At 59.7% G+C, this 43,387-nt stretch carries 41 protein-coding genes and 1 pseudogene (1 of these 42 only partly in view); 26 read left to right on the top strand and 16 right to left on the bottom strand.

Going from position 1 to position 43,387, the window contains the following annotated elements; translation table 11 throughout:
• Window positions 1–64 precede the first annotated feature (64 nt).
• The 3 genes from lepB (at window position 65) to AC07OP_RS24290 (ending at window position 1,530) form a co-directional block, all read left to right on the top strand.
• Window positions 65–592, top strand: coding sequence for a signal peptidase I (gene lepB, locus AC07OP_RS24300; RefSeq protein WP_495103277.1), 528 nt, complete (start codon window positions 65–67; stop codon window positions 590–592).
• Window positions 589–1,005, top strand: coding sequence for a hypothetical protein (locus tag AC07OP_RS24295; protein WP_092490029.1), 417 nt, complete (start codon window positions 589–591; stop codon window positions 1,003–1,005). The genes lepB and AC07OP_RS24295 overlap by 4 nt, the downstream gene beginning before the upstream one ends.
• A 90-nt stretch (window positions 1,006–1,095) precedes the next feature.
• On the top strand, window positions 1,096–1,530 hold the full coding sequence (locus tag AC07OP_RS24290; protein WP_092490030.1) for an RDD family protein: 435 nt from the start codon (window positions 1,096–1,098) through the stop codon (window positions 1,528–1,530).
• A 33-nt stretch (window positions 1,531–1,563) separates the two neighbouring features.
• Here the strand turns inward: AC07OP_RS24290 and AC07OP_RS24285 are convergent, their stop codons facing one another.
• Complete coding sequence (locus AC07OP_RS24285) at window positions 1,564–1,821, bottom strand: hypothetical protein (protein WP_145336111.1); 258 nt, start codon at window positions 1,819–1,821, stop codon at window positions 1,564–1,566.
• 508 nt (window positions 1,822–2,329) lie between these two features.
• Between AC07OP_RS24285 and AC07OP_RS24280 the strand changes: the two genes are divergently transcribed.
• Together AC07OP_RS24280 and AC07OP_RS24275 are read left to right on the top strand one after the other, a co-directional pair.
• Window positions 2,330–2,722, top strand: coding sequence for a DUF2846 domain-containing protein (locus tag AC07OP_RS24280; RefSeq protein WP_495103278.1), 393 nt, complete (start codon window positions 2,330–2,332; stop codon window positions 2,720–2,722).
• 212 nt (window positions 2,723–2,934) lie between these two features.
• On the top strand, window positions 2,935–3,555 hold the full coding sequence (locus AC07OP_RS24275) for a hypothetical protein (protein WP_495103276.1): 621 nt from the start codon (window positions 2,935–2,937) through the stop codon (window positions 3,553–3,555).
• Between the two features lie 90 nt (window positions 3,556–3,645).
• Here AC07OP_RS24275 and AC07OP_RS24270 read toward each other — a convergent pair whose 3' ends face one another.
• Window positions 3,646–4,233 (bottom strand): hypothetical protein, encoded by a 588-nt coding sequence (locus AC07OP_RS24270; protein WP_408012424.1) that lies wholly within the window; start codon window positions 4,231–4,233, stop codon window positions 3,646–3,648.
• 16 nt (window positions 4,234–4,249) lie between these two features.
• Window positions 4,250–4,861: a hypothetical protein gene (locus tag AC07OP_RS24265; RefSeq protein ID WP_408012425.1), complete on the bottom strand. Its 612-nt coding sequence runs from the start codon at window positions 4,859–4,861 to the stop codon at window positions 4,250–4,252.
• 173 nt (window positions 4,862–5,034) lie between these two features.
• Here AC07OP_RS24265 and AC07OP_RS24260 point away from each other — a divergent pair, with 173 nt between their 5' ends.
• The 7 genes from AC07OP_RS24260 (at window position 5,035) to AC07OP_RS24230 (ending at window position 10,447) form a co-directional block, all read left to right on the top strand.
• A complete protein-coding gene (locus AC07OP_RS24260) occupies window positions 5,035–5,616 on the top strand; it encodes a hypothetical protein (RefSeq protein WP_065926307.1) in 582 nt (193 codons plus the stop codon).
• Window positions 5,617–5,655: 39 nt separating this feature from the next.
• The gene (locus AC07OP_RS24255) at window positions 5,656–6,336 is read left to right on the top strand and encodes a CsgG/HfaB family protein (RefSeq protein WP_027608087.1); all 681 of its coding nucleotides are present in this window, start codon (window positions 5,656–5,658) and stop codon (window positions 6,334–6,336) included.
• A 29-nt stretch (window positions 6,337–6,365) separates the two neighbouring features.
• Window positions 6,366–6,728, top strand: a complete 363-nt coding sequence (locus AC07OP_RS24250; protein WP_495103275.1) for a DUF4810 domain-containing protein — start codon at window positions 6,366–6,368, stop codon at window positions 6,726–6,728.
• The gene (locus AC07OP_RS24245) at window positions 6,725–7,375 is read left to right on the top strand and encodes a DUF799 domain-containing protein (RefSeq protein ID WP_027608085.1); all 651 of its coding nucleotides are present in this window, start codon (window positions 6,725–6,727) and stop codon (window positions 7,373–7,375) included. Before AC07OP_RS24250 ends, AC07OP_RS24245 begins: the two co-directional genes overlap by 4 nt.
• Before the next feature lie 121 nt (window positions 7,376–7,496).
• Window positions 7,497–9,119, top strand: a complete 1,623-nt coding sequence (locus AC07OP_RS24240) for a vWA domain-containing protein (RefSeq protein ID WP_495103274.1) — start codon at window positions 7,497–7,499, stop codon at window positions 9,117–9,119.
• Window positions 9,120–9,272: 153 nt separating this feature from the next.
• Window positions 9,273–9,845: an RNA polymerase sigma factor gene (locus tag AC07OP_RS24235; RefSeq protein ID WP_495103273.1), complete on the top strand. Its 573-nt coding sequence runs from the start codon at window positions 9,273–9,275 to the stop codon at window positions 9,843–9,845.
• Window positions 9,842–10,447, top strand: a complete 606-nt coding sequence (locus AC07OP_RS24230; RefSeq protein WP_495103272.1) for a hypothetical protein — start codon at window positions 9,842–9,844, stop codon at window positions 10,445–10,447. The genes AC07OP_RS24235 and AC07OP_RS24230 overlap by 4 nt, the downstream gene beginning before the upstream one ends.
• Window positions 10,448–10,671: 224 nt before the next feature.
• Here AC07OP_RS24230 and AC07OP_RS24225 read toward each other — a convergent pair whose 3' ends face one another.
• The 3 genes and pseudogenes from AC07OP_RS24225 to AC07OP_RS24215 all read right to left on the bottom strand — a co-directional run.
• Entirely contained in the window at window positions 10,672–11,589 is a 918-nt protein-coding gene (locus AC07OP_RS24225) for a DUF4880 domain-containing protein (RefSeq protein ID WP_115489178.1), read from the bottom strand.
• Window positions 11,586–12,104, bottom strand: coding sequence for a sigma-70 family RNA polymerase sigma factor (locus tag AC07OP_RS24220; RefSeq protein WP_108574478.1), 519 nt, complete (start codon window positions 12,102–12,104; stop codon window positions 11,586–11,588). The genes AC07OP_RS24225 and AC07OP_RS24220 overlap by 4 nt, the downstream gene beginning before the upstream one ends.
• 91 nt (window positions 12,105–12,195) lie before the next feature.
• A pseudogene (locus AC07OP_RS24215) lies at window positions 12,196–12,318 on the bottom strand (LpxA family transferase); the annotation flags it as partial.
• 139 nt (window positions 12,319–12,457) lie between these two features.
• Here AC07OP_RS24215 and AC07OP_RS24210 point away from each other — a divergent pair.
• Window positions 12,458–13,588: a hypothetical protein gene (locus AC07OP_RS24210; RefSeq protein ID WP_115489177.1), complete on the top strand. Its 1,131-nt coding sequence runs from the start codon at window positions 12,458–12,460 to the stop codon at window positions 13,586–13,588.
• 33 nt (window positions 13,589–13,621) lie between these two features.
• On the opposite strand, the gene AC07OP_RS24205 is transcribed toward AC07OP_RS24210, so the two are convergent.
• Window positions 13,622–15,067 (bottom strand): mechanosensitive ion channel domain-containing protein, encoded by a 1,446-nt coding sequence (locus AC07OP_RS24205; RefSeq protein ID WP_495101536.1) that lies wholly within the window; start codon window positions 15,065–15,067, stop codon window positions 13,622–13,624.
• Window positions 15,068–15,403: 336 nt separating this feature from the next.
• On the opposite strand from AC07OP_RS24205, the gene proC reads away from it, so the two are divergent.
• From proC to solA, 4 genes are all read left to right on the top strand, one after another.
• On the top strand, window positions 15,404–16,210 hold the full coding sequence (gene proC, locus AC07OP_RS24200; protein WP_495101537.1) for a pyrroline-5-carboxylate reductase: 807 nt from the start codon (window positions 15,404–15,406) through the stop codon (window positions 16,208–16,210).
• A 2-nt stretch (window positions 16,211–16,212) separates the two neighbouring features.
• Complete coding sequence (locus tag AC07OP_RS24195) at window positions 16,213–17,070, top strand: methyltransferase (RefSeq protein ID WP_495101538.1); 858 nt, start codon at window positions 16,213–16,215, stop codon at window positions 17,068–17,070.
• Between the two features lie 6 nt (window positions 17,071–17,076).
• On the top strand, window positions 17,077–17,874 hold the full coding sequence (locus AC07OP_RS24190; RefSeq protein WP_147296077.1) for an EamA family transporter: 798 nt from the start codon (window positions 17,077–17,079) through the stop codon (window positions 17,872–17,874).
• A 110-nt stretch (window positions 17,875–17,984) separates the two neighbouring features.
• Window positions 17,985–19,136: an N-methyl-L-tryptophan oxidase gene (solA, locus tag AC07OP_RS24185; RefSeq protein WP_495101539.1), complete on the top strand. Its 1,152-nt coding sequence runs from the start codon at window positions 17,985–17,987 to the stop codon at window positions 19,134–19,136.
• A gap of 201 nt (window positions 19,137–19,337) precedes the next feature.
• Here solA and AC07OP_RS24180 read toward each other — a convergent pair whose 3' ends face one another.
• Window positions 19,338–20,204 (bottom strand): pirin family protein, encoded by an 867-nt coding sequence (locus tag AC07OP_RS24180; protein WP_027607933.1) that lies wholly within the window; start codon window positions 20,202–20,204, stop codon window positions 19,338–19,340.
• A gap of 179 nt (window positions 20,205–20,383) precedes the next feature.
• Between AC07OP_RS24180 and AC07OP_RS24175 the strand changes: the two genes are divergently transcribed.
• Together AC07OP_RS24175 and AC07OP_RS24170 are read left to right on the top strand one after the other, a co-directional pair.
• Entirely contained in the window at window positions 20,384–21,127 is a 744-nt protein-coding gene (locus AC07OP_RS24175; RefSeq protein ID WP_495101540.1) for a response regulator, read from the top strand.
• Between the two features lie 20 nt (window positions 21,128–21,147).
• Window positions 21,148–22,467: a sensor histidine kinase gene (locus tag AC07OP_RS24170; RefSeq protein WP_193603612.1), complete on the top strand. Its 1,320-nt coding sequence runs from the start codon at window positions 21,148–21,150 to the stop codon at window positions 22,465–22,467.
• On the opposite strand, the gene AC07OP_RS24165 is transcribed toward AC07OP_RS24170, so the two are convergent.
• Together AC07OP_RS24165 and AC07OP_RS24160 are read right to left on the bottom strand one after the other, a co-directional pair.
• The gene (locus AC07OP_RS24165; protein WP_141155095.1) at window positions 22,464–24,404 is read right to left on the bottom strand and encodes a TonB-dependent receptor domain-containing protein; all 1,941 of its coding nucleotides are present in this window, start codon (window positions 24,402–24,404) and stop codon (window positions 22,464–22,466) included. The two genes, AC07OP_RS24170 and AC07OP_RS24165, sit on opposite strands and share 4 nt — an antisense overlap.
• 78 nt (window positions 24,405–24,482) lie before the next feature.
• Window positions 24,483–25,688: a Bcr/CflA family efflux MFS transporter gene (locus AC07OP_RS24160; RefSeq protein ID WP_495101541.1), complete on the bottom strand. Its 1,206-nt coding sequence runs from the start codon at window positions 25,686–25,688 to the stop codon at window positions 24,483–24,485.
• 100 nt (window positions 25,689–25,788) lie between these two features.
• Here AC07OP_RS24160 and AC07OP_RS24155 point away from each other — a divergent pair, with 100 nt between their 5' ends.
• From AC07OP_RS24155 to AC07OP_RS24140, 4 genes are all read left to right on the top strand, one after another.
• Window positions 25,789–26,895 (top strand): efflux RND transporter periplasmic adaptor subunit, encoded by a 1,107-nt coding sequence (locus AC07OP_RS24155; protein WP_495101542.1) that lies wholly within the window; start codon window positions 25,789–25,791, stop codon window positions 26,893–26,895.
• Window positions 26,896–26,897: 2 nt separating this feature from the next.
• Window positions 26,898–29,981, top strand: a complete 3,084-nt coding sequence (locus tag AC07OP_RS24150; protein WP_495101543.1) for an efflux RND transporter permease subunit — start codon at window positions 26,898–26,900, stop codon at window positions 29,979–29,981.
• Between the two features lie 110 nt (window positions 29,982–30,091).
• On the top strand, window positions 30,092–34,930 hold the full coding sequence (locus tag AC07OP_RS24145; protein ID WP_495101544.1) for an RHS repeat-associated core domain-containing protein: 4,839 nt from the start codon (window positions 30,092–30,094) through the stop codon (window positions 34,928–34,930).
• A gap of 23 nt (window positions 34,931–34,953) precedes the next feature.
• Window positions 34,954–35,295: a hypothetical protein gene (locus AC07OP_RS24140; protein ID WP_413771028.1), complete on the top strand. Its 342-nt coding sequence runs from the start codon at window positions 34,954–34,956 to the stop codon at window positions 35,293–35,295.
• 92 nt (window positions 35,296–35,387) lie between these two features.
• On the opposite strand, the gene AC07OP_RS24135 is transcribed toward AC07OP_RS24140, so the two are convergent.
• The 3 genes from AC07OP_RS24135 to AC07OP_RS24125 all read right to left on the bottom strand — a co-directional run bounded on the left by AC07OP_RS24135 (window position 35,388) and on the right by AC07OP_RS24125 (window position 38,440).
• Window positions 35,388–36,617, bottom strand: a complete 1,230-nt coding sequence (locus AC07OP_RS24135; RefSeq protein WP_115489165.1) for a M20/M25/M40 family metallo-hydrolase — start codon at window positions 36,615–36,617, stop codon at window positions 35,388–35,390.
• Between the two features lie 46 nt (window positions 36,618–36,663).
• Window positions 36,664–37,722 carry a diguanylate cyclase gene (locus AC07OP_RS24130; RefSeq protein WP_495101545.1) on the bottom strand — a complete coding sequence of 353 codons (1,059 nt, stop codon included), beginning with the start codon at window positions 37,720–37,722 and terminating at the stop codon, window positions 36,664–36,666.
• 85 nt (window positions 37,723–37,807) lie between these two features.
• Entirely contained in the window at window positions 37,808–38,440 is a 633-nt protein-coding gene (locus AC07OP_RS24125; protein ID WP_495101546.1) for a LysE family translocator, read from the bottom strand.
• A gap of 124 nt (window positions 38,441–38,564) precedes the next feature.
• On the opposite strand from AC07OP_RS24125, the gene AC07OP_RS24120 reads away from it, so the two are divergent.
• Window positions 38,565–39,989, top strand: coding sequence for an aminotransferase-like domain-containing protein (locus AC07OP_RS24120; protein ID WP_495101547.1), 1,425 nt, complete (start codon window positions 38,565–38,567; stop codon window positions 39,987–39,989).
• A gap of 90 nt (window positions 39,990–40,079) precedes the next feature.
• Here the strand turns inward: AC07OP_RS24120 and AC07OP_RS24115 are convergent, their stop codons facing one another.
• The gene (locus tag AC07OP_RS24115; RefSeq protein ID WP_495101548.1) at window positions 40,080–40,550 is read right to left on the bottom strand and encodes a GNAT family N-acetyltransferase; all 471 of its coding nucleotides are present in this window, start codon (window positions 40,548–40,550) and stop codon (window positions 40,080–40,082) included.
• Window positions 40,551–40,821: 271 nt separating this feature from the next.
• Here AC07OP_RS24115 and AC07OP_RS24110 point away from each other — a divergent pair, with 271 nt between their 5' ends.
• Window positions 40,822–42,072 (top strand): ribonucleotide-diphosphate reductase subunit beta, encoded by a 1,251-nt coding sequence (locus AC07OP_RS24110; RefSeq protein ID WP_495109919.1) that lies wholly within the window; start codon window positions 40,822–40,824, stop codon window positions 42,070–42,072.
• A gap of 45 nt (window positions 42,073–42,117) precedes the next feature.
• Here the strand turns inward: AC07OP_RS24110 and AC07OP_RS24105 are convergent, their stop codons facing one another.
• Window positions 42,118–42,417 carry a putative quinol monooxygenase gene (locus AC07OP_RS24105; RefSeq protein WP_098479661.1) on the bottom strand — a complete coding sequence of 100 codons (300 nt, stop codon included), beginning with the start codon at window positions 42,415–42,417 and terminating at the stop codon, window positions 42,118–42,120.
• A 194-nt stretch (window positions 42,418–42,611) separates the two neighbouring features.
• Between AC07OP_RS24105 and AC07OP_RS24100 the strand changes: the two genes are divergently transcribed.
• Window positions 42,612–43,100: a DUF1289 domain-containing protein gene (locus tag AC07OP_RS24100; RefSeq protein WP_115488335.1), complete on the top strand. Its 489-nt coding sequence runs from the start codon at window positions 42,612–42,614 to the stop codon at window positions 43,098–43,100.
• A 33-nt stretch (window positions 43,101–43,133) separates the two neighbouring features.
• Here the strand turns inward: AC07OP_RS24100 and AC07OP_RS24095 are convergent, their stop codons facing one another.
• Window positions 43,134–43,387, bottom strand: partial view of a DUF2269 family protein gene (locus AC07OP_RS24095; RefSeq protein ID WP_495102747.1) — the 3' portion only. It continues 244 nt past the right edge of the window; the window shows 254 of its 498 coding nt (coding positions 245–498); its start codon lies off the right edge, out of view; it ends in the stop codon at window positions 43,134–43,136.

Here is a 43,387-nt window from a genome sequence, read left to right as displayed (position 1 = left end):
CGTGGAACTGTTCGCCCGCATCGCCTAGCTAAGCGCGCCGCCTATTTTTGAACAGGTGGGGTTTATGGAGCGCTTACAACGCTTCCATGCTCTGTACGTCGGCGTGGTGGTGGTCCTGGTGCTGACGCTGGACGTCTTTCGGGTGCCGTTGCTGGGCTTCAAAAACTATTACATTCCGTCGGGGTCGATGGTGCCGACGTTGTCGATTGGCGACTACATCATGTCGGACCTGCGGGCTGGCGTGCCCAAAGTGGGGGATATCGTGGTGTATCGCTGGAACGGCACCGAGGCGGTCAAACGGGTGGCGGGAATCGGTGGTGACACTCTGGCCATCGTCAATGGCGAGCTGATCCGCAACGGTGAGAACCTGGGTTTGTTTCACGCACCGGCTGAGCGCGTCAAAAAGGACTACTCCCTTGAGTTGGCGCCACTCCAGGTAGCGCCGGGGCATGTGTACCTGTTGGGCGACAACCGGGATGTCAGCAACGACAGCCGCTTTATGGGCCAGGTTGCGCTTGATGATGTGGTGGGCAAGGTCACCGGCATCTGGTTCTCGAATGAACGAGCGCGTATCGGGACGACGTTCCCATGAGCTTTTCGAGTATCGGCTGTCGGATTGCCCAGTGGCTGTGCCTGCTGCTGATGTGCGTCAGCGCCATCGCATTCATCCTGGCCTGGGCCTACCTCGATCGTGATTCGTCTTGGTTGGGCACGGCCGCGGCGGGTTTCGTCTGGGGTGGGATCGGGTTGTTGTTCGCGTGTGTGTTTGAACGGTCTCGAACCGCCGCCGCCACGCTGCGATTCATGCTGACTTGGACATCGGCGTTGCTGGTGTTTGCGGCCGGGGTGGCCTATCTGGTTGGCCTGCTGTGGGTCGGGCCGGAGCAGGACTTTATGGACGCTCAGCTAAAGGGCGCGTCGTGCGGTAAGTACACGGGCACGATTGAGAAAGGGTGGGAGCAAATCTGCGCCCGTTCACATTCAGAACCGCCACAAACGCCGTGAGGTTAGAGCCACCGCGTATGGACGCGAGCGGGCATGTACAACGTGTGCCGTCCTCGATGACATCTCTTCGACTTTTGGATAAATGACGGTATGAGCGAATCAGTATCGGCCGCAGGCACCTGGAACCTCGCCAGCCCAGGCAAGCGCCTGCTCGGCTATTTCATCGATATGGCCGTGGTGCTTTTCCTGCTGTTTTTGAACCGAAACCTGGACTATGCCTATTTCTATCTGGGCTCTGCAGGAGGCCCGGCATTGTTTGATGGCCTCCACTATGTGCTGCTGTTTTCAGCCTTCGGGTACTACCTGTTTTGCGATGCCTTGCCCAATGGCCAGAGCCTGGGCAAGCGGGTGTGCCGCACGGCCGTGGTGGGTTATCCGTACCCCATGAACTGCACGTTGTTCCAGTCGTTCCTGCGCAATGTTCCGAAGCTGCTGTTCAGTGTGCTGGACGGTCTTTTTGTACTGTTCGGCCTGCGTCGTCGCTTGGGCGATATGTTGGCCAAGACGATTGTTATCAATGCCTGAGCAGGGCGACCTGGACGGGCCGCCCGGTTTAACTCAGGACGGGTTGGCGTTCAGCCTGCGACTGATCACATCCAACAAATCACAGCCGTCGCGCAGCGGAATCGCCAGCAGATGGGCAAAGTCCTGCAGCACCACGGCATCGCTGCTGAGCTGATCGCGGAAGGCCAGGTTTTCCAGGAGTTGGGTGACGGCTTGGATGCGGTGCACGGCGGCGTCGTGGAGGACGTCGAGGGGGGCTTGGGTGTCGATGAGCAGGGCGGGGACGGTGCAGTCGTGGCCGGTCAGGGGCATGTATCGGTTCATAATTGGCACTCTGTTAAGTGGTTGAGACCACCACTCAATCGTCGCCAAACGAATGGGTGGCAGCTGTACGCAGGTTGGCGAACCGGCAACAGAGTAAACCGGCAGACCCGAAGGTCTCCCGCGCACAGCCGCCATAAAAGGCACGGCTTTGCGGGTGCAAAAACACCTGCATGAAAGCGGATTGCTTTTGCACTCTGTTGTCAGGTCGCCAAACCTGATCGCCATTTGGACGACGGCCGGACTATAAGCCCCTCACCCAAAACCGCGCAAGGCATCAGAGTAATGGCACAATGCCTCATGCAATGCCACCCACTGCCGACACACTGGCGATGCCCAGGCGCATCAAAAATCTGAATCGGCCTTCGCCAGCGTTTTCGAAACCGCCCCACCGCTACCCACAAGGAAGAAATACATGATCAAGTTGTTCTGCAAAGCCGCTGTCCTTCTGTCCCTGGCCACGCTGTTTGGCTGTTCTTCGACGCCGTCGGTAGAGAAGATGCAGGCTGACGTGGCGGGCTATGCGCTGCCCAAGGCTGCCGTGGCCGATAAAGGCCTGGTGTATGTCGTACGCCCTAGCAACGTCGGGATGCTGGTACGGTTCAACGTGTTCCTGGATGACAAGGAAGCCGACTCGGAGATGGGTTACAACCGCGGTAACCAATACATCTATTTTTTCGTGACGCCGGGCAAGCACGTGATCAGCTCCAAGGCTGAAAACTGGGCGGACATGCCAATCGACGTCAAGGCGGGTGAGGTGGTTTACCTCAAGCAGGAAGTCGAAATGGGCTTCGCCGTGGCGCGCAACAGTCTCAAAGTGCTGAGCGATCTGGAAGGCCGTTATCTGGTCAAGGATGCGTCCTTGGGCACCGTGGCAAAAGAAAGCAAGTAACTAAAAACGCTTAAGACGGCCGGGCCCGAGCTCGGCCGTTGTCGCTGTTCATCCGCCCTGCACACTTAGCTTGGTAAGGGGCTGACACGCGATTCTTCAACTCTCGTTGATTGACCACGACATAAGCCGGAGTGGCACCGTATGGACGCAAATCCCCCGCTATGCGCCTGAACTTTCCGGCCCGCAATTATTTAGACCCAAGGAAGCTGTCAATGAAACTGTATCGTCTGTTTATCTCACTCACTGCGCTGGCGACCTGCACCAGCAGCTTCGCCGCGGCGCCTGCCCTGCAAAGTTTTCTCGCCTGCGACCAGAACTCCCTGGCGGTGGTAAGCCAGGCAGGGCTCAAGGAGCGTGTTGCCCATAAGCTGGAGAACGGCAAGATCACGCTCAGCGGCGGCACAAAATCCGATATGGGCCAGCGCTGGATGTTCGACACGCCGCTGACGCTTGACGGTATGACCTTGACCGGCTTTTTCGCCGAAGACCAGGACCTGATGGGGTCGCGCATCATCAACTGGGGTTTCTACACCGAGCAGGCGCCCGACGCGCTTTACGCACAGCTGAGTAAAGTACCGGGTACGGCGTTGGAGAAAGCCAACGGTATCTACGCGCGTGCGCAGATCTGGTCGCACAAGCAATCAGCCTGGGTGCCGGAAGGCGGCGATGACAACGCGGGCAAGCTGGTCACCGATACGGCCGAACGCATCTTGATGGTCGAGCCCGCACCCGGTGACCTGGCCAAGACCAGCAATGGCATGATCACCTGCTCGGTTCAGGGCGCGGTGAGCGCAGCGATGCTCAAGACCTCTCGACCTGACCTGATCAAGTGAGCTGAGGCTGGCAACGATACCGCGGGCATGTTGAATGCCTGCGGTGTTCTCCGGTTTTTCGCGAGCAAGCTCGCTCCTACAGGGGCGGGGTTACAGCAACTTGCGCTGCACCGCTTCATCCAGCGTACTGCGCGTCAGCGCCTCGACCACTTCCCGCGTGTCCGCCTGGAACGGGATGCCCACGATCAGTACCAGGTGCATCCAGGTGCGCACTGATTCGCTCTTTTTGACGCGGCCCAGCTCCTTGCCATCCTTGTCCTTGAACACTGTCTCCAGGGTGAAGGTGTTTTTCGCTGTGCTCGGGATGATGAAGAACGTCGCGCCGGTGATGATCGCCGAGGCCATGCTGAACTGTTCGTTGTTGTGCAGCGTGGCATCGACGTAGATATCCGAGTCGACCTTGTCAGTGCTTACTCGCGAGAAACGGTTGGACTGGCGAAACGAATCGGCCACGGCCTTTTCCCACAGCGCCACCGGGGCGCCGACTGCCGCGTTGCCCGGGCCGTCGTTGACGTGGTTCTGCGCGGTGGTGTGCACGTACGCCGTGGGCTTTTGCGCCGGCGCGTTGGCGGTCGGTGGCCAGGTTTGTACGGCGGGCAATTCGTGCTGCGAATAGGACACGCAGCCAGTCAGCAGGACGGCGGCGAGTACCAGGCTGTGTTTGATCAATCCTTTCATGCATCACTCCTTGAAATTACGGTTTGGCCAGGTTGGCGGTGGCGGTGTCGAGCAGTTGCCCGACCAGTTTGGTCAGCTGTTGGCCGCCCATCGACGGTGCCCAGTATTGGCCGCTGTAAAGCCCGACGTTGTGTTCGAATTTGATCGAATCCTTGGCCTTGGCCAGTTCCTTGCCGTTGCGGTCGACGATCACCAGGTCGCCGGCCACCTCGAAGCTGTCCACGTAGATCGGGCCGTTGACCCAGATCCAGATGGTCAGCGTCAGCAGCGCGCCGGGTACGTACGCCGGGTGTGGCGCGCGATGGCCCTTGAGGGCGGTCATGTTGAATTTGAGCGTCACGTCCTGCTCGCCCAGGCGCACCGGGTACTCGGTGACCTGCTTGAAGTAACCCCCGGTACGCACATACTGAGTGATCTGGGCCGTCAGGGAGCTGCTGATGGCGGCCTTGTTGGCTTCGTTGACGTCGGCGGCGCTCACCGTCACATCGGCGATTTGTGCACTGCGCGGGCTGCTGACAGCGACCGGGTGGAGCGGGGCGGCGATGGGGCCGGTGACGGTGTAGGAAACGCAGCCGGTCATCGACAGCGCAGCGATCAGGGCCGTAGCCCGAAGCAGAGTATTAAGCACGCAATGTCCCTATAAGTGAGCAAGCCAAGTTACTGTCTCGACCCGTATCCCCATAACTTGAGGGAATGTGCGCCACCGCACGGCAACCGACGAAACACCTTGAGAACCGCTCTCAACTCCGTAAAATGCCGCGATTGTTTAAAGCACGATACTTTTCAGGGACGAATCCAGACATGCGCATGTTTGCCGTATTCCTCGTCGCCTGCCTGATGGCGGGCTGCGCCTCCAAGCCGGAGTACTACATCTCTCCGGCACCGGTCACGATTCCCAAGAACGCCACGTACTGGCTCGACACGTTTGATGTTGAGGTGGTGGGCAAGAATGAGCGCTTCCTGCCGGATGACAAGGTTCGCCAGCAACTCGGTGTCGATCTGGTCGACCGCCTGCTCAGCGCCAAGCGTTATGCATCCAGCAAGGAAAAGGCCGATTACCTGTTGGATATCAGCATCGTCTACACGCGCCATATCCCCGACTCCAAAGGCGGTCTCTCGACGTTGATCGTTGATGACAACACCATTCTGGCCGCTGTCGATTTCAGCTATCGGGTCAAGGTCAAGAAGGGCGCTGGCGAGGTCCTGCATTTTGCCAAGACGCGAAACAACCTTGTGCCTGCCGGCGTGATGGGTGAAGCGCAGAAATGGAAAACCATGGGCGGGATCATCACCAACTCCGGTAACTCGAGCGTCGAGCGTTTTTATACCGGCGTGTTGAGCCGCGACATCGTCGATGATCTGCGCGACATCCCGTCTCGCTAACGTTGCCCACTACCGATTTACCACCCCCAGGAGCACCCCGTGAACACACTGTCCAAAATCCTGCTGTCCGGCCTCACCGCCGCAGCGCTGTTGACCGTGGCCGGTTGCGCCACGGAGAGCAACCGCGCCATGCCGGTGGAACAGGTCGCCAGCGCCAACGTCGCCTATTCCGGCGTGCGTGTGCCCATCGCCGTGGGCAAGTTCGACAACCGCTCCAGCTACATGCGCGGCATCTTCTCCGACGGCGTCGACCGCCTCGGTGGCCAGGCCAAGACCATCCTGATTACCCACCTGCAGCAGACCAACCGCTTCAGCGTGCTGGACCGCGACAACATGGGCGAAATCTCCCAGGAAGCCGCGATCAAGGGCACCGCGCAGAAGCTCAAGGGCGCTGACTACGTAGTGACCGGCGACGTGACCGAATTCGGCCGCAAAGAGACCGGCGACCGCCAGTTGTTCGGCATCCTCGGCCGTGGCAAGACCCAAGTGGCCTACGCCAAGGTCGCACTGAACATCGTCAACATCAGCACTTCCGAAGTGGTGTATTCCACCCAGGGCGCCGGTGAGTACGCGCTGTCCAACCGTGAAGTGGTCGGCTTCGGCGGCACCGCCAGCTACGACTCCACCCTCAATGGCAAGGTCCTCGACCTGGCCATGCGCGAAGCCATCAACCGCCTGGTCGACGGCATCAACGCCGGCGCCTGGAACCCGCGCAACTGATCAACAGCACCTCAAGGAGCAGTACACGGATGAGCAAGGCAGTGAAGTTGGCGCTGATGCTGACAGCGATCGCGGCGGTCGCCGGGTGCCACACGGCGCCCCAGCCCCTGTATCAATGGGAAAGCTACCAGCCGCAGGTTTACGAGTACTTCAAGGGCGAGCCCAAGGAAGCGCAGGTCGAGGCGTTGGAGCGTGATCTGCAAAAGATCAACGCCAGCGGCCGCAAGGCGCCGCCGGGTTACCACGCGCACCTGGGCATGCTGTACCTGAGCGTGGGCAAGGATGACCAGATGGTGCAGGAGTTCCGCACCGAGAAGGCGCTGTTCCCCGAGTCTGCTTCGTACATGGACTTCCTGCTGAAAAACGCCAAGACCGGAGTGGCCACTAAATGAGCCTGTTGAAACTCACCGGTGCCTTGCTGGCCCTGGCTTTGCTCGGCGGTTGCGCAGCGCCCAAGACCATTGACTACACGGCGTACAAGCAGGCGCGGCCCAAGTCGATCCTGGTACTGCCGCCGATCAACGAGTCGCCGGAAGTGCAGGCCTCGTACAGCCTGGTCTCGCAAGTGACCTACCCGTTGGCCGAAGCCGGCTACTACGTGCTGCCGATTGCCCTGGTGGACGAAACCTTCCGCCAGAACGGCCTGACCACCGCCAACGATATCCAGGGCGTGCCACCGGCCAAGCTGCATGACATCTTCGGCGCGGACGCGGCGCTCTACATCACCGTCAGCGAGTACGGCACCAAGTACATGCTGATCTCCAGCGACACCGCCGTGACGGCCTCGGCCAAACTGGTGGACCTGCGCACCGGCACCACCCTGTGGACCGGTTCGGCTCGGGCCTCCAGCGAAGAAGGCAACAACAACAGCGGCGGCCTGGTGGGCATGCTGATCACCGCGGCGGTCAAGCAGGTGATCAACAGCTCCACCGATGCGGCGCACCCGATTGCCGGCATCACCAGTGCACGCCTGCTGTCGCCTGGCCAACGCGCGGGGATCCTGTACGGCCCGCGTAACCCGAAGTACGGCACGGACTGATATCCGGATTCTGAGAACACCACAGACCAACTGTGGTGTTATTTGAATCAGGGTTAACCCGAACATCCCGCACCTTGCGTCTGACCTTGTGAACGGATCATTCATTCACGAGGTTCAGCCCATGTCCCGTCCTCTGCTCTTCCCGCGTCCTGCTGCCCAAGGCTTTGCCGTCACCCTGGTGGTGGCGCTGGCCGGGTGTGGGCTGTCTTCGTCCCCTGAGTTGGCCAAACCGGCCGAGCCCGTTGCCGAGCTGCAACGCGCGTCGCCCCAGGGCGCCTTGGTCAAGCGCATGGCAATGCCCGCGCCAATGCGCATGCAGGAATCAGCGGCGATGGATTACCGCAGCGAACCCCGCGAGCAATACGCCAACCTGCCGGACAACCCGGTGCATCGCGTGGCCGAGACGCCGGTGTCCACCTTCAGTGTGGATGTCGACACAGGCAGCTACGCCAACGTGAGACGCTTCCTCAACCAAGGCAGCCTGCCGCCCGAAGGCGCTGTGCGACTGGAGGAAATGGTCAACTACTTCCCCTACAACTACGCCTTGCCCACTGACGGTTCACCGTTTGGCGTGACCACCGAAGTCGCCGCCACGCCGTGGAACCCGCATACCCAACTGTTGCGCATCGGCCTCAAGGCGTCCGACCGCGCTGTGGCGGACCTGGCGCCGGCCAACCTGGTGTTCCTGGTGGATGTGTCCGGCTCCATGGATCGCCGCGAAGGCTTGCCGCTGGTGCAAAGCACCCTGAAATTGCTCGTGGACCAGTTGCGTGATCAGGACCGCGTTGCCTTGGTGGTCTACGCCGGTGAGTCCCGCGTAGTGCTCAAGCCCACATCGGGGCGCGACAAGGCCAGGATCCGCAATGCCATCGATCAACTCACCGCCGGCGGGTCCACGGCAGGCGCATCCGGTATCGAACTGGCCTACCAGATGGCCCGCGAAGGCTTTATCGACAAGGGCATCAACCGCATCCTGCTGGCCACCGACGGTGACTTCAATGTGGGCGTCAGTGACTTCGACAGCCTCAAGCAAATGGCCGTCGAGCAGCGTAAAAGCGGGGTGTCCCTGACCACCCTCGGCTTCGGTGTGGATAACTACAACGAACACCTGATGGAACAACTGGCGGATGCCGGCGATGGCAATTACGCCTATATCGACAACCTGCGCGAAGCCCGCAAGGTGCTGGTGGACCAGCTCAGTTCAACCCTGGCGGTGGTCGCGCGGGATGTGAAAGTGCAGGTGGAATTCAACCCGGCACAGGTCAGCGAGTATCGACTGCTGGGCTATGAAAATCGCGCCCTCAAGCGTGAGGATTTCAACAACGACAAAGTCGATGCCGGTGAGATCGGCGCAGGGCATACCGTGACCGCGCTGTATGAAATTGTGCCGAAGGGCCAGAAGGGCTGGTTGGAGCCATTGCGCTACGCCACTGCGCTTGCGGCCGGAGGTAAATCCGATGAACTGGCGATGCTGCGCGTGCGCTACAAGCCCGCCACGGGCGGTGACAGCCGCTTGATCGAACGGCCCATCCGCCACGAAACCACCCAGGCCAGCGACGACCTGCGCTTCTCGGCGGCGGTGGCCGCCTTCGCCCAACAGCTCAAGGGCGATGGCCGCTACACTGGCAGCATGAGTTTGAAGGACACCGCCGCACTGGCCCGCTCGGCCCGGGGCGATGACCCGTTCGGCCTGCGCAACGAGTTCGTGCAACTGGTGGAACTGGCCCAAAGCCTGAAACCTTGATCTCAAACAGGACACTGATCAAATGTGGGAGGGGGCTTGCCCCCGATGGCAGTGGGCCAGTCAATACATCTGTTACTGATACACCGCTATCGGGAGCAAGCCCCCTCCCACACTTGAACAGCGTTAAATTTATAAAAGGAGTTCGCCCCCTGCATGGCTGTTCCAGATGACCCACCCAGCGACGAATCGCTGCTGGCCCGTTACCGCACCGGTGACGCCGCCGCGTTCGAAGCCTTGTACGCGCGGCATCGCCAAGGCCTCTACCGCTTCCTCGTGTCCCTGAGCAACAAGGCCGAACTGGCCGAGGAAATCTACCAGGACACCTGGCTCAGCCTGATCCGCAGCAGCACCCAGCCACAAGGCCGGGCGAGTTTTCGTACATGGCTGTTCCAGATCGCCCGCAACCGCCTGATAGACCACTGGCGCAAGCACGGCATCCACAACCCGCTGCACGACAGCTACGATGAGCAACTGCACGCCCAGGCCGACGACAGCGCCGGCCCCGAGCAACAGCTGAGCCTGAGCCGCGACCAGGCGCGCCTCGACGCCGCCCTGCAAGGCTTGCCCGAAGACCAGCGCGAAGTCTTCCTGCTGCGCCTGCACGGCGACCTCGACGTGCCGCAAATCGCCGCCCTCACCCAAGCCCCGCTGGAAACCGTCAAAAGCCGCCTGCGTTACGCCCAGCAGAAACTGCGCCGCCTGCTGGCCGAGGAGATACTTGCATGACCGACTCCCGACATACGCCCGACACCGACGACGTGCTGCTCCAGCATTACCGTCAACACAGCACCGGCGAGCCGCCCGCGTCCCTCGACGCCTTCATCCTCAACACCGCCCGCCGCGAAGCCCCGGCACCGCAACCGAGCCTGTGGCAACGCTGGCTGCACGCCTGCCAACGCCCGCGCTGGCAAATGGCATTCGCCACCGTGGCCGGCTTGGCGCTGATGATCGGCGTGGTCACGCGCTCGCCCGTGCCGCAACCTGAAATCTCCACGGCGACCTTCTCCGCCATACACGAGGAAACCGCCCGCCCGGCACCGCAAGCGTTGTCCGCACCGGCGCCGATGGCGCGCATCGCCGCCGCGCCCAAGGCTGAACGTGCGCCGGTTCAGGCTGAGATGGCAGGTGCGTTGGCAGATGAATCGAGCGCCAGACTCAGCAAGCGCGCACCGTCAGCGTTGCCGTCGCTGGAACAAGAGTTACAGGCGATCGTGCGCTTGCGTGAAGCGGGTGAAAGCAAAGCCGCGGATGAAAAATTGCTGGCGTTGCACGCGCGCTTCCCCGAGGAAGACCTGCCCGCACGGCTGGAGGCGCTGCGCAAGCACTGACCAAGAAAGAATGGGCCACCGGTAATCTGTGGTGAGCGGGCTTGCCCCGCGCTGGGCTGCGAAGCAGACCCAAAACCAGGCGCTGCGGTTTACCTGACAGAACACAGGGAGCCTGATTGGGGCTGCTGCGCAGCCCAGCGCGGGGCAAGCCCGCTCACCACAGCAAGCCCGCTCACCACAATAAGCCTGCTCACCACAACAAGCAGGCAGGCCATAAAACCGCATTACGCCGCCTTGCGCAGGCTCACCCAATAACGGGTTCGAGCTTGCACCTCCAGCCCCAGGGTCGAGGCTAGCAAGTTGAGGATGCGGTCGGTGTCATCCAGGCGAAAACTGCCGGTCACACGCAGCGTTTCCAGGCTGGGATCCCAGCGCAATACGCCCGGACGATAGCGTTCCAGCTCGCGCAGAAAATCCCCCAGCAACTGGTTCTGTGCGGTCAACACGCCATCGCGCCAGCCTAATTGCAGCACATCGAAGGGCACTGAGGCGCCAAGCCCGGCGGCTTTCAACGGCGCTTGCTGCCCCCCCTGCAATGTCGCCAGGTTTGCGCGCAAATCACGCACCTGCACCGTGCCCTTGAGCACCGACACCAGGCAGCCGGAAGGCAGTTGCCGCACGCACACCTCGGCCTGGCTGACGAGCAATTGGCCGTAGCGGGTTTGCACCGTCATCGCCGCCGTGCCCGGAACGTTCAGCGCCAGCTCACCGTCGACCAGGGTGATGCGCCGTTGTGCCAGGTCCACGTCTACGGCTGTAGCGGTATTGAGTTGCAGGCTGCCCCCCTCGGCCAACGGCAGGCGTTTGCGTTCGCCGGTAGCGGTGTGCAAATCGGCACGCCAGGCGTCGATGGGCAACTGGCGGCTGATCAGCCAGGCCGCCGGCACCAGCGCCGCCACCCCCAGGGCGCGCTTGAGCACGGCACGTCGCCCCGGTTGCGGGCGGTCGAGGCTGGCCATGGCGAGCGCCTGGGGCAAATCGCTGAAACACTGGCGCAGGGTTTGGGCTCTTTGCCAGGTCTGTTCATGCTGGGGATGGCTGTCGCGCCAGTGCTGCAAGGCGGCGTGATCGCGCTCGGTCGCCGCGCCGGATTCGAGCAGCGCCAGCCACTGGGCGGCGGCGCGCGCGACGTCGCGGCTCACAGCTCCACCAGCAAACAATGCTCGTAGGCCTGGGCCATGTAACGCTTCACCGTACGTTCGGACACGTCAAGGCGCTCGGCAATCTCGCGGTAACCCAGGCCCTCCAGCTGGCTCCATAGAAATGCACGGCGCACCAGCACGGGCAAGCCGTCGAGCAATTCATCCAGGGCTTGCAGGGTTTCCAGCACCAGCCAGCGCTGTTCGGGCGACGGCACACAGGTGTCGGGCAAGCTGGCCAGGGCATTCAGATACGCCTGTTCGAGGCTGCGGCGCTGATGAAAATTCACCAGCAGGCGCTTGCCCACCGTTACCAGGTACGCCCGGGGTTCCTGCATCTGTGCAATCGGCTGCGCACTGGCAAGCACTCGCAGGAACGTATCCTGGCTCAGGTCGGCCGCATCCCAGGCATTGCCCAAGCGCCGCCGCAGCCAGCTTTCCAGCCAACTGCGATGGTCACGGTACAAGCTCGATAGCGTCAGTTCAGGAGCGTGCGTGGGGACAACAGCATCATTCATGGCAACAACCTGCACGGCGCGATTGAGTCTCAAATGAGATTCATTCTATTTAATATCGTGCCGGGACACCATGATCTTTTCAACTTCGCGTTTATACCGACGCCTCGGCATCAAACACCCGCCCACGCCCCACGACACTGCCAGGCGCCAGCACCGCATCAGCGCCGATCCGGCATTGATCCCCCAGCAACGCGCCAAACGGGTCGCAGCCGCTCGGTGAGTCGAATCAAGGTCGAGCCCTTAAGTGGTCAGAGACATTCAAGAAACCGGCATCGCCATGGCTCATTGCCCGGTACATCTGACAAGATACCCGGCATTGGATGTTACTGCCTTGATGACAGGAGTTGCCCCGCATGACCGTCGCATCGTTGATGTTTGCTACAAGCTTCCCTATTGCCTTCACAGACCACTTGGTCAGTAACGAGAAGGGATCGCCAACCCCGCCTGTTACCCCCGTTAGTGGCTTGGAAACCCGCATAGGCTCCACTGGGGATATTCCTGTAGGCCTGGGCCTGAAGCTCTGGGAGTCGCCGGCGAACATCTACCTGATGTATGCCGGAAATATCGAAGATGCTCGAAAAATCCTTGATATGGTCGAACTGGCTATCCAGCAAGAGGACTACTCTCGGGATATCAACCAGAGAATCAAATGTGCAATCAAACAAGCGGGCTTGGCCGCCAGCTTTATCATTGTTTACTTGAGCCGACGCAGGCGCGTCAGTTTTTGCGCCAGCGAACAGGCCAAGCACTACCTGGGGAGCCACTTTCGCCGCGTAGTCATGATTGGCAGCGGCAAGGAGCCACTGGTACGCATGATCAACAAGGTCTCTGGTTACTTGAAAAGCCCGCTGCCAAGCATCAAAAAGGCCCCTCTCGAGCACATAGTTAGAGCAATCAACAATGCGCTCTCGGTGGTTGCGCAATCCACGCGCGATTACATGAACGGCGATAGATCCTTGTTTGCTGCCCACTCAACTGGCGGAGTTTTTACGATTTCCTACTTCCTCGGCCTCTATTGGCTCGATGAACAACCGCCGGCCTACCTGGAAAACAGCCTGTGCCAGATATTCACCGAATGTGAAGGTGAACAGGTTTACCTCACTCGCTTGATCATCACGCGTCGCCAGCACAAATCCCAGCATATGGATGTGTATGTCTTCGAAGGCAAGCACCCCCTGGTATTAGGCGAAAAAGTGCTGGAACTCCCGCTGCAACAGTTCAGCCACACACAAATCGCAAATTTTCGCAGGCATTCCTCCATCGGCCCGATGAGTGCGCTCTCCGAAGACTTTCCCCTCTTCCAAGTCATTACCTATGCGACTGCGCAAGTAACCGGTGGACGGCTGGAGACTCAAAATGTCGATTTCAACGGGGAATTGGCAATAACGCTGAGCAATGGCAAAAACACCCTCAGATTGGAGCAGCACCGCGACATCGTGGCGAAACTCTGGAAAAGATGCGGTAAACATGATGACCTTGGCTGAGCTCATGCATCAGGCCTTTCAGGCCCTCGCCTCTCACAGACCGCGCTTGCGCAACCACTGCAAAAAGCCCTTTTTCACCGGCACCACCGGCGCTTCCTGGGTCAGGACCTGGGCGGCGTGCAGGCGGAAATCCAGCAGCGCCTTCATCGCCTCGCCGATGTCGTGACGCGCGTCCAGGCACGGTTTCAAGTATTCATTCTCGATGCGGTACAGCGTGCAGAAGGTCTTGGCGGAAAAGTCCGCCAGCGCAGCCTGGTCGGACAGGATCCCGGCCTCGCCAATCACTTCTCCCGGCCCCATGCGCCCGGCTTCGAATACATGGCCGCCCTTGGTCAACATCACCGAAACCACGCCGGACTCGACGATAAACAAATGATCGCTGACTTCCCCCGCCGGCAGGATCATCTCGCCAGCGCGGTAGGTGTGCAGGGTCATGTTCTGGCTGAAGGTATCTTTCTCTTCCTGGCGCAGGGTGGAGAAAATCGACGAACGCTCCAGCAACGCCCGCGCGGCGGACATGGCCGGTGGCGCGCTGCTCTCGGTGGCGGACAGCACGCCCACGCCCGCCGCTTGCAGGTGCCGGAACGCCAGGTCATAGAGCTGGTTGCGCACCTCGCGCTTAAGGGCCATGGCTGGCACGAAGCCGCTGATTTCATACTCCACGCCGCCACTGGTGGAGGTCTTGAACGCCACGCTCGGCGCCGGCTTGGCCAACAGGGGCCGGCACCCCTGCATCGCACGCTCCAGTGCCTCGATCACGGTTTGCGGACGTGCATGGGGGCTGACCTGCAGGCTGACCGCCAGGCCGAACATATCCGCCGGGCGCGAAAAGTTGATGATCTTGGCCTTGGCCGCCAGGGAGTTGGGAATCACCGCCAGGCTGCCCTGGGAGGTTTGCAGGCGCGTGGCGCGCCAGTCGATGTCGGTGACCCGCCCTTCGGTGCCGTCGATGGAGATCCAGTCATCGATCTGATAAGGCTTGGTGGTGTTGAGCACAATCCCGGAAAACACATCGCTGAGGGTACTTTGCAACGCCAGGCCGACGATGATCGCCACCGCACCGGAGGTGGCCAGCACGCCCTTGACCGGCAGGTCGAGCACGTAGGCCATGGCGGCGATGATCGCGATGAGGAAAATCACCGCGCCCATCAAGTCCTGCAACAACCGCCCGGTGTGGCCCACCCGCTGCATCATCACCGCGCCCAGCAACACCGTCAGCGTGCGCGCCGCAAACAGCCACCAGCCGATCTGCAGGGCCGTGGCGGCCAGGTGCAAGGCGGTACTATCGGCATAGGGCGCAAGTTGCATGGGGTTCATGCCGTCGTTGAACAGCACGGCACTGAACACGGCAAAAATCGCCAGTCGCGCAGCCAGCTTCCAATTGGCCAGGTCGGCAGAGATCAGGCGCCACACGGCGATGTCGATAAAGATCAGCGCCACGGCGCACAGCATCGGGTGATCAGTGATAAATGAGGGCATCCAGGCGACTCCAGGGCGAATGACGGGAAGATCGCATGAAATAGAGGTTGCGGGTATAGCGCAGAAAAAATATTCGGGCAATGGCACAGTGATTCGAAAACCACAGACAGGAGAGTTTTAACTGAGGGGGTATTAGCATATACAACTTCCTTCAGATAATTCTGAAGAAGCGTCTAAACACATTACAAACATCACGAACAATTCAAACCACTCAGTCTAAACACGCTCACGATCCAAGACCACAAGAAATGTACTACATGTCTTTGGGACGTGATTGCTTTGAAAATAACAAAATTTAGTACGAGGCTGTAAGCGAAAGCCAATAGGAAATTAATCATGACCATAGCAAAAGACGTTTCAATTATTGGGGCGGGCCATATGGGGTATGCAATCGCTACCGGTTTAATACAATCATCTCCAAACATATCGATAGCAGCTATTGACCTTAATCATGTCCACGACAAAGAAATGGAAGATATGGGCATCCATGTAATAAACAGCTTACCAGAGCACTCAGCTTCGAAAGTCATGATTCTGGCCATCCCACCCCAAGCATTTATAAAATTCGCAGAAATCAATTCGCAGATTAAGCATCATGCCGGAATAACAGTTTCAGTCATGGCAGGAATCAATCTATCTGATCTCGTAGGCCATCTTAAAACCTCCCAAGTCTGCCGAGCCATTCCAAATCTTTCTTGCGCTGTCAACGAAGGCATGAGTGTATTAATGTACGCACCCCGAACTACGCAGAAAAACAGGCGAGTCGTTAACGAACTATTCTCGAAACTCGGTAGTTTTCTCATCGTGGAAGAGGAAAATCTCATTGACGATGCCACAGCGTTGGTAGGCGGAGGCCCCGCCTACGTTTCTTACTTTGCACAAGCTCTTATTGAGTACGCTTTGATGGCAGGCTTCGACAAACCTGACGCTTATTCCATGGTTGCGCAAACTCTGCGAGGATCCTCAGCGCTTCTGGAGTCGTATAAAGAGTCGCCAGCAAAAATGTGTGAAAACGTCATGACGCCAAATGGAACAACAGAAAAAGCCATAAGTTTTTTCAAGGAGAAAAAGGTACAAGCAATCATTATGGACGGGCTGAAATACGCCTGTGCACGCTCAAGAGAACTTGGACGGAGACCTTAGGTATGCTGGGATTAATTGATCATGGCTCGACAGGTAATTTTCACGTTGAAAATAACTGCAAGAAATGTCTTGATGAGCCCTATAAAATTTATTTTGGCTTAGGGCAAAGCGTGAGCCTGACTCAGGCTCCTGACGTCTTTAAAGTGAGCCGTGCAGGCATAAGACTAGGAAATTACCTAGTACAATCATTAAATCCAAAAAACCTCAATAGCAGTTTTTTGGATATTGGCACAGGAAGTGGAGTCCTTGCGCTATTGATGCGCAAGCTCGGTGGCAATGATATTACAGCTACAGATATCTGCGAAAAATCCATTACACAGGCAAAAATCAACGAACATCTCAACTTCAAACAACCGACCATTTCCTTTTTTGTGAGTGATTTATTTGATGGTCTTTCGGAACAACGATTCCAAACTATCGTTTTTAATCCTCCTGGTTGGCGAACACCCTCTCGATCACTGATTCAGCGATTGGAAACCCAAGGCCGGACAGGCCAGTTGCCCATACACAGTATGTTCTACGGTGATGAGGTTATAAGCCGCTTTCTTGATGAGTTACCAAAATATCTTAACCCCACAGGGGTAGCAATTGTCGGGTTAAACTCGCTGGTAGGAATACGCGATATTTTGGAAAGGTACAACCAAAAATATAGCAACGCCCCTCCATTAACCTATAAATTAATTGAGCGACACACGCTCCCACTTATTCATTATTCAACGCACTGGAAAGCACTAGAGAAACACTTAAAATTAGAGTTTGAAAAGTGGCAGGCTTTAGATTTAGCCACATACTCCACCGATAAAAATGGCGATATTTACTGGTCATATGAAATTATCGAATTTTCTCATCACCAGAAATAACCGATCATGAACGCATATAAAACATCTAGATCAACGCACGCGCTTTCCATATTTCTATGTGGACTGGCAAACTTTCTTCTGGGGATCTCATCTCTTTACTGGAGAGGGCTCAGCGATATTTCGCCCATAACATTGATCGCCTATCGAATCACACTATCCGCTGCCATCCTCACTCTTTTCGTCGGTTTGTTTCGTCAAAAAAGAAACATAAAAAAACTCACTATAAAATTAGTTTTTCTACATTGCATTGCTTCGTTACTCATCGCAGTAAATTGGGGATCTTTCATCTGGGCCTCCATTCACGGGCTTTTTTTAGAAAGTGGCCTTGGCTACCTGTTAGCTCCTTTCTTTTCTATTGCCTTAGGGATAACACTTTACCACGAGTCAATCACTTTTAAAAAGGCCCTCTCCGTACTAATCGCACTCAGCCTTATAATCGCGCTAATCATATCCTCCAACAACCTAAACCATTTGACTTACATTACAATCTCTACAACATGGGGGCTTTACACCTACATCAAAAAACTCACCCCCTTAGACATGGTAAGCGGACTGCTTGTAGAAACCATATTCTTAACTGCATGCCTAACAATAGCTACTCTAGCATTCAGCCTTCCAGTTATGTATCCCAGCGATTTTTTCACCCACTCAAACAAGCTAATCTGGCTGGCGGGCGGAGTATCCATAGCTCCTTTATTAATGCTGTCTTACTCAACAGGAAAAATACCGCTATCCCTAACTGGCCTCCTACAATTCATACTGCCCGCCACGCTTATTTTAGTTTCAATACTCACACACACTTAAAAGACATCAGACACACCACCAGAATAACCACTTATAATAATTAGCATTTTAATCGCCCTCACAACTTACAACACTACAAGCACCCAAAATTCTAAAAACAGGACTCACAAATGAACAGAAGCTATGACGTTATCGTTATCGGCCTGGGGATTATGGGGGCCGCTGCGTTGTGGAGAGTCGCATCAAAATGCACCCGATCATTAGGAATCGATGCATCCGGCCCCAGCCATTGCCACGGATCCTCCCATGGAGCGTCGAGGATATTTCGCCGGGCGTACTGGGAGGGCGAAAAATATCTTCAACTACTTAATCACGCTGATTTGCTGTGGAAAGAACTGGAGCAAGTAACTCAAAGACACCTGCTGTTTCGCACGGGAGGAGTTTTCATCGGAGATAAATCCAGCCGTATAGTGTCCGGAAGCATTGAAACCGCGAAAAAGGGAAAAATTGAGCACGAGGTATGGATCGCTTCAGATGCTAGAAAGCATTTGCCAGCATTCAACATACAGGATGAGATGGCAGTTGTTTACGAGCCTGGTGCATATGCAATTTCGGCCAGCGAGGCGAGACTGGCAATGCTGAACGATGCCGTTCTAAATGGCGCTTTCACTGAATTCGGCAACCATGTCGTAAAACTCGAAAAACATGGCACTGGCGTGCGTGTAACGACCAAAAGTGGATGTATTTATTTTGCTGGCTCGGTAATAGTCACAACAGGACCGTGGATCACTACCAACCTTATGCCGGAGCTCACTAGGTTCCTAGAACCACGTCGAGTACCAATTTATTGGTTCAAACCAAAAGCAGGCTGCGAAACTCCATTTTCTCAAGAACAATTTCCCACTTTTCTTTACGAGAGGCAGGATGGCGGACTTCTCTACGGCGTTCCCTCAATAGTCAGTACTGAACCCGACGTAAAAATCGGCTTTCACAATAGGCAGCAAAGTCCCTCGCTCCCCGGCTGGGAAAATGTTCCCGTACAACATAGATATATAACGGAAATCCCCCCAATCATAGAGTCCATATTCCCTAAACTTGAAGGCATCCCGACACAAGCAAAGAACTGTTTCTATACAATGAGTCGCGATGAATCTTTTTTGATAGGACAATCTAAAGCACTGGAGTCAACCTATTTCGCTTCTGCGTGCTCAGGACACGGATTTAAATTTGCGCCGGCTATTGGGGATGCCTTGGCTAATATGGCCATTGGTCAACAAGCAAGCTTTTCGCTGTCAGCTTTTTCAGTCGATCGATTTAACTGAACGTCGCCTAATCTTTAAAGATTAGGGCATCCAGGCGACTCCAGGGCGAATGACGGGAAGATCGCATGAAATGCCGTTCCAGGGTATAGCGAAAAAAAGTGGGAGGAGGCTTGCCTCCGATAGTTGAATGTCAGGTTGAACCTCGTACCCGATCCACCGCCATCGGGGCATGCCCCTCCCACATTGGCCTTGTGGCCGACCTTAATCCTGCATCTGCCCGAAACGACCCGATTGGAAATCCGCAAACGCCTGGTGAATCTCCTGCTCGGTATTCATCACAAACGGTCCATGCCCAACGATAGGCTCGTCAATCGGTTCGCCGCTGAGCAGCAGGACCTTGGCGTCGTCGTTGGCCTCCAGGGTGAGTTGGCGGCCGTCGCGTTCAAATAACGCCAGTTGGCCTTGGCGTGCGACTTCTTCGCCATTGACCAGCACCGTGCCGCGCAGGATCACCAGGGCGGTGTTGCGTCCGGCGTGCAGGTCGAGGGTGACGGGCTTGCCGGCGTTGAGGCGCAGGTCCCACACATCGATCGGCGTGAAGGTACGCGCCGGGCCCTGGGTGCCGGCGAATTCACCGGCGATCAGGCGCAGGTGGCCGGCGTCGTTGGCCAGGGGCAGCAAGGGGATATCGCCGTCGACGATGGTCTGGTAGCCCGCGTCGGCCATTTTGTCCTTGGCGGGCAGGTTGACCCACAGTTGCACCATCTCCAACGCACCGCCGCTGCGGGCGAAGGCGGCGGAGTGGAATTCCTCGTGGAGGATGCCCTTGGCGGCGGTCATCCATTGCACATCGCCCGGGCCGATTTTGCCGCCGGCGCCGGTGGAGTCGCGGTGTTCGACTTCGCCATCGTAGACGATGGTCACGGTTTCAAAACCGCGATGGGGGTGCTGGCCGACGCCGCGACGCTGGTCTGTCGGGGTGAAATCGGCCGGCCCGGCGTGGTCCAGGAGCAGGAAGGGGCTGATGTGCTTGCCCATCGAGTCGTAGGAAAACAGCGTACGCACGGGGAAGCCGTCGCCGACCCAATGGGCGCGGGGGCTGGTGTAGATGCCGATGAGTTTTTTCATGGTAGTCCTCCAAAGTGCATACACCTTAAAACTCGCAGCAATTCGGCGCTAGACGGTAAAAACAACCTTGAGCGTCCTACCCGCAGGACGATCTACGGCTGCACCCTCACAAAAACAGCGTTAATGATAATGACTCGTAGTAATATCCGCCCTCTCCCGCTCAACCCTCGAGGGCTGCAATGCCGTTTGCCCCTGCGCCTGTCGCACCGCGCGTACTGGTGGTGGATGACCACCGCAAGATTCGTGAACCACTGGCCACGTACCTGCGACGTCACACCTTTGAGGTGCGCACCGCTGAAGACGCGGCCGGCATGTGGCAATTGCTCAAGACCCAGGCGTTCGATGTGGTGGTGCTCGACGTGCTGCTGCCGGATGGCGATGGCTTTGAGTTGTGCAACCAGTTGCATCGGCGCAGCAACACGCCGGTGATCCTGCTGACCGCCCGCGACACTGCCGCCGACCGCATACGCGGCCTGGACCTGGGTGCCGACGATTACGTCACCAAGCCCTTCGAGCCCCGGGAGCTGGTGGCGCGTATCAACAGCGTGCTGCGCCGTCAGGGCCGCGCCACCGGCCCCATCGCGCCCGGCGCTGGCGCACGGGCCTATGAGTTTGCCGGCTGGCACTTCAGCGTGACCAGCGCCACCTTGCGCCGCGACGGCAGCCCGGCCATCCAGCTCAGCACTGCCGAAAGCCGGCTGTTGCAAGTGTTCCTCGCCCACCCCAACACCCTGCTGCCCCGCGAACGCCTGATCGACCTCACCGCCGCCGCCGACAGCGATGTCAGCGACCGCGCCATCGACCGGCAAGTCAGCCGCCTGCGCCGCAAGCTGGCCCAGGGCGATGCCACCCCGGAACTGTTACGCACCATCTGGGGCGGCGGCTATCTATTGGCGTCCGAGGTCAGCGAATGCACACCTTGAGCCGGCTGTGGCCGCGCACCCTGGCACGGCAGTTGAGCCTGTTGTTGTTGCTGGCACTGCTGGCGTCGAACGCCATTGCGATGTTGTTTTTGCAACGCACCGGCAGCCTGATCCACCCGCTGTCGCGCAGTTTCAGCCTGGAACGCCTGGGGATTGCCCATCACACGGCAATCGACCTGACCCCAAGTGAAACCGCGCACCTGCTGGCCGGCATGAGCACCGACGACACGCGCTTCTGGATCGGCCCCACGCCGGAGGTGGCGCCGTTTGCGCAACGCCCGGAAGAACAACGCCTGGCCAACGAGCTGCGGCGCCAATTACAGCTGGATAACGCCGCCGCCATCGGCATGCAGTTGGAACGCATCAGCGGCGCCGACGCCCGTACCCATGTGTTCAGCCCCGCCGGGTGGGCGCCGTTGCGCCTGCGCAGCAGCGTGCCGCTGCCCAACGGTACCTACCTGAATGCCGTGCAATACCCCGCCGGCGCCTATGAATGGGGCCGCGTCCTGGCCTACAGCCTCCCGGTGACGACCCTGCCGGTGCTGCTGATCGTGATGTTTTTCATTGCCCGCGTGGTGCGCCCGATCAAGACCCTGGCCCAAGCCACCGAGCGCGTCAGCCGCGGTGAATGGATCGCCCCGCTGGCGGAAACCGGCCCACAGGAAGCCCGCGACCTCACTGCCGCCTTCAACACCATGCAGGTCAACCTCGCCCGGCATGTCGAAGGCCGCACGCGGATGCTCGCAGCAGTCAGCCATGACTTGAATACGCCGATCACCGAACTGCGCCTGCAAGTGGAGTTGCTGGAGCCCGGCGCAGCCCGCAATGACATGCTCGAAAGCCTCGGGGAACTGAGTGCAATGGTGCGTGAAACCCTGGATTTCGTGCGCGATGACGCGGTGCAGGAAGCTACCACCACGCTGTCGTTGAGCGACTTGCTGGATGACCTGGCCAAGCGTTACCAACGCCTGCAACAGCCCGTCACCTGGGCCGGCGCACCCGCGTTGCTGCTGACCTGCCGCCCGCTGGCGCTCAAGCGCGCACTGACCAACCTGATCGACAACGCCCTGCGCCACGCCGGCGATGCCGACCTGAGCTTGGTGCGCGAGGACAACGGTTGGCTGCGCATCGAGATTCTCGACCACGGCCAAGGCTTGCCCGAAGCGTGGTTGAGCAAAGTCTTCGAGCCCTTCGTACAACGGGGTGTCAGTGACGGCGGCGTGGGGCTGGGCCTGGCGATCGCACGCTCGTGCATCCAGGCCCATGGCGGTGAGCTGGTGCTGGAGAATCGCCCACCGGCCGGCCTGTGCGCGGTGGTGCGATTGCCCACCGCGCTCTAGAAGTTGAGCGTGGCGCCCATCCACAGGGTGCGGCCGTAATTCACCGTGCCGTAGGTTTCATCGTCCAGGCGCTTGTCGGTGAGGTTGTTCAGGGAGGCGTTGAGGGTCAACGAATCGCTCACGTCGTAGGAGCCGCCCAGGTCAGCGGTGGTGTAGCCCGGCGCCGGTTCGTCGGTGGTGATGGTGTTGCCGGTTTCCTCGCCGTAGTAGCTCAGCGAAGCCCAGGCCTGGGTGCGGTCGTTAATGGTCCATTCCGTGCGCACATTGGCTTTTTGCTCAGGGGTGAGGGCCAGGGGCGCACCTTTGTTGGCACCGCTTTTCTGCTCGGAGTCGGTGTAGGTGTAGTTGGCCTTGAGCAACACGCTGGGGTTGATGTCCCATTGGCCGTTGAGCTCAACGCCCTGGATGATCGCCTTGTCGACGTTGACCCGCTCCATGATGGTGTAGCCGTTCCAGCGTCGGTCGGTGGTGACGGTGGAGAGCTTGTCCTGGAAGTCGTTGTAGAACAGCGTCACGCCGCCGGACAGGTTGTCGCGGTTGCTCCACAGTGCCGAGACTTCATAGTTGGTGCTGGTTTCGGGCTTGAGGTCCGGGTTGCCGAACATCACGAAGCGGTTGCGGCGCAGGTAGGCGTAATCCTCGACGACCGCACGCAGCTCGGGGGCCTTAAAGCCACGTGCAACACCGCCCTTGAACGTCCACTGCTCGGTGGCGCGCCACACCCCGTAGACCCGTGGGCTGAGGTGGGCGCCGTACTCTTCGTGCTCATCCAGGCGCAGGCCGGTGGTCAGCGCGAAGCTGTCGGTCATCGACCACTCGTTTTCCGCGAACAGGGCTTTTTGCACCACCGAGAATTTATAGTCGACGCGGTCACCGAGGCCCTGGTTCCAGTCGGTCAGCTCGCTTTTATTCCATTGCACGCCCACGGTGCTGACGTTGTGGGCGGTGGGCACCACCAGCTTGGCGTCAAACACGCTGTTCTTGATCTCGGGTTTACGCCCGTAGATGTCAGTCTGCGCCGGTGTCGCCTTGCCTTCACGGCTGGAGGTTTCCTGGGACAAGGCAATGTCCGAGGTGGCCCAGCCCCAGCGGCCCTGATGGGACAGCGACCAGTGATCGCGGTTGTTTTCCTGTTCGCGGGTGGCCCAGTTGGCGCTCATGCCGTCGCCATTCTTCAAGCGCGTGGCGCCGGCTTCCAGCAGGATGTCGTGGTCGATAGTGGGGGTGAAGGCCAGGCGCGCGGTGAGGTCGCGGTGGTCAGCCTTGCTGAAGCCATTGGTCTGCTCGATGTCGTCATCGGCCTGGCGATCCAGGTAGCGGCCCCACACCTGCAAACCGAGGAAATCTTCCTTGAGCGGACCACTGAGGTAGAACTGGGTCTGGCGTGCATTACCCTGGTCGCTGTGCTGGCGCGCCGAATAGTCATACCCGATGGAGCCGCCCCAGGTCGGTGAGACTTTGCGCGTGATCACGTTGATCACCCCGCCGATGGCATCCGAGCCGTACAGCGAGGACATCGGCCCGCGCACCACTTCAATCCGCTCGATGGCCGCAGCGGGTGGCACGAAGCTCTGTTCATAGCCACTGTTGCCGTTGACCCGCGATTCCCGCGCGCTCTGACGCTTGCCGTCGACCATGATCAGGGTGTAGTCGGCCGGCATGCCCCGGATGGAGATGTCGGTTTCATTCGCACCGCCGTTGACGGTCACGCCTTCCACGTCTTTAACCGCGTCGCCGAGGTCGCGATAAGACTTGCGACGCAGCGCCTCGCCATCGATCACGGTGACCGAGGCCGGCGCGTCTTCCACGCTTTGCGCAAAACCGGATGCAGTCACCACTACATCATTGAGTTCCAGTGCAACAGGCTCATCGGCGTGGGCATGAAGGCTGGTTGCAACCAGCAGGGCCAGGGGCGAGAAACGAAAAGCAGGCAGCATGGGCGAAGACCTTCGGATTAGACTCAAAAGAGAATCGTAATCATCCAGCCCCGAATAACTTGGACAAAGTGTGACAGCTCAAGCCGCCGCGACCTCCGCGGTACGGCGCTCACGCAACAGATGGAAGGCCACGAAGGCCGTCACGGCAAAACACGCCTGGATCACGATCATCGGTGTGGCACTGCCGTCGCGCAGGTGGCTCAGTAACAGGCCACTGCAGGTCGCGCCGAACATCTGCGCAAAACCCATCAAGCCCGCCGCCAAACCGGCGCGGTGAGCGTTGGGCATGACCCCACCGGTCACAGACCCGGGTAATACCAGGCCACCGCCGAGGGTTGCCAGCGCAATGGGAATATCCAGGCCCAGCACCGACAAACCAAACAGCGCATAAATCACCAGTGCGGCAATCCCGCCCATGGCCACCAGCGTCACGCCCATCGCCACAATCCGTTGCGGCCCCAGGCGCTGGATGTTGCGCCGGGTGTAGGTGGAACCGATGATCAGCATCGACACGATCAGGCCGAAATTGATGCCGTACTCCAGGCTGCTCAAGCCCAGCAGATTGATATACACCGCCGAGGAACCGGCGATCACCGCGAACATGGCGCCATAGGTGCACGCCAGCGCCACGGCAAACGCGCGGTACGGGCGGCCCTTGAGCAGGTCCAGGTATTGCCCGCCGAGGGTGCGCCAGTGGCCGGCCTTGGGGTCGAGGAAGTGGTTGCTCTCGCGGAAGAACAGCAGCGCCAGCAGCAGCACCCCACTGCCAATCGCCAGTGCCAGCAGGATCGGTGCACGCCAGCCCAGCAGCTTGATCAGCAGGCCGCCGACCATCGGGGCGACGACGATGGCGTACAGCATGCCGATCATGGTCAGCGCCAGCGCCGGCCCCGCGTCGGCCTTCCACACGTCACGCACCACGGTGCGCGCCAGTACCAGCGCAGCGCAGGCGCCGAGGCCTTGCACGACGCGAGCGGCGATAAATTGCTGGATGTCATTGACCAGCAGCATCGACAAGGTCGCCAGCACATACAGCAACAGCCCGCCGAGCAGCACCGGACGGCGGCCGATGCGGTCCGACAGCGGGCCGAACAGCAGTTGCCCCAGGCCAAAGGCGGCGACAAACGCCGACAGTGCCATCAGCGCCGAACCCGGTGGCGCCAACAGGGCGTGCTCGATCAGACCCAAGCCTGGAATGATCAATTGGGTCGAGACTTCACCCAGCGCCGTCAAGGCCACCAGTAAAAACAACAAGCTTCGCGATGGGGCCGGGGCGTTTGACATGGGGATTATCCGGGGCTGGCTTTATTTATATTTCGACCATAATATGCGTAAAAAATTATGTCCATAATTTTTTACCCAATGGTCATCCCCGGAGCCCGACATGATCCCTCTCCCCTCGCGCCTTCTCACGCCCCTGGCCGTGTTGATCGTCCTCAGCGGCTGCAACAGCCAGGCCGACACCACCGCCCAAGCGCCGCAACCACGCCCGGTACTCGCCGCCAAGGTCGAAGCCGCCGGCACTCAGCAAAGCGCCTACACCGGCGTGGTGGCTGCGCGTACGGAAAGCGACCTGGGCTTCCGGGTCGGCGGCAAGGTCATCGAACGCAAGGTCGACCCCGGCCAGCACGTTTCCCGTGGCGACACCCTGCTGGTGCTCGACATCGGCGACTTCGAGCTGGCCCTGCGCTCGGCGAAAAACCGCGTCAACGCCGCCCAGGCCCAGCTGCGTCAGCGCCGTGACGATGAAAACCGCTACCAACGCCTGGCCAGTACCGGCGCGGTGTCACGGCAGATCTTCGACCAGTCGGCCACCAACCTGCGCGTGGCCGAGGCCGAGTTGGCCGCGGCGCAATCCGACGCCAGCCAGATCGAGAACCGCCGCACTTATTCGGTGCTCAAGGCCGATGGCGACGGCATCATCACCGACGTGCGGGTGGACCGCGGCCAAGTGGTCGCCGAAGGGCAAGTCGTCGCGCGCCTGGCCCATGACGGCGCCCGCGAAGCCATCGTCAACCTGCCGGAAAACCAGCGCGACCAGGCCGCGCAAAAAGCCCTGGCCTTCTCCTTCGGCGCCCCGGACCAGGCAGTGACGGCGACCTTGCGCGAACTGTCGGCCAGCGCCGATCCCACCACCCGCACCTACCGCGCCCGTTATGTGCTGCACGGTAACGTCGAGCGCTTCGCCCTCGGCTCGACCATCACCGTGCGCCTGCAAGGCAATGGCCACGCACAACAAACCCGCGTACCGATCGGCGCCTTACACGATGCAGGGCAAGGCATCGGGGTGTGGTTGATCGGCGCGGATGACAAGGTCAGCTTCGCCGCCGTCAAGGTCGCCAGCCTCGGCCAGGAAGACGCCCTGCTCGACAGCGGCGTGAACCCCGGCCAGGTCGTCGTCGCCCTCGGCGCGCACCTGTTGCACGGCGGCGATGCGGTGCGCCTGTTGCCCGCCCAGGTGCTGGCCCTCAACCGCAAACAGGACCAATGAGCATGCGCGGCATCAACCTCTCGGAACTGGCGGTCAAGCACCGCGCAGTCACGCTGTTTTTGATCATTGCGATCCTCGCCGCCGGGATCTTCTCGTTCGGCAAACTGGGACGCGCCGAAGACCCCTCGTTTACCGTCAAGGTCATGACCATTACCGCCGCCTGGCCCGGCGCCACTGCCCAGGAGATGCAGGAGCAGGTGGCCGACCGCCTGGAGAAGCGCCTGCAGGAACTGGACTACTACGACCGCGTCGAGACCATCGCCCAGCCGGGCTTTGTGTCGATGCGCATGACCTACAAGGAGTCCACGCGCCCCAGCGAAATCCAGGAGCTGTTCTACCAGACGCGCAAAAAACTCAGCGATGAAGCCGCGAGGCTGCCCAACGGGGTGATCGGGCCGTTCTTCAACGATGAATATTCCGATGTGTACTTCGCCCTGTACGCCCTGGAGGCCGAGCACCTGCCCCATCGGCAACAGGTGCAGATGGCCGAGGAATTGCGCCAGGGCCTGCTCAACCTGCCGGGGGTGAAGAAGGTCAATATCCTCGGCGAGCAGGCGCAGCGGATTTTTGTCGAGTTCTCCTATGAGCGCCTGGCGACCCTCGGGATCAAGCCGGAGCAGATCTTCGCCGCCCTCGCCGCACAGAACGCCGTGGCCCCGTCAGGCTTTGTCGAAACCGCAGGCGCGCGCGCCTATATCCGTATCGACGGTGCCTTCGACAGCCTGGCGCTGATCGAAAACGTGCCCCTGGAAGTCAACGGTCGCGTGCTGCGCATTGCCGATGTGGCCAGCGTCAGCCGCGGTTATGAAGACCCGCCGAGCTACCGCATCCGCCACCAGGGCGACCCGGCGCTGATGCTCGGCGTGATCATGGAAAAGCACTGGAACGGTCTGGAGCTGGACAAAAGCCTCAAGGCCGAGGAAGCCCGGATCCAGGCGGACCTGCCGTTGGGCGTGAACTTCGCCAAAGTCTCCGACCAGGCGAAAAACATCAGCCTGGCGGTGAATGAATTCATGCTCAAATTCTTCGTCGCCCTGGCGGTGGTGATGATCATCAGCCTGTTGGCCCTGGGCTTTCGCGTCGGCCTGGTGGTGGCGGCGGCGGTGCCGCTGACCTTGTCGGTGGTGTTTGTGATCATGCTGCTCACCGGGCGTGAGTTCGACCGCATTACCCTGGGCGCGCTGATCATTTCCCTGGGCCTGCTGGTGGATGACGCCATCATCGCCATTGAAATGATGGTGGTGAAACTGGAGGAAGGTTTTGACCGGATTCATGCGGCCACCTTCGCCTGGAGTTCCACGGCGGCGCCGATGCTCACCGGTACGCTGGTGACGATCATCGGTTTTCTGCCGGTGGGATTTGCACGGTCCGGTGCGGGGGAATACGCCGGCAATATCTTCTGGATCGTCGGCTTTGCGCTGATCTCGTCCTGGCTGGTGGCGGTGGTGTTCACGCCGTACCTGGGCGTGAAGTTGCTGCCGCAGATCAAACCGGTGCCCGGTGGCCACGACGCGATTTATGCCGGGCGCTATTACCAGAAGCTGCGTGATTTGGTCGAAGCCTGCGTACGCAGGCGTTGGCTGGTGACCGGGTTGGTGATCGCTGCCTTTGTACTGTGCGTACTGGGCATGGCCGTGGTGAAGAAACAATTCTTCCCCAACTCCGACCGTTCCGAGCTGATTCTTGAGGTGTATATGCCGCCCGGCAGTGCCTTCAAGAGCACCGAGGCGGTGGCGGCGCAGCTGGAAAAGGCGCTGCTGCAAGAGCCGCAAACCAGCATGGTCGACACCTATGTGGGCGGTGGTGCACCGCGTTTCTTCCTGTCGCTGAATCCCGAAATGCCGGACCCGGCGTTTGCCAAGCTGATCGTGCAGACGCCGGACTCTCACGCCCGCGACGCCTTGAAGCTGCGCATGCGTGAGCGAATTGCGGCCGGTGAGTTTCCGGCGGCGCGGGTGCGGGTCACCCAGTTGCTGTTCGGCCCGCCGGTGCCCTTCCCGGTGGTGTTCCGCGTGTCCGGCCCGAATGTGGAGGTGCTGCGCGGCGTGTCCGAGGACGTGCGCAAGGTCGTCGCCGCCAACACGCTGACCAAGGATGCCTTTCTCGATTGGGGCGAGCGCACCAGCGGTTATCGCCTGGTGCTGGATCAAGACCGCCTGCGCCTGCTGGGCTTTACCCCCAACGAGGTCAAATCCCAGCTCAACGCCTTGCTCAGCGGCAACCCGATCACCGAAGTGCGTGAGGGCAACCGCACCGTGTCCGTGGTCGCTCGCGCCCAGGGCAACCAGCGCGAGAACCTCGGTAACCTCAACAATATGACCCTGACCAACAGCGCCGGCACGTCGGTGCCCCTGGCCCAGGTCGGGCAGTTCCAGGCGGTGATGGAAGAACCGATCCTCAAGCGCCGCAACCGCGCAAGCACCGTGGAAGTGCGCGCCGACATCATCGACGGCGTGCAACCGCCCGACGTGGAAATGGCCGTGTACAAAGACCTGCAACCGCTGATCGCCCGGCTGCCGGCCGGTTACCGGATCGACATCGGCGGCCCGGTGGAAGAAAGCGCCAAGGCCAATGTGGCGCTGGCGGCGCTGTTCCCGATCATGATCCTGCTGACCCTCACGGTGATCATGTTCCAGGTGCGTTCCTTCGGCGTGATGTTCATGGTCTTCGCCACCGCGCCGCTGGGCTTGATTGGTGCGGTGCCGACCTTGCTGCTGTTCAACCAGCCGTTCGGGTTCAACGCGATCCTGGGCTTGATCGGGATCGGCGGGATCCTGATGCGCAACACGTTGATCTTTACCGACCAGATCCGCCAGAACCAGGAACATGGCATGGCGATCCACGCGGCGATTGTCGAGGCCACGGTGCGGCGCGCGCGGCCGGTGATATTGACCGCGCTGGCGGCGGCGCTGGCGTTTATTCCGCTGACGCTGTCGGTGTTCTGGTCGTCCCTGGCATTCGTGCTGATTGGCGGGGTGCTGGTGGGCACGGTGTTGACGCTGTTATTTCTGCCGGCGCTGTGCAGCCTGGTGCTGGGGCGGGAGAAGACAAAAATTGTCGAAACGCCCCACGTAAGCGCCGGATAAGCGCTACTCCCCTGCCCTGAAAACCGCTGCAAAGTCCCTCGCCTGAATACACAGTGCGAGGGATTGCAGATGGTGGTTTTCGTTAAGGCCCCGGTTGACGGGGCTGTTTCATGATCGAGGTGACCCGCCAAGCCATTGGCTACCTGGTGCTGGCCGCCATGGATTCAAAGACGCGGGACGTCGAATCCGTTCTCAGCGACTTCGGGCGCTGCCTCAATACCTACGAGACCTGGGCGGAAAGCTTCTTTAGCTTTTCGGCCCTGGATATCGAACAGGTCTTCAAGGTTGGGGATGACGTGGCGCTCGTCGCGCCGATCAACCGCGCCATCCTTCCCAGCAGCACGACCGCAACGTGCCAGGCAAACGGCACGTTGACCCTGGTGCATATGTTCCAGAGCGCTCGGTTCGTGCCCATTGGCAATACGCCCGTGATGGTGCAACGCATCGATCCAGAGGGCGGTCCCCTGGGCGAGCCGATCCACAGGACCATCGGCCCCAGCGGCATCCTCGAAATCACCGAGTGTGATCGCAACCAACAGTACCGGATCAGCTTCTACCCCAACGTCTCCAAAGACCATTTCAAGGCGCTGTATGCCTCTTATCAGTCGGTTATCGCCCCGCTGGACGGTTGGTTGCGCAGTGAATGGGAGACCACCTTCGAACCGTTGTGGAAGGGTTACTCCGAAGCCAGCTTCCCCAAGCGCTACCTCGCCCTGCATCAAGCCTATGCCCGCGGCTTCGGCGAAGCGCTTTATTCGCTCTGGGACACTGTCAAGCAGTTGTTTCAGTGGCTTGGCGATCCGTTGGCCTATGCCGAACAACTGCTGCATTACCTGTCAGCGGACGAACTTGAAAAGCTGCTGACCCTTGGCGTCGACGCCATCGCCAAAGGCTTGTTGGTGCTCAGCGATGAGCCGCTGCTGTTCATCCATCTGTCGGCAATGGTCAGCTGGATGCGCCTGTTGCCACCGCCCTATATGAACGAATTGCTCGGGGAAATCAGCGCCGACGTATTGATCAACTTGTTGCTGTGTCTCGCCACTGCCGGGATGGGGATGGCGGTTCGAATAAGTACCAACGTGCTGGGCGGCATCAAGTCTCAACGTGCGCGCCGATGGCTGGAGCGCATGGCGGGGCAGTTCGGAAAATCGCCCATGGATGAGCATGTCGAGCTCGCCAAACCGGTTCTGCTGGGTGGCCCTGAAACGTCGATCAAGACCATTCCGGTGGCGCCGTTGAAGGCTGGGGAGCATGTGGTTTCGAACCCCGTGCCGGCGGTTCGCAGGAAGACTCGGCAGACGGTGTTGGTCCGCCAGGAGCCTGTCGATGATGTGCCGGTTTCAGGGAGGAACCCGAACGGGGATGCGGCGGCTTCTTCGGATAAGACCGTCACCAACGGCTGCCCGGTGTCGATGGTTACCGGGGAGGAATTGCTCACCCTCACCGACGGCACGTTGGATGGGATCTTGCCGTTCGAGTGGACGCGGTTGTACCGCACCAGTGCGGTGGAAGTGGATGGCGGGTTGGGGTTTGGTTGGAGTCATTCGCTGGCGCATCGGCTTTCTGTTTCAGGCGATTCGGTGGTGTGGACGGACCATGAGAACCGCTCGATTGAGTTTCCACTGCCGACGGTTGCTCGACCTGCCATCACCAATAGCCTGGCCGAAGCCGCGATCTATCTGGGCGCGTCGCCGGATGAACTGGTGCTGGCCCAGGCATCACGGTTCTATCACTTTCGCGACGGGGTGTTGGTCTCCATCAGCGATGCGTATGACAACCGGCTGCGGATTTCTCGGGATTATTTGGGGCGGATTGAGCGGCTGGATAACGGCGTCGGGCGTTCGCTGTTCCTGCGCTATGCGTTCGGCCACATCGTGGCGGTGGACTATCAGGTTCAGCGCGCCAAGGGGCATGAACCCTTCGAGTGGGTGACCGAGCAGAACGTTGTTTCCTACGCCTATGACGACCTGGGACGGTTGGTTTCGGCGACCAATGCGGTAGGCGAAAGCGAGGTTTATCGCTACGACGAGCAGCACGTGATTCTTGAGCGTGGGCTGGCCGGTGGGGCGAGTTTCTTCTGGGCGTGGGAACGGGCTGGCAAGGCTGCGCGATGTGTTCGGCATTGGGCCAGTTTTTCGCAGATGGATACGCGGTATGTGTGGGGGGACGACGGCAGTGTCACGCTGCATAACGCCGATGGTAGCCAGGAAGTGTACGTCCATGACGACCGGGCGCGGCTGGTGCAGCGGATTGATCCGGACGGTGCACAGCATTTCAAATCCTACGACGCCAAAGGCCGGCTGACGGTTGAGCAGGATCCGCTGGGGGCGGTGACGGCGTATCAGTATGACGAAGCCGGACGCTTGGTGGCGTTGTTTCCCGGGGATGATGAGCCGACGTCCTACGAGCATGACAATGGTTTCGTACGGGTTATGCGCCGTGGTGAGGCGGTCTGGAAGTACGAGCGCAATGACCAGGGCGATGTCATCCGCAAGATCGATCCCGATGGTCATGTTACGGATTACAGCTACGACCAATACGGGCAACTGGTTGGGGTTTGGTACCCGGATCACAGTTGTCAGCGACTGGTGTGGAATGAGCGGGGGCAACTGGTTGAGGAGCAGTTGCCCAATGGCGGGATCAAGCGTTATCGCTATGACGATCTTGGCCGGCAGGTGGCGCGCGAGGATGAGCATGGCGCGCTGACCCAGTATCAGTGGGACAGCGTGGGTCGCTTGGTTCGCGTGGTGCTGCCCGGTGGGGCATGTCGGGAATACAGCTACAACCCCTACGGAAAAATCACTGCCGAACGCGATGAGCTGGGGCATGTCACCCGCTACGAATACGCCAACGGCCTGCACCTGATCAGCTGCCGTATCAACGCCGACGGTAGCCAGGTCAAGTACCGCTACGACAATGCGCGATTACTGCTGACCGAGATCGAAAACGAGGTTGGCGAGACCTACCGACTTGCTTATCACCCCAACGGCCTGATCCAGCAGGAAATCGGGTTTGACGGGCAGCGCACCGCCTACGTCTACGACCTCAACGGCAACCTGCTGGAAAAGACCGAATACGGTGACGATGGTAGTCAGCTCGTTACTCGCTACCAGCGCGATCACGCCGGACGCCTCGTACGAAAAACCCTGCCCGACGGCAGCCTTGTTGAATATGCCTACGACCGCCAGGGCAACCTGCTCAGCGTCGATGACGGCCACTGGCCGCTGGCCTACGAATACGACCACCAAAACCGCCTCACCGCCGAACATCAGGGCTGGGGCACCTTGCGCTACGGCTACGACGCCTGCGGCCAGGTTCAACACCTGCGCCTGCCCGATAACAACCGGCTGGTTTTTAATCACGCCAAAGGCGGCCACCTCGCCAGCGTCGCGTTAAATGGCACGCTGCTAACGTCTCATCTGTTCAGGACCGGCCGTGAACACCAACGCGCCCAGGGGAAACTGCTCAGCAGCTACCAACACGACGAACAAGGCCGCCTGTTCAACCACGGTATCTGTGACAGCGAAGGCGCGCTGTACCAACGCCAATACGACTACGACAAAACCGGCAACCTCACCCGCCTGCTCGACACGCGCAAAGGCGAACACCACTACCACTATGACCCACTAGGCCGTCTCACCCGCGCCGACCACTCCCAAGACCTGCAGGAACGCTTCGGCCACACCCCGGCCGGCACCCTGCTGATGCAAGACCGCCCCGGCCCCGACATCGTTGCCGGCAACCGCCTGATGATCCAGGGCGACCGCCACTACGACTATGACGCCTTCGGCAACCTCATCCGCGTGCGGCGCGGCAAAGGCCATCAACTCGTCACCGAATACCGCTACGACTGCCAGCACCGGCTGATCGGCATTACCCAGCCCAACGGCCAAACCGCGAGCTATCGCTACGACCCGTTTGGGCGGCGTATCAGCAAAACCGTGGACGGCATCACCACGGAGTTTTTCTGGCAAGGCGACAAGCTGATTGCCGAGCACCATGCGGATCGCCATCGCAGCTATCTCTATGAACCCGACAGTTTCCGTCCGCTGGCACTGCTGGAAGGCTTCGGCCCAAAAAACACCAAAGCCTTCCACTACCAACTTGATCACCTCGGCACGCCCCAGGAACTGACAGACCCAGAGGGCGAAATCGTCTGGTCCGCCCACTACCGCGCCTACGGCCAGATCAGCCGACTCGACAAAGGCACAATCGACAACCCGCTACGTTTTCAGGGTCAGTACTTCGATCAGGAAAGCGGGCTGCACTACAACCGTCATCGCTACTACAATCCGGATGTTGGGTGTTACCTGACGCCTGATCCGGTGAAGTTGGCGGGTGGGATCAACGCGTATCAGTACGTGCCGAACCCTATGGGGTGGGTGGATCCGTTAGGCTTGAGCACATGTCCAGGTGGAGATGGATGCAAGCCAAGCACAAGCGTTCCGACGCCCACGGCAAGTGTCAATCACGGAGAGCCCGCTTTACCGCAACTGAGACGTGCGGAACGACAGGCAAGAATTGATGAACTTGCAGAAGCTAACGCTTACAGGCGCTTGGAAGAGCTAGAAAAAGCAACACCGGGCGCGCACTTTTTGGAAAAGCACGGCGCGCAAACAACACTTGAGTCTCAGCTTGAAAGAATCAGAACAGCGAAAAACCCTACAACGGGAATCGTTGAAATCTACACATCAGGCCCCAATAACGGAGAACCAAAATACCCACCTGCTGCAACACACTATCTGACTCACAGGGATCAATTGAATTCGATATATCGAGCACAGCTGATCTTTAGGATAAACGGCCACGCAACATCGCTAAAACCAATGGATATGGGAAAAATTATTGGCGAAGGATATTCCAGCGAGAGCAGGCAGTATAGTCAACAACGCAAAGCTCGAGTAATACTGGACAAAAACGGAAAACCTAAAACCGCTTACACTGAGTGATGAGTATGAAAAGAAAGCCGAGCATGTCGATAATTCGTGGTTTACTCTTCACTTACGACATTGAGAATACGGATGATCTGGAGCGAGAGCGTCTTATAGCCTCGAAAAACGTAAACACTGAGAACGAGCTCATCGAACTCTTTGATGAACTAACCCAACCCGAGTTCTTGTCTTATACAAAGCCAGAACAAGAGTGGTTTATTGAATCGATAGAGCACCACCTTGCTATTAACGATAACTTTGATTCAGTATTTAAAACAATGACAACTTATTTCAGCGAGCCTGTGACTGATCAGCAAGCATTTATGAGAGTGCTGCTGGACCGCCTGAAACAATACAACGGTACTCATAAATCGCAGCAGTGAACTCGACACCACCTGCCTTTGTGGCGAGCACGCCTGCTCGCCACAAGGAATGAAGGCTCAGCCAAATTGAATGGGCGAGCCTCCCAGCCTGATCAGCGTTTACTCAGTTCCATAATCATCCGACTCAACAAGTAAATCCGCGGCGCCACACTCTCCACCTCCGCATACTCCTGCGGCGTATGAATATTCCCCCCTACAATCCCAAACCCATCCAACGTCGGCGTCCCCACCCCGGCGGACAAACTGGCATCCGCCGCGCCGCCGCTGCCTTCAATGGTCAACTTTTTACCCAGCTCCCCATAAATCCCCTGGGCAATCGCCACCAGCTTGTCCGACTCCGGCGTCTGCGGCATGGGCGGCAGGCCGCGTTTCAGGCTGGTGGTCACTTCGGTTTCCGGGATCAGCTTGTTGGCGGAGACCCGCACCAAGTCCTTCTCGATCCGATCGAACTCTTCCGGCAATGCCGCACGCACGTCGGCCTTGGCCGTGGCTTGGTCGGGGATGACGTTGGTGCGGTCGCCCGCGTTGATCACGGTGAAGTTGATGGTGGTCTTCTTGTCTTCATCGCCGAGTTTGCCCAGTTGCAGAATCTGGTGCGCGGCTTCCATGGCGGCGTTGCGTCCCAGCTCCGGGGCAACGCCGGCGTGGGCGGCTTTGCCTTTGACTTCGACCACGGCGGTGGCACTGCCTTTGCGCCACACCACCAGGCCGTCGGCTGGGCGGCCGGGTTCCAGGTTCAGCGTGACGTCGTGGGCCTTGGCGGTGTTGCGGATCAGTTCAGAGGCGATGTCGGAACCGGTTTCTTCGCTGGCATCGAGCAGGAAGGTAATTTGTGCGTAGTCCTTGAACCCTTGGTTCTTCAGGACTTTGAGCGCGTAGATGCCGGCGACGATGCCGCCCTTGTCATCCATCACCCCGGGGCCATAGGCGCGGCCATCCTTGATGTGAAACGGCCGTTCGGCCGCCGAGCCTTCCTTGAACACGGTGTCCATGTGGGCCATCAGCAGGATTTTGGCCTTGCCGTTGCCCTTGAGGGTGGCGATCACATGGCTGCTGTTGGCGGTGGCATCCGGCACGCGCTCGATGGTGAAGCCCAGCTGTTTGAGTTCATCGACGGCGATGTCACTCACCTGGGTCAGGCCTGGCCCGTAGCCGGAACCCGAATCGATATTCACCAGGCGCTCCAGCAGTTTCAAGGCCGGGGCCTTGTACTGCTCGGCATCGGCCTGGATCTGTTTGTGGGGTTCGGCGCTGTAGGCCGGGACTGCAAAAGACAAGGCCAACGTGGCGGCCAGGAGGGTACGCGGGAAGGTGAAGGGCATGAACCGATCCTTGTTTTTTGTTGGGGTGCCGCCTCACCCTACCCCACTAGACCGACCGCAACCAAGTGCCTTGCACCGAACTGACCCGGTTGCGCCCGCTGCTCTTGGCTTCATACAGCGCCAGGTCTGCCTCATTGAGCCAACGGGTCGAGTCGACGTGCCCTGGTTGATACGGCGCCAGGCCGATGCTCAAGCTGGCGCGCAATGAAGGGTCCTGGGCGTAGGCCAACGCGTTGAAGCGATCGCGCAACGCATCCATCACTTCGGTGGCGCGGTTGAGCGGCATGCCCGGCAGGATCACGCAGAATTCATCGCCGCCATAGCGCCCGGCCAGGTCAGTGGCGCGCAGGTTCTGGCGCAGCACTTTGCCGAGCTGGCGCAGCACGATGTCGCCGGTGACGTGGCCATAGGTGTCGTTGATAAGCTTGAAGTGGTCGATGTCGATCAACGCAATCGCGGCCCCTTGCTGTTCGCGGCAGCAACGTTGGAACTCGATCTCCAGGTGGTCTTTCCACGCGCCATGGTTGAGCAGGCCGGTCAGGCTGTCGGTGCGACTCAGCGCCAGCAGTTCGCGTTTATGCCGGGCCAGGGTCACCGTCTGGCGGTAACAGATCCAACCCAGCGCCAGCGGGTACACCATCAGAATCGGCAGGCAGGCATAGAGCTGGACCGGGGTGGTCGTGGCGATAAAGGCCGGGGTGAATATCAACAGCGACGTGCCGATACCCAGCGCCTGCGCCGCCCAGCCCGCCAGCATGAAACGCGGACCGCCGATGGCGACGTTGTTCATGGTCATCATCGACAGGGTCGTCACACCGGGAAGCGGGTTGAAGTGCATGGCCGCGACCCAGAAACCGCCGCAAAACGAATCGAACAGCAAATTGCGGCGCTCACTGCGCAGCGTATGGGTAGTCCGCAACGAGCGCTGAAAGGCCACGACCGGCCAGACAAAGGCGTTGATCACCATCCAGGCCCACACCCATGGCGCCGGATCCAGCGGATACATGCCAAACACCACGCACACAAAACCGAGCGTCAGCCCCAAGGTGCGGGATTTATACAAACGGGTAGCGAGCGGAAGTCCTTTTCCTCCGACGGCTGGCATGGAGGGCTGTAATCCTGGATGAATGCCTGGAGTCTATCAGGGCGCCAGCAATTAGCCACCACTGCTCACTCCCCCGCCAAAACGTTCAGTGGGAAAAACCGCGGGCCAGCATCAACGCCACTCCCAGCAGCAGCACCGACGTGATCCGCTGCAACACCACACGGCGCTGGGGGATTTCCAGCACATGCTTGATGCGCTGGCCGAAGTAGCAATACAGGCAACCGCTGGCAAATTGCAGCACCAGGAAGGTCGCCCCGAGGATGGCGATATCCACCGCCGAACGGTGCTCCCCTGCCCCGGCGAACTGTGGGAATACAGCGCTGAACATGATGAGGGTCTTGGGGTTGGAAAAGCCGGTCAGCATTCCTTTGCCGAACAGGCTGCGCGAGCCCTCCACGGCAGCCGCCTTGCCGATCGACACGCCGCTGCCGGTCCACTGCTTGTAGGCCAGATAGAGAATGTAGGCCACTCCGACCAACTGAATGGCCTGGGTGATGGCGAGATTGCCCTTGATCAGTGCCGAAAAGCCCACGGCAAAGATCAGGATGGAAATCAGGTACGACACACTGGCACCGAGTTGCGCCGGGATCGAACTGCGCAAACCGCTCTTCAAGCCCAGGCTCAACAGCAGCAGGGTCATGGGGCCGGGGCTGAAGGTCATGGTGGCGCAAAACAGCAGGAAGTAGAGATACGAAGAGAGCGTCAATGCGCTGGTCATGGCCTTGGACCCAGGGTGAGAAGGCCTGCAGTGTAGGCAAGCGGCGTTGCATAAGGCAGGTAAAGTAAGGCCTAATCCGGCCGAACTTCACCGGTAAAATCACCGGTCAACACAAGGAAGGTTTATGTTTGTACCCGCCATCGCGTTTGTGAACGGCACACCCAAGGTGCAGCAGATCGTCGAGGCATTCAGCCAGCTCATCGAGAGCGGCGAATGGGCGCCCGGCAGCAAGTTGCCGTCGGTGCGAGAGTTGACCCAGGCCCTGGGCGTCAGCAAGTTCACCCTCAACGAAGCCCTGGACCGCCTGCGCGGGCGCAACCTGCTCACCTCCAGCCAGGGCCGTGGCTACTTCGTGGCCGTCGACAGGGTGCGCCCGGCCTCGGCGAGCTGGGTCGACCTGCTGCCCCAGGACCTGCTCAGCGTATTGCGCCGCCCCCTCGCCTCGGTCTACGGCGACCTGCGCCCCGGCGGCGGCCACTTGCCAGAAGCGTGGCTGGACAACGAAGCCTTCCGCCAGGCCATGCGCAGCACCGTGCGTGCGCCGTCGCTGCGCATCGCCGCACTGGGCACACCCGCCGGGCTGCTGCCCTTGCGCCAGGCCCTGCAACAGAAGCTGCATGCCGATGGTTTGTCGGTGCCGGTGGAACAAATCATCACCACCCCCAACACCGTGCAGGGCCTGGACATGCTCATGCGCCTGCTCGCCAGGCCCGGCGACACGGTGCTGCTCGACGCACCGTGCTATTTCAACTTCCACGCCAACCTGGCCTTGCACGGGGTCAAGATCGTGACCATCGAGCGGCGCCCCGACGGCTTCGACTTCAGCGTTCTCGAGCAGTTGCTGGCCGAACATCGCCCCAGCCTGTACCTGACCACCAGCGTGCTGCATAACCCCACCGGCCACTCCTTCAGCCCCAGCCAGGCGTTTCGCCTGTTGCAACTGACCCAGCAGTATCACTGCCATATCATCGAAGATGACCTCTACGCCGACCTGCACCCCAACCCACCGCCGCGCCTGGCCACTGTCGCCGGCCTCGACCAGGTCACCTACCTTTCGGGCTTCTCCAAAGTCCTCAGCGCCAACGCCCGTGTCAGCTATGTGGTGGCCGCACCGCAACTGGCGGCCAACCTTACCCATATGAAGCTGATGAGTGGCGGCGTGACCTCGGAGCTGCTTGAACAGATCGTCTACCGCACGCTCAGCGAAGGCAGCTACACCAAGCATCGCAAGCGCATGGTCCAGCGCCTGATGGAGGCCGGCGGACGTGTCGAACAGTGGCTGCGGCGTTGCGGCTGCGAACTGCCGATGCCCTATGAGGGCGGGATGTTTATCTGGGCGCGTCTGCCACCTGGGGTAAGCGGCGAGCAACTGGCCCAGGATGCGTTGAAACAAGGCATGGTGCTGGCGCCGGGTGCGTTGTTCGGTAATGACCCGGCGCACCGCGACTCGATGCGCTTCAATGTGGCCCACAGTGATGAGCCACGGGTGCAGCAGGTGTTTGCGGCGCTGTTGCAGGCTGCGGCCGATGGGGTTCCCCCGCCCCCCTAACATGAGACGGGTTTACTCCCGACGGCCGTGCGCCGGTGAGCTTCTGTGTTACCGAGCCGTCAGGGTCGGCCCCGCAGCCCACGCCGGCCACTACTGGAAGGCGCGTTCCATCTTGATGATCTCGATTGAAATCGCACTGTTGCCACGGCTGAAGGTGCCTTCGCCAATCTTGCGAAAACCGAACGCGGCATAGAATTTTTCGGCGGTAAGGGTGGCTTCGAGGTAGGCGCACCTATGGCCGGCAGCCTCGATAAGCTGCAGCGCTTTGGTCAGCAGACGGGCGCCGACGCCCTGCCCGGACGCATCCCCACGAATGAACAGCTTGCTGACCTCATGCCCGTCCACCTCGACGAAACCTTGCACAGTGTCGGTGTACGCCAGCCAAAGGTTGCCGGCAGCGATGGCTTCGCGGTACGTGTCAGGCGAGCGTCCGTCCAGCCACATGGCAATCTGTTCGGTGCCATAGTCGGCCTTGCACAGGTGTTCGACAGAGTGTTTATGCACCAGGAAGAGGCTTTCAGCGTCGTCCTGGATGGCTGGGCGGATCAGCAGTTTTTTCATTCCCTTGAGATTCCGAGCGAGGCCAATGAACCCAGGCTTTATAGCCGAATGAGCGCCGGGGAGCGACCCAGGACCGCACATCTTGTGCGTTGACCATGCCCCCCACACACCATATAGTGTGCCCACAAACAGAACAGACCACTACATAGTGTGCAGCATCGGTAATCACCGACCACACTCTGCGCAGTATTTCAATGCCTGGCAGCCTGCAAATCGTATTTTTTTGGACGGATTCACATGCCGTCAAAACAGAACAGAAGGGAGTATTTCAATGCTGAGTTGGGATGAAGTCGACAACGAGGAAACCGGTGCAGCCGTGATCAAGGGCGCCAACGCCGGCCATGCCAGCGAAGCCAACATGGACCGCCTCGACGGTGCCGGCGCCGCTGCCGCCATCGAAGCCCGCGCCGTCACCGCCAGTGACTCCGCCGCCATCGTGCGCGCCAAGGCCGCCCTGGACAAACTCGACGTCGCCGAAGGCCTCGCCGAACTCGAAGGCGCCTCCGCCCGCGTCGCCGTTGACGAAAAGCGCATGATCAACTGCCGCGCCGACCTCAACCAACTCGTGCCCTTCAAGTACGACTGGGCCTGGCAGAAATACCTCGACGGCTGCGCCAACCACTGGATGCCGCAAGAGGTCAACATGACCGCCGACATCGCCCTGTGGAAAAACCCCGAAGGCCTCACCGACGACGAACGCCGCATCGTCATGCGCAACCTCGGCTTCTTCTCCACTGCGGATTCGTTGGTCGCGAACAACCTGGTCCTGGCCGTCTACCGCCTGATCACCAACCCGGAATGCCGCCAGTACATCCTGCGCCAGGCCTTCGAAGAAGCGATCCACACCCACGCCTACCAGTACTGCATCGAATCGTTGGCCATGGATGAAGGCGAGATCTTCAACATGTACCACGAGATCCCATCGGTGGCCAAAAAGGCAGCCTGGGGCCTGAAATACACCCGTTCGATCTCCGATCCAAAGTTCGAAACCGGCACCGTCGACACCGACAAGGAACTGCTGCGCAACCTGGTCGCTTACTACTGCGTACTGGAAGGCATCTTCTTCTACTGCGGCTTCACCCAGATCCTGTCCATGGGCCGCCGCAACAAAATGACCGGCGTCGCCGAGCAGTTCCAGTACATCCTGCGCGATGAGTCGATGCACCTGAACTTCGGTATCGATGTGATCAACCAGATCAAGATCGAAAACCCGCATTTGTGGGATGCCGAGATGAAGGAAGAAGCGACCCAGATGATTTTGCAGGGGACGCAGCTGGAGATTGAATATGCGCGCGATACCATGCCGCGCGGTGTGTTGGGCATGAACGCGGCGATGATGGAGGATTACCTCAAGTTCATCGCTAACCGTCGCCTGTCGCAGATCGGCTTGAAGGAAGAGTATCCGGGGACGACCAACCCGTTCCCATGGATGAGCGAGATCATGGACTTGAAGAAAGAGAAGAATTTCTTTGAGACTCGGGTTATTGAGTATCAGACCGGCGGCGCATTGAGCTGGGATTAACCCCGCAGCCCCATGGACCGTAGCATCACGGTCCATGGGCGGGGTTCAGTCCGAGACCTGCTCCAGAAAGATCAACTGCAAAGGCTCATCGAGCCAGTCATCCGCCGCTGCGGCGAAGCGCTGGAAGTATGGCGTCGCAAAATGCGCATCGAGTGCCGCCTGGTCCTTGAACGCCTCACGCATGTAGAACGTACCGGGTTCGTCCCGCTGCTCGAACAACACATAGTCAAGGTTGCCTGGTTCGGTGCGCGTCGGCTCGATCAGGTTCAACAAGCCTGCTTTAAGGGCCTGTTGCTTGCCGGGTTTGGCCTTGAGTACGGCGAGGGAAACCAGGGGTTTGTGCATGGCAGTGACTCTTTCACGGGGTGGGCTGGTACATCCTGCAAGGGCAGCAACCATCAGGGCGCTTAGCCAATAACCTGAAGCGTTGATCGGGGTTTTCATGCTGGGTGCTCTCAGTGGACTGGGGTCATCGTTGTCCACCTGGCAATAAAGAAACACCGACAAAACCCGCTTACACTTTCTTCAAAGGCTTGAAAATGCCTCACACCATCAAGACCCCCTGCGTCGGCCTGTGCTCCACCGTTTACGGCGACCTGGTCTGCCGGGGCTGCAAGCGTTATCACCATGAAGTGATCCAGTGGAATGGCTACAACGCCGAGGAAAAGCAGGCGGTATGGCTGCGCCTTGAGCAATTGCTGGTGCAGGTCATGGCCAGCAAGCTGGAGGTGTCCGACCCGCAGCGCCTGCGCCAGCAACTGGAGGACCGCAAGATTCGCTTTATGCCGCACCAGTCACCCTATTGCTGGGCGTACCAGCTGATTGCCCGGGGCGCTCGGGTGATTTCCAGGCTGGACGCCTATGGGTTGGCGTTGTTGCCGGAGTTTCGCGAGCGCAGCCTGGCGGATTTGCGCGATGCTATTGACCGGGAGTTTTTCCTGCTGTCCGAGGCGCATTACGAGCGGTATATCGCCCCGGGATTTATACGCGAAGTGTTTGGCCCGCCCCTCATCGCCAGCAGTATGTGACCGTCGCAGCTGTCGAGCCTTGGCCAGGCTGCGTCAGGCCCTCACCAACAGCCCAAGCAACTGCCACGGCGTCATCTTCGTCACCATGATCATCACGATCACAAACATCCCCAGGAAGCCGAAGACGCCCAGCCAGAACCATTGCCGATAAACACCACGGTATCCATCCTCCAGTGCCGTCTCGGTCTGGACCGCCCGAGAGGCCATCCGCTGCAAGCGCTTCTGCAGCACCAGCACCGGCAACCACAGCGAGCCCACGCAGAGGAAGATGATCAACGCGGTCAGTA

It is taken from the genome of Pseudomonas sp. GW821-FHT09D08 (assembly GCF_059416305.1).
This window is presented reverse-complemented; position numbering and strand designations above follow the sequence as displayed.

What these genes read in the sequence shown, in the direction of transcription:
- AC07OP_RS24175 (WP_495101540.1), top strand. Translation starts at nt 20,384, where the DNA reads ATGCCGTTTGCCCCTGCGCCTGTCGCACCGCGCGTACTGGTGGTGGAT.
- AC07OP_RS24210 (WP_115489177.1), top strand. Translation starts at nt 12,458, where the DNA reads ATGACCGTCGCATCGTTGATGTTTGCTACAAGCTTCCCTATTGCCTTC.
- lepB (WP_495103277.1), top strand. Translation starts at nt 65, where the DNA reads ATGGAGCGCTTACAACGCTTCCATGCTCTGTACGTCGGCGTGGTGGTG.
- AC07OP_RS24195 (WP_495101538.1), top strand. Translation starts at nt 16,213, where the DNA reads ATGCTGGGATTAATTGATCATGGCTCGACAGGTAATTTTCACGTTGAA.
- AC07OP_RS24165 (WP_141155095.1), bottom strand. Translation starts at nt 24,404, where the DNA reads ATGCTGCCTGCTTTTCGTTTCTCGCCCCTGGCCCTGCTGGTTGCAACC.
- AC07OP_RS24135 (WP_115489165.1), bottom strand. Translation starts at nt 36,617, where the DNA reads ATGCCCTTCACCTTCCCGCGTACCCTCCTGGCCGCCACGTTGGCCTTG.
- AC07OP_RS24140 (WP_413771028.1), top strand. Translation starts at nt 34,954, where the DNA reads ATGTCGATAATTCGTGGTTTACTCTTCACTTACGACATTGAGAATACG.
- solA (WP_495101539.1), top strand. Translation starts at nt 17,985, where the DNA reads ATGAACAGAAGCTATGACGTTATCGTTATCGGCCTGGGGATTATGGGG.
- AC07OP_RS24250 (WP_495103275.1), top strand. Translation starts at nt 6,366, where the DNA reads ATGAGCAAGGCAGTGAAGTTGGCGCTGATGCTGACAGCGATCGCGGCG.
- AC07OP_RS24125 (WP_495101546.1), bottom strand. Translation starts at nt 38,440, where the DNA reads ATGACCAGCGCATTGACGCTCTCTTCGTATCTCTACTTCCTGCTGTTT.
- AC07OP_RS24190 (WP_147296077.1), top strand. Translation starts at nt 17,077, where the DNA reads ATGAACGCATATAAAACATCTAGATCAACGCACGCGCTTTCCATATTT.
- AC07OP_RS24180 (WP_027607933.1), bottom strand. Translation starts at nt 20,204, where the DNA reads ATGAAAAAACTCATCGGCATCTACACCAGCCCCCGCGCCCATTGGGTC.
- AC07OP_RS24150 (WP_495101543.1), top strand. Translation starts at nt 26,898, where the DNA reads ATGCGCGGCATCAACCTCTCGGAACTGGCGGTCAAGCACCGCGCAGTC.
- AC07OP_RS24120 (WP_495101547.1), top strand. Translation starts at nt 38,565, where the DNA reads ATGTTTGTACCCGCCATCGCGTTTGTGAACGGCACACCCAAGGTGCAG.
- AC07OP_RS24275 (WP_495103276.1), top strand. Translation starts at nt 2,935, where the DNA reads ATGAAACTGTATCGTCTGTTTATCTCACTCACTGCGCTGGCGACCTGC.
- AC07OP_RS24230 (WP_495103272.1), top strand. Translation starts at nt 9,842, where the DNA reads ATGACCGACTCCCGACATACGCCCGACACCGACGACGTGCTGCTCCAG.
- AC07OP_RS24145 (WP_495101544.1), top strand. Translation starts at nt 30,092, where the DNA reads ATGATCGAGGTGACCCGCCAAGCCATTGGCTACCTGGTGCTGGCCGCC.
- AC07OP_RS24280 (WP_495103278.1), top strand. Translation starts at nt 2,330, where the DNA reads ATGCAGGCTGACGTGGCGGGCTATGCGCTGCCCAAGGCTGCCGTGGCC.
- AC07OP_RS24130 (WP_495101545.1), bottom strand. Translation starts at nt 37,722, where the DNA reads ATGCCAGCCGTCGGAGGAAAAGGACTTCCGCTCGCTACCCGTTTGTAT.
- AC07OP_RS24235 (WP_495103273.1), top strand. Translation starts at nt 9,273, where the DNA reads ATGGCTGTTCCAGATGACCCACCCAGCGACGAATCGCTGCTGGCCCGT.
- AC07OP_RS24100 (WP_115488335.1), top strand. Translation starts at nt 42,612, where the DNA reads ATGCCTCACACCATCAAGACCCCCTGCGTCGGCCTGTGCTCCACCGTT.
- AC07OP_RS24205 (WP_495101536.1), bottom strand. Translation starts at nt 15,067, where the DNA reads ATGCCCTCATTTATCACTGATCACCCGATGCTGTGCGCCGTGGCGCTG.
- proC (WP_495101537.1), top strand. Translation starts at nt 15,404, where the DNA reads ATGACCATAGCAAAAGACGTTTCAATTATTGGGGCGGGCCATATGGGG.
- AC07OP_RS24260 (WP_065926307.1), top strand. Translation starts at nt 5,035, where the DNA reads ATGCGCATGTTTGCCGTATTCCTCGTCGCCTGCCTGATGGCGGGCTGC.
- AC07OP_RS24220 (WP_108574478.1), bottom strand. Translation starts at nt 12,104, where the DNA reads ATGAATGATGCTGTTGTCCCCACGCACGCTCCTGAACTGACGCTATCG.
- AC07OP_RS24115 (WP_495101548.1), bottom strand. Translation starts at nt 40,550, where the DNA reads ATGAAAAAACTGCTGATCCGCCCAGCCATCCAGGACGACGCTGAAAGC.
- AC07OP_RS24295 (WP_092490029.1), top strand. Translation starts at nt 589, where the DNA reads ATGAGCTTTTCGAGTATCGGCTGTCGGATTGCCCAGTGGCTGTGCCTG.
- AC07OP_RS24245 (WP_027608085.1), top strand. Translation starts at nt 6,725, where the DNA reads ATGAGCCTGTTGAAACTCACCGGTGCCTTGCTGGCCCTGGCTTTGCTC.
- AC07OP_RS24105 (WP_098479661.1), bottom strand. Translation starts at nt 42,417, where the DNA reads ATGCACAAACCCCTGGTTTCCCTCGCCGTACTCAAGGCCAAACCCGGC.
- AC07OP_RS24160 (WP_495101541.1), bottom strand. Translation starts at nt 25,688, where the DNA reads ATGTCAAACGCCCCGGCCCCATCGCGAAGCTTGTTGTTTTTACTGGTG.
- AC07OP_RS24270 (WP_408012424.1), bottom strand. Translation starts at nt 4,233, where the DNA reads ATGAAAGGATTGATCAAACACAGCCTGGTACTCGCCGCCGTCCTGCTG.
- AC07OP_RS24290 (WP_092490030.1), top strand. Translation starts at nt 1,096, where the DNA reads ATGAGCGAATCAGTATCGGCCGCAGGCACCTGGAACCTCGCCAGCCCA.
- AC07OP_RS24155 (WP_495101542.1), top strand. Translation starts at nt 25,789, where the DNA reads ATGATCCCTCTCCCCTCGCGCCTTCTCACGCCCCTGGCCGTGTTGATC.
- AC07OP_RS24110 (WP_495109919.1), top strand. Translation starts at nt 40,822, where the DNA reads ATGCTGAGTTGGGATGAAGTCGACAACGAGGAAACCGGTGCAGCCGTG.
- AC07OP_RS24285 (WP_145336111.1), bottom strand. Translation starts at nt 1,821, where the DNA reads ATGCCCCTGACCGGCCACGACTGCACCGTCCCCGCCCTGCTCATCGAC.
- AC07OP_RS24240 (WP_495103274.1), top strand. Translation starts at nt 7,497, where the DNA reads ATGTCCCGTCCTCTGCTCTTCCCGCGTCCTGCTGCCCAAGGCTTTGCC.